This window comes from Mucilaginibacter phyllosphaerae, from assembly GCF_004378255.1.
GTDB classification, from domain to species: Bacteria; Bacteroidota; Bacteroidia; order Sphingobacteriales; family Sphingobacteriaceae; genus Mucilaginibacter; species Mucilaginibacter phyllosphaerae.
In genome coordinates this window covers 57,672-115,342 of sequence record NZ_SNQG01000002.1, presented here as the reverse complement: position 1 = coordinate 115,342, position 57,671 = coordinate 57,672, and the positions used below count along the sequence as shown (strand labels likewise).

Sequence of the window (57,671 nt, the reverse complement as noted above, 5' to 3'; positions counted from 1 at the left end):
TGGCCTGTTATATCTACGTTGATAGAAGCCGGCTGGCCTTTGGCATCAACGTTATCTGTAATTTGCTGCCAGGTAAAGAAACCAAATATTACCAGGATAGTTAAAACAATAGCCGGTGCTATGGTCCAAACCTTTTCGATGGTATTATTGTGCGGCAGGAAATGGCCGCGGCGGTTTTTATTGTAACGGTACCTGAACAGGAAGGTGAACAGCAGAATCTGGGTAACCACAAAAACGATCATGGTTAACACGGTGGTTGTCCAGAACATTTCATCCCATTTAACACCATGCTCTGATGCTGCATCGGGCAATATCATGCGGCCTTGAACCGTAAACTCCCAGTAAGCGCCATAAGCACCTGCCACCAGGAATACCAGGCACATAACACCCATAACGTTATCCCAGTTAATAGGCTGCTTACCCTGTATCTGCTGCGTAAGATCAAACACACGCAGGATCTTTCCAAAGATCCCGATAATGAAGCAAACGATCAGAAAAAGCAGGATGTAATAACCGGCAGTTGCTAAACCGTTATCTTTAACTGCATCTGCAGCAGGTGAAGCAGCAGCCCCGGCCGACTCCGTATCCTGGGCAAAAAGCAGACTTGTGCCCAATAGCATAAACACAGCTAAAAGCGAAAGTATTTTTTTAGAATTGAATAATTTTTTGAATCCCATTTTATTGGTTATTTGAATTGCGCTATCCGGTTGCAAATTTAACAATTATTATATGTGATGGTGCAGGCTCTCTTGCAAGAACGGATGTTTTTTAGGCACAAGTGAATTAAACTTAGCCAATGCGTTTAACACCAGGAAGGTAAATAAACCTGCAAACCCTAAAAATATACCTATTTCTTCTACACCAAAACCTCTGTGCTCTTTTACGGTACCCGGCATAACCATCAGGTAATAATCAAGCCAGTGGCCTGCAATTAACAAGATACATGTCCACATCATGCGGTTGGTTACACGTTTGGCATCACGAGACATCAGCAATAATAAAGGCGCTAAAAAGTTCATGACGATGTTAAGCCAAAACCAGAATTTGTACTCCGGCTCCCAACGGATGTAGAAATAAACAGATTCCTCGGGCATGTTGGCATACCAGGTAAGGAAAAACTGTGCAAACCACACATACGTCCAGAAGATAGAGAAACCGAAGATCATTTTACCTATACTGTGCAAATGATCTATATGCAGCCAGGTAAAGTAACCTTTCTTTTGCACGTATATCATTATTAAGGCAATAAGCGCTAAACCGCTCACGTGCATCGCTGCCAAATTATACCAGCCAAACATGGTTGAGAACCAGTGCGCTTCTAAAGACATGATCACACCAAAGGCAAATATCGGAAAGGTAAAACCAAATATTACCAGGAATATACAGGCGTATTTAAAGCTTTTATCATAGTTGCTCATGCCGCCGGTTGTATCTTCGTCTGTAGAGAATTTAACCATTTTAAGGCCAAAGAAACTGTACGAACCCAGCATTAAAACCAATACTGTGTAAAAGAACGGAATATTCAGGAAACCTCTTTTACCGTATATGATGGGGTCGAAGTTTTCGCTGCCCGGTATTACCAGGCCGTGTGTAGCCCAGTGTGCATATAAATAAGGCACAACCTCTTCTTTACCATGCTCGATAACCTTGTGGGTATGTAATAAGCCGGCCGTAATTACCAAAAGTAAAATAACACTTGCAACAGGTAATACTTTGGCAAATGCCTGCGGTATCCTGATGAATGATGCCGACCAGCCTGCCTGTGCTACATACTGGTAAGCGCAAAAGAATACGCCTGCCGTACAAACACCAACAAAAAAGTAAGACATCAGCAACAGGTTACTGTATGCACGCTGTACATGGTCGCCACCGGCTATAAAGCCGAACGCAATTGCAATTACACCAATTACAATAGCAACCAAACTTATTGTTTTGGCATTGCCTGCAAATTCAAATCGTTCGTCTATACTATTATGAGTCTTCATTAAAAATATTTCTTATAAATTTTGTAAATGGTGTACGTACATAACTATCTTCCAGCGTTCCTCCGGTGCAACCTGCGATGCGTATGAGCCCATCGCATTAACACCATAAGTTATGGTATGATATATTTTTCCGTCTGTAAGATCCTTCATCGCGCCACCACGTGATGATTGCCCTTTTGAGTATGATGGCGGCGGCGGGTAACCATGCTGTACCACTAAACCATCGCCCTGGCCTGTTACACCGTGGCAAGGCGAGCAAAAGGTGATAAATAACGCTTTACCTTCTGCCAGGTGCTGTGGGGTTTGCGCTAAAATGCTTTTTACCTCAAGGCTTGCCTTATCATATCCTTCGCGGGTGTTTGGATAATCAAAGCGTTTAAAACCTAAGGGTATAGTACCTGCAGGCGGTACCTGCGCTGTTTTACCATCCTTAAAATTATTGTTAGGTTGGTCATACTCGTAAGCTTTGTGCTCGTACATATTGGGAGCATATTCCCAGCCGGTGCTGCGTTTATCTTTGCACGAAGTAATTACTATCGATGCAGCAATAACGAAAGCCGTTGTACCCAATATTCTAAGTTTATTCATAGCTAACATATTTTCTTTCGTTATGCTTTACTTCTACTGCTCCTGCGTCTTTTAATAAATTTGTTATGTCCTCGTGCGGCACGTTCCCTTTAGCGCTTACGGCTATTACAAAACGGTCATCTGTTGCGCGCAGGTCCATTACACGTGGTGCACGGCCCGGGAAAAGGTGCGTTGCTGCAAAATAGGTAAACGTCATCCCAAAGGCGGTAAACAAAATAGTCCACTCAAAGGTAAACGGTACAAAGTTGGGTATGGCAAAGCTTGGTTTACCACCAATGTTCATTGGCCAATCGTGCACCAGGGTATAATACACAATGCTGAATATTACCGTAGCACCAAGGCAACCAAAGCAAAATGCCGCGTAGCCCAGTCTTGAATCCTTAACGCCCATTTTATCCTCAATACCGTGAATAGGCATCGGGGTATAAATATCATAAATTGGTACGCTCGCTTTTTGTAAGTTATCGATGCCCTTCATCATGTCATCCGGGTCATCAAAACATCCCAATATAAATTTAGTGTTGCTCATTTTTATACTTTTTCGTAATCAGCCATGTCAATACTGTCGTACTTGGTTAAGGACTCTTTGTAATACTGAACCTCAGCAGGCTCCAGGTGTCCTTCGTCTATTAATTTTTTCTTAGCCTGCTCGCTTGATGTTTTCAGCAGCAGTTTTACCTCGGCAATAGCTACCGATGGCAATACCCTGATGAATAACAGGAACATGGTAAAGAACAAGCCTATCGAGCCGATGAAAACGCTTACATCTACCCAGGTAGGATAAAACATTGCCCAGCTCGAAGGGATATAATCGCGGTGCAGCGAGGTTACGATAATTACGAAACGCTCAAACCACATACCTATATTCACGATGATTGACAAGAACCACGAGAATTTAATGCTTGTACGCAATTTTTTAGACCAGAACAGCTGAGGTGAAATTACGTTACAGCTCATCATGCTCCAGTAAGCCCACCAGTAAGGGCCTGTTGCACGGTTGATAAAGGCGTATTGCTCATACTCAACCTGCGAATACCATGCGATAAAGAACTCGGTGATGTAAGCCACACCTACAATTGAACCTGTAAGCATAATGATCTTATTCATCGATTCGATATGGAACATGGTGATATAATTCTCCAAGCCTAACACCTTACGGGTTACCAGCAATAGTGTTTGCACCATGGCAAAACCAGAGAAGATAGCACCCGCAACAAAGTATGGCGGGAAAATGGTAGTGTGCCATCCCGGCTCTAACGAGGTAGCAAAGTCAAACGATACGATGGTGTGTACCGATAGTACCAGCGGTGTAGAAATACCTGCCAGTATCAGTGATACGGTCTCGAAACGCTGCCAGGTTTTTAATGACCCATTCCAGCCGAAAGACAGGATAGAGTAGATACGGCGGCGTAAACCTGTTGCACGGTCACGAATGGTAGCGATATCAGGCAGTAAACCGGTGTACCAGAACAATAAGGAAACCGAGAAGTAAGTAGAGATCGCAAACACGTCCATCATCAGTGCCGAGTTCCAGTTTACCCAAAGTGAGCCGTACTGGTTTGGCAGCGGTAAAGTAAAGTAGGCTAACCACGGGCGGCCCATGTGCGCTACAATGTAAGTAGCGGCGCAAATTACGGCGAAGATGGTCATCGCCTCTGCCGAGCGGTTGATGGAGTTACGCCAGTTTTGACGGAAGATCAATAGCACCGCCGAGATCAGCGTTCCGGCGTGACCAATACCTACCCACCATACGAAACCTGTGATATCCCAGGCCCATCCTACAGTTTTGTTAAGTCCCCAGGCGCCTAAGCCAAACCAAAAGGTATAGCTGATAGATACTACCCAAAGCAATGCACCTAATGATGATACGATAAATCCTATCCACCAGGCTTTGTTGGGTTTATTTTCTACAGGTAATAATATATCGTTAGTGATTTGGGCATAGGTGATGTCCTTGCCCGTCATTAACGGTTCCCTGATTATCGATTCATGTTGATGAGCCATATGTTGTTATATATCTCGATGTAAAATTTAAGCCAATGATTCAGTTCCGGTGTTCCTAACTTTTACCTGGTAACCAATACCCGGTTTTACGTTAAGTTCTTCAAGCACATAATATGTACGCTCGCTTTGCAAAGCTTTGTAAACTTCAGAGTTTTTGTCGTTGCGGTTACCAAACACAATAGCGTTTGCCGAGCAGGTTTGCTGGCAGGCAACTTTAATCTCGCCATCCCTAAGCGGGCGTTTTTCCATCTTAGCCTGTAATTTACCTGCCTGGATACGCTGTACGCACATCGAGCATTTTTCCATAACCCCACGGAAACGGGTAGTTACATCAGGGTTAAGTACTAATTGGGTATGCTCGTTGTTCAGATAGTTATCAAAACGAGAGTCGTTCCAGTAGTTGAACCAGTTAAAACGGCGTACTTTGTATGGGCAGTTGTTTGCACAGTAACGTGTACCTACGCAACGGTTATAAGCCATTTGGTTTAAACCTTCGCTTGAGTGTACGGTAGCAAGTACCGGGCAAACCGTTTCGCAAGGTGCGTGGTCGCAGTGCTGGCAAAGCATGGGTTGGTGCACAACAGTTACGTTGCTAAAATCATCCAGTTTTGCAATTTCCTTCTCCTGGGTAACCATGCCAGATCTTCCGTCAACCTTTGCTTCGCCATTCTGGCTAAAGCTGTAATAACGGTCAATACGGATCCAGTGCATCTCGCGGCGGCGGCCAACTTCATCTTTACCAACAACCGGTATGTTATTTTCTGCACTACATGCCACAACGCAAGCGCCGCAACCTGTACAGGCATTTAAATCGATAGCCATAACCCAGTCATAAACCGGGCGTGCGTGGATGTGATCTTCATTCGTGTTCTCCCAAAGGTCAAACATCTTCTCTTCTTCGCCTTCTTTGCCGCTGCCTGCTGCTGCATCCTTTTTATATTCGGTAAAGGTTGCTTCGCGGATAACGTTACGGCCCTCAAAAGAGTGGTGCGTTTGTGTTTGCGAAAGCGGGAAGATATCGCCGGTGGCCGTTACCGTTGCTGCTGCTGCAGTTTGGAACGTACCGTTACGGAAGCTTAAGAAAGGATAAGCGTTTTTACCAACGTTGTTACCAACCAAACCTGCTGCCGTGCGGCCGTAACCTACAGCTACAGATACCGTACCGGGCGCCTGGCCGGGTTGGGATAATACAGGTAATTCTACCGTGTAACCGTTTGCTTCAATTTTAACAACCTCAAATTCCTCAAGGCCCATTTTTTTGATGTCAGACGGAGACATGGCCGCAAAATTGTCCCAGGTAACTTTAGATACCGGGTCTGGCAGCTCTTGTAACCATGGGTTGTTTGCCTTTTTACCATCGCGCATAGCGGTGTTTTGGTAAACCTGCAGCTCTACTTTATTGCCTTCGGCCAGTTTAGTGCTTTGGCTTAATACGGTTTGTGCAACCGCATTTAAATCATAATTAAAGCTATAGCTACCTGCCGCAACGGGGGCGGTAAGCACAAAACCTGTTTGCAGCAAGATTTCCCAACCTGCCTGGCCAGAAAGGCCGCCTTTGGCTAACAGGCTGTTATTCCAGTTGTTTCTAACGTAAGTATAGTAATCTTTAACAGGGTTATCGCTCCATACCAATAAGCTTTGCTCGGCCTGGCGGGTATTATTAACCGGGTTAATGGTTGGCTGCATAATGGTGTAATAACCCTCTACAGAGCTATCATCACCCCACGACTCTAAGTAGTGGTGGTTGGGTGCAACTACATTACAAAGCGCGGTGGTTTCGTCTGCATGGTCTGATAACGATACTTTTAAACGGACGTTCTTTAAAGCATCTTTTACGGCTGCTGCTGCATGATAATCATAAACAGGGTTGGCATCCAGAAAAATTGCTGCACCTACCTGGCCGTTTTTGGCCTGGGCAATAAATTCAACAATCGCACCGTCGTTACCTGCATACTGGCGAGACGGGTTATCCAGATCAATTGTGTTACCGTAACTGCCCAGCAAAGAGTTGATGGCGTTAACCAATACCTGTGTAGCAACATCGTTAGAACCGCAAACCACCAGGGCTTTGCCTTTGGCTGCTTTAAGTTCTGCCGCTACCAGCATAATTGCTTTATCGGCGTTGGCTGTGGTTAGTTTTTTTGATCCCGGTAAGGTAGTGCCGGATACGGCATTGTAAAGGTTAACCAGCGCCAAACCTTCCTCGGATGGTTTGATGGCGATACGCACATCGGCGTTGGTACCGGTAAGGCTCATACCGCTCTCGAACTGGATGTGACGCGACATCTTTTTCTCTTCGAGCGATTTGTTGTTCCTGTTGGATACATACTGGCGGGTAAATTCTTCGCCAGAGATCCAGGTTCCCAGGAAATCGGCAGCGAAACTTACAATTACATCAGCTTTATCAAAGTTATAATGTGGTAAAACGGCTTTACCAAAGCTGTTTTGATTGGCTTTGATGATACCGGTATAAGATACTGCATCATATTGTACATGTTTTGCAGCAGGGTATTTTACAATAAAATCAGCAATTACAGCCAGTGAAGACGGGCTATGAATGGTTGATGTAACGATACTGATGGTTTTACCGCTTGCGGCAATGGCAGCCAGCTCGTTCTTTACAAAAGCATCAATTGCCGCCCAGCTGCTGTCGCTGTTGTTCATTTGCGGGTCTTTAATGCGGCTGGTATCATACAATTCAAGTACCGATGCCTGGGCCTGCGCACTTAAACCACCTTTTGATAAAAGATCGTTAGGGTTACCTTCAACCTTAATTGGGCGGCCCTCGCGGGTTTTAACCAATATAGCGCTGCCATCATAAGTTGATGAATAGTAGTTAGCTATACCCGGGGTAACTTCCTCCGGCTTGATCAGGTAAGGGATTGATTTGTGTACAGGCACTTTTTGGCAAGCTGCCAAAGTAACCGCACCCACACCAAAACCCAGTGCCTTTAAAAAGTCGCGGCGGGGAGTTTTGCCCATCAGGCCACCTCCGCTTAAAACCTCCTCGATAGGAATTGGCTCGGCAAATTCGTGTTTATTCTTCTCAACAAATTCTGGCGTTTTGTTCAGTTCTTCTAAACCTTTCCAGTATTTTTTATTGCTATCCATTTATAGTTATATAAACTGTAATGTACTGTTCTTTAATTTATTAATAGTGGCACTTGGCGCACTCAATACCACCTAATACTGCTGCGGTAACCTTTTCGCCTTTTTTGATCTTATCATGAGCGGCAAGTATGCTATCATAGTAAGCGTTACCTTTTCCGTTAACCTCGGTGCGTTTGTGGCACTGGATACACCATTTCATGGTAAGCGGAGAGTATTGGTAAACTTCCTTCATCTCCTGGATCTGACCGTGGCAGGTTTGGCATTTGATGGCACCAACCTTTACGTGCTGCGAGTGGTTAAAGTAAGCCAGATCGGGCAGGTTGTGAATACGCACCCACTGAATTGGTTTGGCTTTAGTACTATCGTATTTAGCGGTGTTAGGGTCATAACCCAGCGCATCATAAATTTTGTGGATCTCCGGTGATTCTGTTTTAACAGATTTGTGGCAGTTCATACAAATATTTAATGATGGTATGCCGGCGTTTTTACCTTTAAAGGCACTGGTATGGCAGTACTGGCACTCTATTTTCATGGCGCCTGCGTGCAACTGGTGCGAATATTTAATTGGCTGTACCGGTTGGTAGCCCTGGTGTACGTTGGTATTCCACATCGTGATCCAGCTAAAGCTGCCCAAGCCAACTACACCGCAAAGCACGATAAAGAAAACAAGCTTTTTGTTTTTAAGCAGCTTTTTAGCTACAGCCAAACGGTCGGTTTTTGCTTTTTCTTCAGTCTCTTCTTCTTCGGGCAGTAAGCCTTGTTTGTTTAACAGCAAACGCTCCAGCGTGGCAATTACCTTGTTCAATACCAGGATAACTACAAAAGCAATCACAATAACGCCCAACAAACCCCAGATAACCAGGCTGCTTGGCCCCTTATCTTCGGCTGCAGCACTACCGCCTGCAGGTGCTTTGGCTTTATCGGCCTGCATTTTTTTCCACTCGGTACGCACGTAGGTAATCACATTACCTACATCAGCATCGCTCAACTCGGCAAACACTGTCATCCCCGCCTGGTTATACTCGTTATAAATTTTAACGGCCTTTGGGTTTTTGGCAGCAATTAATGCCTGGTTGTTTTGGATCCACTTGGTTAAATAGGCATCGTCCGTCTCTTCTGTAAGCTGCGGGCCTAAGGCCGGGCCGGTCATACGCGTATCTATTTTGTGGCACGCGGTACATTTGGCCTTAAATATAGCCTCACCTTTTGCTGCATCTGCCTGCGCATGGGCTGTTAACCCAACCACAACCAAACCGGCAATTAGTAAAACCGACCTTGAAAACTGTTTAAAAATCAATGAGATATTTCTCATAAAAGGTATTTATGCTAAATAATTTTTATATTAAAGTGATAAACTGACGTAGAGCTGTATGATTTAGCCACTTTTTCAGGCACAAAAGTATAACTTATTACACTATCGCTGACAATATAATGACACCAATATCTAATTTATAATCGTTCTAAATTATTGTAAAAAGCCCTTTAAACGTTGCTAAAGGGCTTTTTGTCATTTTTTGCGGGCAACCGTTAAATTGCAAACCGTTAAATACTTTTATTTATTTAATTATTGTTTTAATATCCAGGCAAATATCAGGGGCACAACTATCGTTGCATCACTCTCTACAATAAACTTGGGGGTATTTACATCCAGCTTGCCCCAGGTGATCTTTTCATTAGGCACCGCGCCCGAGTAAGAGCCATAAGAAGTAGTAGAATCGCTCACCTGGCAAAAATAACTCCAGAAAGGGATATCCTGCATTTCCATATCCTGGTAAAGCATCGGTACCACACATATCGGGAAATCGCCTGCTATACCGCCGCCTATCTGAAAAAAGCCCATGCCTTTACCGCCCGAGTTTTTTGGATACCAGTCTGCTAGCCATGCCATATATTCTATCCCGCTTTTCATGGTAACGGCTTTGATCTCGCCCTTGATAACGTATGATGCAAAGATGTTACCCATGGTAGAATCTTCCCATCCGGGTACCACAATCGGCAGGTTTCTCTCTGCAGCTGCCAGCATCCACGAGTTTTTAGGGTCAATTTCATAATACTGCTCCAGCTCGCCGCTCAACAATATTTTATACATAAATTCATGCGGAAAATAACGCTCGCCTGCAGTGTCGGCATCTTTCCAGATCTTGTAAATATGTTTCTGTAACCGGCGGAAGGCCTCTTCTTCGGGGATACAGGTATCAGTAACACGGTTGTAATGGTTCTCTAACAGGTCCCATTCGTCCTGCGGGCTCAGGTCGCGGTAGTTAGGCACGCGTTTATAGTGCGAGTGCGCTACCAGGTTCATGATATCCTCTTCCAGGTTGGCGCCTGTGCATGATATGATATCTATCTTTCCCTCTCGGATCATCTCGGCAAGCGAAATACCCAATTCTGCCGTGCTCATGGCGCCGGCAAGGGTTACCATCATTTTGCCGCCTTCGGTTAAATGCGTTTCGTAACCTTTAGCTGCATCCATTAATGCCGCTGCATTAAAATGCAGGTAATTTTTCTCGATGAACTGAGATATAGGGCCTCTTGCTGTACTCATAATTATTTGCTCTTATTATTCTGCAAAAGTAGGTATTTTGCGCACATCCGAATTTTAAAATACAAATTCGATAAAACAAGTGCTTTAAAATTACCTTTATGGCACTACAACGCATGAAAAAACTCATCAATATTATATTACTTTTTCTACTTGTACAGCCCGTTTTTGCGCAGGTAAAGATCCTGCCGAAATTTATCCGACGCATGTATTTTGAGAAAGATACCAGCAAAAGGGGCAGTTTTGTGCTGCTGCCGGTCATCAGTTCGGCACCCGAAACCGGGCTGGAAGGGGGCGGTTCGGCGTTGTATTCTTTTTATACCGATACCTTAAGCAAAAACACGCGCGTATCTAACATATTTGCTTATGCTACCCTGACCACCAAAGGCCAAAGCCGCCTGAATTTAAGCAGCAGCTATTGGGCGCCCAATAATAATTATCACTTTACAGGTGCCATAGGATACATTAATTTTCCGTTTGATTTTTACGGTATCGGTAATAATACAGCAAAAGCAGATGCCGACCGCCTGGGCCAAAAACGCTTACGTGTTACCTTTAGCGGCGAAAAAAAAATAGGCCGTAACATTTATGTGGGATTGGTGGCCGGCGGGTATGATTACCGTTTCCACGACCGGGAAACCGGCGGTATTTTTACAACCGACCCAACAATTGAGGGCAAACAAGGCGGCACTATTTTGTATTACGGGCCCAGCCTTATATTTGACAGCCGCAACAACAACACTTACACCACCAGCGGCGGTACACTAACCAGTTATTTAAACATTATGAATGGCGCTGGCAGTAACAGCGGCTACAGCGGCGGCTTTTTAAACGTAGAGATCACCCATTTTTTTGCCTTAAGCAGAAAGTTTGTATTAGCGTTTGACGTACAAAGCCAGAACATGACGGGTAGCCAATCGCCATTTTATTTACTGCCTGCACTGGGTAGCGATGAAATGATGCGCGGCTACTACAACGGCCGTTTCCGCGACCGCAACCTGCTTGCCGGCCAAACCGAATTACGTTACCGCGCAACCGAGCGCCTGGGCATTGTGGGCTTTATTGGCGCCGGCGAAGTGTTCCATAAAGATTTTGACATTAACCAGCTAAAGCCAAATTACGGCGGCGGCCTGCGTTACTTTTTTGATGTACAAAAAGGCCTCAGCATCCGCATAGATTACGGCGTTGGCGAAAAACGCTCCGGCGAAAGCAAGCAAAGCGGTGTATATGTGGGGTTAGGAGAAGCGTTTTAGTAGATTATGTTATTGTTATAGCTATTTTTAAACACCATAAGTATCTTAAAATGAAAACTACAGTATTGATATCCCGCGTGCTGCTTGGCTTTCTATATCTTGTATTCGGGCTCGACTATTTTTTGCATTTTATTCCCTACCAGCCACCTTTACACAGCGGCGCTGCCGGCGAATTTAAAGCGGGCCTGATGGCAACAGGCTATTTTTACCCCATGCAAAAAACCATACAAATACTTGGCGGCCTTTCGTTACTGATCAACCGCTACGCACCATTTTCGGCAGTGGTGTTATTTCCTATCAGTTTAAACGTATTTTTATTCCACACCATTTTAGTACCATCCGGTTGGTTGATGGGTGTTTTTTTGTTGGTGCCCAACCTGCTTTTGGGTTACGGCTACCGCAAATATTATGCGCCTATGTTTACAGTAAAACCTTTATTGTAAATGAATTGAAGCAGGAAATCAGTGTTTATATAGGATAGGGAAGCGTTTTGAAAAATATGCAGATATTAATAATGCATCATCTGCACATCTATAATCTGCACATCCGCACATCTATCTACACCTTTATCTTAAAATTCTCCTTCGCCTGGCCGGGTTTAAAAAACACCAGGCCTATCCAGTATAAGTCTACCGTGGCGGTTACCTGCGGATGGGCTTTAATTTGCGCCCAGGCTTGTTTCATGCCTTCGCTCCAGTAAATATCATCAAATATCAGCATAGTATCTTCGTGCACTTTGGGCAGGCACCATTCAAAATATTTTAGGGTGGCGTCGCGCTGGTGGTTGCCATCTATATAAACAAAATCAAGCTTATCCAAGCCATCTATAACCCCCGGCAGGTTATCATCAAAATTACCGGTGATGATATGGATATCCCTTACCCCCGCCCTATCAAAAACATCTTTGGCTACACCGGCAGTTTGCGGGCAACCCTCTAAAGTGTACACTTTTGCATTGGGCGCGGCAGCCTGCAGGTAAAGCGTGGTAACCCCCAGGCAGGTACCCAGTTCTACAATGTTTGATGGTTTTACAAACGCCGTAAGCCTGTAAAGCAGCTTGGCCAGTTTAGGCGGTTTAAGCGCATTAATGGTAATATCGCTGATCTTCTTCTGTTTGTTATTGTTAACGTGCGACCCGGCGCCCAGGTCGGTAACGGTGATGTAGCGGTCATCAATAAGCAGGTGGTCGCGCTCATGCTCTATTTTGTCGTAAACGGCTTTGTGCTTTCTATCGTAGATCACCTCATCTACTAAACGGTAAATAAACGGAGAGTGTAAACCATGACGATTTTTTGACTTGAGCCTGTGAAACAGAAAATCCTTTGCGAACGTTAGATTGAACATTGGTGTAAAAATATATAAACTTTAGTATTTTAGCATATTGGCATATGATAAATCCTACAGAAGTAAATTTTTTAATCCGGCTGCTTGATGACCCGGATGCAGAGGTGTACGAACATGTGCACAAAAAGTTGCTTTCTTTTGGTAATGAAGCTATAGAATACCTGGAAAGCGCCTTTGAGCAGGCGTTTGACCCCATTCAGCAGGAGCGCATTGCCAACCTGGTTCACGAGATCCAGTTCGGTATCGTAAAAAACGATCTGAAGCTATGGTACCAGGGTGGCGCCTTTGATCTGCTGCAGGGAATCCTGATCATCAACCGGTACCAATACCCCGACCTGGACGAGCAAAGGGTTGTAAATCAGATAGAAGCGATCAAGCGCGACATCTGGATCCAGATGATGAACGAGGCCAGCCCGGTAGAACAGGTAAAGCTGATGAACCACGTATTTTACAGCATCCACGGCTTTAGCGGCAACACCACCAACCACCGCGACCCCCAAAACAGCTATATAAGCCAGGTGCTGGAGAGCAAAAAGGGCAACCAGATCTCGCTGGCCATCATTTACTCCATTATTGCGCAAAAGCTGGATATTCCCGTTTATGGCGTAAACCTGCCCCAGCACTTTATACTGGCTTACCTGGATGAAAGCCGCGAAACTGAATTTGAGGGAGGTATCTTATTCTATATCAATGCGTTCAATAAAGGCTTCATTTTTGGGCGCAGGGATGTGGATATGTTTTTAAAACAGCTAAACCTGCAGTTCGACAAGCAGTTTTACGAACCCTGCGCTAACGCTGACATCATTAAACGGGTACTGCGAAACCTCATCAGCGCATACGAGCATTTAGGATCATCTGATAAAGTAGATGAGTTGAACGAATTGCTGGCGATATTGGGCAAGTGAAAACCGCAGCTTTTATTGGGCAAAACAGGGATTTTTAACGCCCTTAAAACACTTTTTTTCGCCCCAAAAACACCCCCGATCCACTCCTTAAAACAGGGTGGTAATTACAAAGGCTTGTACCTGTTTTTTATCTGCAAGGCCGGGCAAGGTACTGACAAAATACGGCCACCATTTTATCAGATCCGCACCAAAAAAATTAATGTATTCTATTTACTCAGCCACCCGTTATCGCCCATCCAGATCTTTGCCCACTCAAACCACAGGCCTTTACTTTTAGGGTTTACCAAACCAAAGCCATGGCCCCCGGCCGGGTACAAATGCATCTCGGTTTTTACCTTATTTTTGAGCAAGGCATCATATAGCATCAAAGCATTCTCTACCGGTACCACATCATCATCCTCGGCATGCACGATGAAGGTTGGCGGGGTATTGGCCGTAACCTGCTTTTCGTTAGAGTACAGGTCGACCAGATCCTGCGCGGGCGTTTTGCCGATCAGGTTTTCGCGCGATCCGGCATGCGTTTTTTCGCCAAAAGTGATGACCGGGTAGATCAGCATCATAAAATCGGGGCGGACGCTGACATTCGCTTTATTCTCAATAACCACTTTATCAAAATGGGTGCCTTCGGTTGAAGCCAGGTGCCCCCCTGCCGAAAAACCCATAATACCTACTTTGCCGGGGTTAACGCCCCATTGCGCTGCATTCTCCCGCACCATTTGGATAGCGCGTTGCGCATCCTGCAGCGGACCGATGGTTTTATCTACCATAATGCTATCGCTTGGCAGGCGGTACTTCAGCACAAAGGCAGCCACACCAATTTTGTTGAATTCTTTGGCTACATCTATCCCCTCGTGGCCGGATGCCAGGCCGGCATAGCCGCCACCGGGGCAAATAACTACTGCCGTACCGTTTGCCGCTCCTTTAGCCGGGAAATAGGAGGTTAACGTGGGATCGGTAACCTTAAAGATCCAAAACTTATCATTCTTTTCGGCGTAGCCTGCAGGTGCGGGTTTTGAATTGGGCACACCTTTAGGATATAATGGCAACGGTTTTGGTTCCTGACTAAAAGCCGTGGTAGTGATGGCAGATAATATAAAAGCGGTAAAAAAGTGTTTTGTCATGATGGCGTGTAATTGGTAACGGCAAGTTACAATTTACACCAATAAAAAACGACGCTGTGTGGTGCAGCATCGTTTTTTTATTGGTTAGACCAAAGCAAGGGACCGAGCGATTCCTTCCCTTGGTAAGGTGCAGAAAGGGGCTAATGAAGTGGTTAAACTAATTTTCTAAACCCCTCCCTGCCACTGCACAACCAACCGCACCCCTCCCGTGGGGAGGGAATGTTTTATTATTTTTTAACTTTTTGGCCCGCCAAATTCCATCAGGTACGATTTCAGGAACTCATTCAGGTCGCCGTCTAAAACGGCGGCGGCATTGGATGTTTCATGATCTGTGCGTAAATCTTTCACCAGCTTGTATGGGTGTAAAACATAGTTACGGATCTGCGACCCCCACTCTATCTTTTTCTTGTTGCCCTCTACCGCGCTGGATGCCTCGGCACGTTTGCGCATTTCGTTTTCATACAACTGCGATTTTAGCAAGCGGATAGCATTCTCCTTGTTTTGCAACTGCGAGCGCGATTCCTGATTTTTGATGATAATGCCCGATGGTTTGTGGTATAAACGCACAGCAGTTTCTACCTTGTTTACGTTTTGCCCGCCTGCACCACCCGCGCGGAAGGTTTCAAACTCAATATCGGCATCTTTTACCTCAATCTCAATGGTATCATCAACAAGGGGATAAACATAAACCGATGCAAACGAGGTATGGCGCTTGGCATTAGCATCAAATGGCGATACACGCACCAACCGGTGCACACCATTTTCGCCCTTTAAATAGCCGTAGGCAAAATCGCCCTCTAACTGCAGGGTAACGGTTTTTACACCGGCCACATCGCCGGGCTGGTAATCCTGCTCGGTAACTTTGTAGCCGTTCTTCTCGCCCCACATAATGTACATGCGCATCAGCATACCTGCCCAGTCGCAGCTTTCGGTACCGCCGGCGCCGGCGGTAATTTGCAGCACGGCGTTAAACTGGTCTTCTTCGGCACTCAGCATGTTTTTAAATTCCAGCTCTTCTACCGCGGCAACGGCCTGCTCATACTGCTCGTTCATTTCGGCCTCGGTGGCATCGCCACTCTGGTAAAATTCAAACAATACGCTGGTGTCATCAACTACCGATACTACTTTTTGAAAAGCGTCGGTCCATATTTTTTTGGTTTTGATGGATGCCAGAACTTTCTCGGCATCTTTAGGATGATCCCAAAAGTTTGGGCCTAAGGTAATATCCTGTTCCTTGTGCATGGCATCGAGTTTGGTATCGATGTCAAAGATGCCTCCTCAGGGAAGTTGTTCTATCCCTTAAATCCTGCATGTTTTCTTTTGTCATGGCGGCAAATATATAAAATTGCAGTAAGGGTGAATGGTAAGTAGTTATAACTTTTAACTAATTACCATTCCCTAATAACCAATCACTAAAACTAAGCTATCCGCATCTGGGTAAGCAGCAAGCCCATATCGGTTACATTACCGCTAATTTTTGACAGGATGGCACTCAGTGCAAACTCCTTATTCTGCTCGCCTTTAGATTGCTCCATTATCTGGTGCATTACCGGCGGTATCAATCCGTCGGCAATTTTCATGGCCTCGGCAGTGCTTATATTGTAAAAGTTGTTAAGCTTGTTGGCAAATTTATTTACCGCGCTATTGATCAGCGGGTTTTCATAAATGGCCGAAAACTGAAAGTATTTCACCAGATCTTTTAACTTACCGCTTTCCATCTGGCTTTTTAAAACCTCGATGATCGAGCTGGAAGCATCATTCATCACTGCCTCATGATATTTTTGAGGAACTACCGGGTTGTTAATAACCGCTGCTTCAGCGTTATTTTTTACGAGCAAAAAAAGTTTTTCGAACATGGTAAATGCAATTAAAAAAACAATTAAGAAAATGATGAAAAATAATTGGTTTTGTTACCAACCCCACAAATATATCAAATATTTATTTTCACTTTAAAAAAATTATCAAACATTTGTTATTGAAATGACAATCTAATTAGTGTAAAACAAACACTATGTATGGCCTGTTGATTAGTGTAAAAATAACACCAAACTGTCCTTTTTTGATTTTTACTATCGGGCTCAGTTTTAACTTGTTACTTTTACAAAAAACATCACAACTATGCTGCCAAATACCGATTTTACCTCCACCCAGTCGTTTAAATACCTAACCGACCATTACATTGATATGGTTGCCAAAAGCCTGAAAGAATTATTTGAAACTGATAGTCAGCGTTTTGAAAAATTCTCGCTTCAGTTTGAAGACATCCTGCTGGATTATTCTAAAAACCGGGTAGATGATGAAACCATTGCCTTATTAGTACAGTTGGCCCGCGAGTGTGGTGTAAACAAGGCAATTGAAGCCATGTTTACGGGCGAAAAGATCAACGTTACCGAAGGCCGCCCGGTGCTGCATGTTGCCTTGCGCAACCGCAGCAATACCCCGGTAATGGTTGATGGTAAAGATGTAATGCCCGATGTGAACCGGGTGCTGAACCAGATGAAGGATTTTAGCGAAGCTATCATCAGCGGGGGCTGGAAAGGCTATACCGGCAAAGCCATTACCGATGTGGTAAATATCGGCATCGGCGGGTCAGATCTTGGGCCGGTAATGGTTACCGAAGCTTTAAAAGCCTACAAAAACCACCTTAACCTGCACTTTGTATCTAACGTGGATGGAACCCATATTGTAGAGACCCTAAAAGAGGTTAACCCGGAAACCACCCTGTTCCTCATCGCATCTAAAACCTTCACCACGCAAGAAACCATGGGTAATGCCCACAGCGCGCGCGACTGGTTCATTAAAAATGGTGGTAAGGACGAGGATGTGGCCAAACACTTTGCAGCCCTGTCTACCAATACCGAGGGGGTGGCAAAATTCGGCATCGATACCAAAAACATGTTTGAGTTTTGGGATTGGGTTGGCGGCCGCTATTCGTTATGGAGCGCCATAGGCCTGTCTATTTCCTTAAGCATTGGCTTTGATAACTTTGTGGAGCTGCTGGAAGGCGCCCATGCCATGGACAATCACTTTAAAGATACCCCGCTTGAGCAAAACCTGCCCGCTATTTTAGCGCTGGTAGGCATCTGGCATAATAACTTTTTTGAGGCAGAAACCCAGGCTATATTGCCTTACGACCAATACATGCACCGCTTCGCAGCCTACTTTCAGCAGGGGGATATGGAAAGCAACGGTAAACATGTAGACCGCAACGGCAAGCATGTAGATTACCAAACCGGCCCGGTTATTTGGGGCGAACCAGGCACCAACGGCCAGCATGCTTTTTACCAATTGATACACCAGGGCACTAAACTGATCCCTTGTGATTTTATAGCACCGGCACAATCGCATAACCCGCTGGGCGAGCATCACAACATGCTTTTATCCAACTTCTTCGCCCAAACCGAGGCCCTGATGAACGGCAAAACCGAAGAGGTGGTAATTGATGAACTGAAAAAAGCCGGTAAAAGCGACGAAGAGATAAGCAAAATAGCACCATTTAAGGTGTTTGAAGGCAACCGCCCTACCAACTCTATACTGGTTAAAAAAATAACCCCGCATACTTTGGGCGCCCTGATCGCGATGTACGAGCACAAGATATTTGTACAAGGCATCATCTGGAACATCTACAGCTTTGACCAATGGGGTGTGGAACTGGGCAAACAACTTGCCGGTAAGATCCTGCCCGAATTAAAAGGCAACGAAGAAATAAGCAGCCACGATTCGTCAACCAACGGTTTGATCAATCAATACAAAGCCTGGCGGTAAACCGTAGCCGGGTTTTGTAAAAGCCCGTATAACAAAAAAGCATTTGCCACGCGCCGGCAAATGCTTTTTTTATATCCATGTACCGCCCCTAATTAAGCCTCAGACATCCTGTTCGGCGGCTAACTGTACGGCGCCTTTTTTAGCCGTGTTTACCGGCTGCGGCACTTTTACATAATAACCGGTGCCATCATACACACGCTTACGCGGATGCTGCTTACAGGCATCGCTGCAGCAGCCTTCCATCGCGGTACCGCATTCATCACATTGGGTAAAATGCTCGTTGCATTCCGGGTTGGCGCAATTGATCATCTTAGGCGTAGTTTTACCGCAGTTGCGGCAGGTAGATATTACTACCGGGTTAACGCTGTTCACATCAACCGAAAGGCGGTTATCAAACACATAGCATTTGCCTTCAAAATCTTCGCCGCCGGTTTCTTTACCGTATTTAATAATGCCGCCATGCAGCTGGTAAACATCGCTAAAACCCTCGTGCAGCAACAGGGCCGATGCTTTTTCGCATTTAATACCGCCGGTGCAGTAGGTTAATATCTTTTTATCCTTGTACTTGGCCAGTTCGTTGATCATCGCCGGGAAATCCCTAAAGTTCTCGATATCCAGCGTAACAGCGTTTTTAAACTTGCCTAATGAATGCTCGTAGTTAGAGCGTACATCCAATACCACCACATCATCGCGGTCTTTCATGGCTAAAAACTCTTTTGGCTCCAGGTGCTTCCCGGTTTGTTTTTGGGGATCGATCATCTGGGGATCGCGCAGGCCGGAGTGCACGATCTCTGATTTATAGCGGCAATGCATTTTTACGAACGAAGGTTCATCCACCTCATCCACCTTAAAATCAATACCCGCAAAACGCTCGTCGGCGTGCAGGGTATCCATATAGGTTTTACAGGATGCTGCCGAACCCGACACCGTACCGTTAAGGCCTTCATCGGCCACAATGATACGCCCGGTTAACCCCAGCGATTTACAGAATTTTAAATGATCGGCCGCAAATTGTTCGCCATCGGCTATTGTTGAATAACAATAGTATAGTAGTGTATTGTATATTGCCATAATGCCATTGATACCGCTGCAAACGGTGTTAAATGAGGTGCAAAGATAATAAATTGGAGTGAATAGTTAATTAGAGGGTTAGAGATTAGTTGTTTGCGATGATAAAATGCATCTTAACTAATCTCTAAACTCCAATCTCTTATCTCTCTACCTGATCCCGTAAAAGATGCGGAACCCCTGGATATATTTTTTACTGCCGGCGTAGGATATACCGTAATCTACACGGAAGATAAGGCGCTGTACGCCTACATAAAACTCCTTATAATTAGGGTTGCCCCTGGTGGTTAAATAATTGGCGCCAATTACTTCTTCCAGCTTAAGCTTGCGGATGAATGGCACCTTGTTTAAGATAGACCCGGCAAAGTTGTGCTGGTAATGCGCCTCGAAAAAAGCGCCGTTGGTGCTGTAGGTATAAAACGGCAAAAAATGGAAGCTACCGATGTACGTAGGATCGAACGTTACGCCCTGGTTACCTAAATAATGGTAATAATCCATATAATACAGCTTATTGTTCCGGAAGAAGTCGCCGCCGGTTAATTTAAAGGATGAAAAACCGGAGAGCCCGATGCTCATGTTTGATTGCGAGATATCTACCGATGCAAAATCATAATCTACATCTGACCCGAAAGCGCTTTTGATGCCCTTGCGGTAGTTAACGGTTAAGGTTGGATATTTTGACGGCAGGTTAAATTTACCTGTTGGCCGGGTAATATACTGCTGATCGAACGTAAAGGCTACCGAAGTATTAAATGTTAACGCCTGGTGCTGCGGAAACAGGAAAGAGCGATCATCTGCGGGGGCATTTGCCGGGGCCAGCGGGTTGTTAGAGGTGTAGTTTCTGTTCTTTGAATCGAACAAATGGCCAAATGCATTATTGTACATCTGGGTTCGGCTGGAGTAGCTTAACCCCGCCATCCATAAAATACCGTTAGATAACTCGCGCTGATACCCAAAGCCGCCAAACTGCGAGCGGTAGTACTTTACATAGTTATTCTCGTACAGCAGGGTACTCAGCGTGTTAAAATATAACGACCGGGTGCCCACATTATTCAGATCGAGCACATCGCTGCCAAAATTCACATAAAATTTACTGTTACGAAACGGGTTATTAAAATACTCGGCAAGCACATTGGCGCTAAACAGTTTATTGGCAAAGCCATACCGTACAGCAGGCGTAATAGCGTAAGAATGCAGATCATCTATCTTATGGCTGTACTTTACCTTGGCATTTATCCCAAAACCCTCAACCGTGTTATAGTAAAACGTTTGCAGGAACGGGAAAATATAAAGCGAATCTGTTTCGGCACGGTTGCTGGCGCTGTACCCAAATATGGTATAGGTAAAGTAGTTAATGTTGTTTTTAGTATGCTGGATAGAATCTAAATAGGCATCTGTTTTTTTGTAGGCCGCAATACTGTCTTTTTTTTGATAGTCGCGGGCTTCCGGGCGGGTTAAGGGCAGCGGGCGGTTGGTATTCCAGTAGTTTGCGGTTTTAATGTTGGCTGCCGTATCTATCCTTAGTATCTCGCCGTTAAAAAACCCTTTCGGGAAGCTTGGGTTAAGCTTGTAATTATTATAGATCCCCTCGTAATAGCCGCCAAACTTAAAGCCCAGCACCGATCCTTTAAAGTTAAGCTGCACGGCAGCGGGCATCCAAACACTATCTGTTATGGGGATGTATTGCTGGCTTATCTTCAGGGTATCAACCAGGTTAAGGCTGCTGCGCTTGTTGGTCAGCATCAGGTCGGCGCTGTAAATGCGCCAGTCGCCCTCCACTATATACATGTTGCCCACAAAATACTGCCCGTTCTCGCGTTTGGGTATCACCTCAATCTTATCAACCGTGCGGCCGTTCTGGATGGTGCTGCCAATTAATTTGTAGTTATAATGGTCGAAAGCGTTTGATGCCACCGGCGAAATATAGCCTCGGCTGCTCAGGCCGTTTATTTTAAAAACATCGTTATAAAAGTTCACCTGCAGGTCTGATGCCTTGGTATAATCAAAGGCGGTGTTTACCCCGGCCTGTTTGGCGGCTATGGTAACCTCGCGTATTTTATTGGGCCTTTCAAAATTAAGGGTGGACAGCATTTCCGATTGATAGAGGATCCCCCGGCCGTTCGAGTCGAGGTCGAGTGCAGCGATCACCGCTTTACTTGTTAACGCCTTTGGCGAACTCAGCAGCTTTTGCACCCCCTTAATATACACCGCGCAAGAATACCCCTGCACCTCTTTCATGTGTGCCTGGCGCCTGCTGATCACCATACGCATAATGGTATCGCCCGGGTCGAGGTTTTCTTTCCATTTTTCAGATACCTGGCTAAACTTAAAAACCTCATCTGCCAGCTGCATATCATGCACCTCGTTATGGTCGGTAATGGTGATGCTTTCTGTTTGCTCGCGGTAGCCTGTAAAACGATACGTGATATTGTAGGTGCCGGGGTTTAACTTAAGCTGATAGCGGCCCTCTTCGTTAGCCGTGGTGCCGTAGGTGGAGTTGCGGATGTACACCGATGTAAAAGATACCGGCTCGTTTTTCTGGCCCGTTATACGCCCCGATAAAAGATATTGCTGCGCCGATGCGCTAAAACAGGTAAGTATAAATATAATAAAGGGTAAGTATCTTCTCATAAGCATTTTACGGTTAATAGCAGTTAGGCACAAAATGTTTGTAACTATATGTAATTTATATTAATTGTTTGGTATAACCTTTCAATTAGTTGTTATTGTTTAATTTTGAGGTTTAATACACACATTTATGTATAAAACATTGCAGCCTGTATTACAACAGGAACTTGCCGATATTGAAAGCGCCGGCCTGTATAAAAAAGAGCGGATCATTACGTCGGCGCAGGGCGCAGATATTACCGTACAGGGTGGCAAAGAAGTGATAAACTTTTGCGCCAATAACTACCTGGGCCTATCCGGTAACGCGCAGGTGATACAAGCAGCCAAAAATGCCATGGATACCCATGGTTACGGCCTGTCTTCCGTGCGTTTTATTTGCGGTACGCAGGATATTCATAAACAGCTGGAGCAAAAAATATCCGAATTTTTAGGCACCGAAGATACCATACTTTACGCAGCCGCTTTTGATGCGAACGGGGGCGTTTTTGAGCCTTTGTTTAACGATCAGGATGCGATCATATCTGATGAACTGAACCATGCCTCTATTATTGACGGGGTGCGCCTTTGCAAAGCCCAGCGCAAACGCTACAAGCACGATGACATGGCCGACCTGGAAGAGCAGCTGAAAGCTACACAGGATCTGCGCCACCGGATCATCGTAACCGATGGCGCCTTTAGCATGGACGGCACCATTGCACAATTAGACAAAATTTGCGCGCTTGCCGAGCAATACAATGCTTTGGTAATGATAGACGAAAGCCATTGCAGCGGCTTTATGGGCAAAACAGGCCGCGGCACGCATGAGCATCATAATGTAATGGGTAAAATAGATATCATTACCGGTACATTGGGCAAGGCTTTGGGCGGTGCATCGGGCGGGTTCACCTCCGGACGTAAGGAAATCATTGACATGCTGCGCCAGCGCTCGCGCCCCTATCTGTTCAGTAACACCCTGGCCCCGGCTATTACAGGTGCCTCTATTGCCGTACTGGACATGTTGAGCGAAACCACCAACCTGCGCGATAAGCTGGAAAGCAATACGCAATACTTCCGCGAAAAGATGACTGCTGCGGGATTTGATATTAAACCAGGCGTACACCCTATTGTACCGGTGATGCTGTACGATGCCAAGCTGGCCCAGGAGTTTGCCGCCAAAATGCTGGAAGAGGGTATCTATGTGATCGGTTTTTATTACCCCGTTGTACCGCAAGGTAAGGCACGCATCCGCGTACAGATCTCGGCCGCTCACGATACCGAACATTTAGATAAAGCAATTGCCGCGTTTACCAAAGTAGGCAAGGCTTTAGAGGTGATTAAATAGTTACGTATATATTTTTTATATTTGTACGTATAAATAGTTAAATTATGTCGGTATCTAAATTAACATTGAGCGCAGATAAGGACACTATCCAGTTAGCTAAAACCATTGCATCAGAGAGTAATATAAGTGTATCAAAATTATTTAAGATACTTATTACAGAAAGAAGCAAGAAGAAAAAAAAGGAGATTAATATCAAGCCTGTAAATCAATTTCCTGACTGGATGCAGCAGCTGATAATTGCGAAAGAGCCAACTTCCGACTTTGATCACAAAATAGAATATCATAAGCATTTAGATGAAAAGTATGGCTTATAAGGTTCTGTTTATTGACTCGGATATTTTATTAGATACAATATTGATTCGGCAGCCACATTTTAATTACAGTGCCGAAGTTGTAAAACTTGCTGATAATAATGCTTACACGCTGTGTGCATCGGTACATAGCCTGCTAAATATTCATTATGCTACAAAAAGGGCTTTTAATGAAGCCTTAGCCAGGCAAGCAATTTTAGTACTTACAGAAAGATTGAATATTATTAAAGAAGATGCAGCCTTAATTAAACAAGCTGCAGGATCTGATTTTTCTGATTTTGAAGATGCCGTACAATATTATGCTGCAAAAAGTGCAGGTGCCGATGCCATTATTACCCGTAATATAAAAGACTATAAACAAGCTACAATACCGGTATTTACTGCCGAACAATTTTTAAGAACACTATAATGCAATCTAAAATAGATCAATATACCGAAGAGATCAAAGCATTTACAGCTGCCAAGGCTGATGAACTGGAAGTTTTCCGGATAAAATTTTTAGGCACCAAGGGTTTAATTAAAGACCTTTTTGAGGAATTTAAAACCGTAGGCCCCGAAGAGAAACGCACCTTTGGTAAAGTGCTTAACCAGTTTAAGCAATTCGCCGAAGGCAGATACAACGAGATCAAAGAAAGCTTAGGTTCGGGCCCGCAGGTTAAAGAATCAGATATCGACTTGACTTTACCCGGCGATGGCTTTGAGGTAGGCTCGCGCCACCCGCTATCGCTGGTACGTAACGAGATCATCGATATATTTAAACGCCTGGGGTTTGTGGTAGCAGAAGGCCCCGAGATAGAGGACGACTGGCATAACTTTTCGGCCCTGAACTTCCCGCAGGAACACCCCGCCCGCGATATGCAGGATACCTTTTTTATCCGCAAAGGCGATGGTACGGATGATATTGCTTTGCGTACCCACACCTCATCGGTACAGGTACGGATGATGGAGAACGGCAAACCGCCGTTCCGCGCGATTATGCCGGGCCGTGTTTACCGTAACGAAGCGATCTCTGCCCGTGCGCATTGTTTTTTCCACCAGGTAGAGGGTTTATATGTGGATGAGAATGTATCCTTCTCTGATTTGAAACAAACGCTTTATCATTTTGTGCAGGAACTTTATGGCGAGGGTACCAAAGTGCGTTTCCGCCCATCATACTTCCCTTTCACCGAGCCATCTGCAGAGATGGATATATCTTGTACCATTTGTAAAGGATCGGGCTGTAATATGTGTAAATACAGCGGCTGGGTAGAGATACTGGGCTGCGGCATGGTTGACCCTAATGTTTTAGAGAATTGCGGTATCGACAGTAAAAAATATACCGGGTTTGCATTCGGTATGGGTATAGAACGCATCACCAACTTAAAATATGTGATAAGGGATCTGCGTTTATTCTCTGAGAACGATGTACGTTTCTTAAAACAGTTCACTACAGATATTATTTAAAATGAAGCAAGCGCTGGTACTGATCTTAACAGGCATCCTATTTTTAGGTTGTGCCAAAACCGGGAGTGTGGTGCCAAGTGTACCGGTAAACATCAGTATTATAAAAACAGACCCGCGCTACACGGCATTAAATGCTGCCGGCGGGTACGTTTATATTGCCGGGGCAGGCGTGGCAGGCGTTATTATTTACCGCCAGGTGGATGGCACCTACACCGCTTACGACCGTTGCAGCAGCTACATGCCCGAAAAATTATGCGCCATTACGGTTGACGATACGGGCTTTACCGCAACCGACCCCTGCAGCGGTTCTAAATTTTCCTTGTCAGACGGCAGCCCGGTTAAAGCCCCGGCAACCAAATATCTGAGGCAGTATGTTGTAAATACCACGCAATTTGAGATATTTGTTTCAAACTAATGAATGGAAGCCGATAAAATTAAAGATAGTATTAAGCGGGCAGCGCAAGATCTGTTCCGCAAATTCGGTTACCATAAAACCAGTGTAAACGAAATAGCCAAGCGGGCTAAAATTGCCAAAGCTACCATCTACAAGTATTTTGATAGCAAAGAAGCCGTTTTGCATGTTTTACTGATGGACTATATTAAGGTGAGTGTTGATGAACTGATCAATACCAATACGCCGGATATGGATGAGGAAGCGCACCTGAGTAACCTGATCATGAAAACCTGTCGCCTATCCTACACCGTGTGTAACGAGTTTATCGGCTGGGATTTTATCCGCGAAAGCACCAACTCACAAGATTTTTTAAAGAATCTGTCTAACGAGCTGGAGGAATTGCTGGTACAATCATTCGTGCAGTTACCCGGCATCCGTAAACACGAGGGTTATCACCAGCGTGTACGTTTTTTGATCAAATGCAGCAAAAGCATCGTGTTCAGCTTCGCCTTTACATCCGTAAGCGACAGCGATGTGCGCAAAAACTTTGTGTCTTTCCAGAAAGAGATACTGCCTTATTTGGTTAAGGCGGCGATTTTGGTGTAGAGTTAGGTTAATAAAAGCTATTTCCTATACGTCGTAATTTGTTCGAGCCGTATTTGTGCCTGCTCATAAGTGTAATCTTGTTTAAACAGATTTTCCACCAATTCATAGTTTCCAAATTTCATCCCTTTAATATCGGGTTCAAGCGTTAAAAGGTTTAATGCTTTGCAATTATTGCATTTTACAATAAACCAGTTTGTATCTGGAATCCCCTGTTCGATTTTGTTGACATGTGTTTCTAATTCTATTCCGCATTTATTACAGGGTTGTTGTAGCGTATAAATGATTTTCTCTGGATTTAAGATCTTCCCTATTTTAAGTAACGCAGAAAGTAGAGAACCATACAGCCACTTATTAAGAGTTGAAGCGAAATCAACGTCTATTATTTTTGCAAGAGTATTAAATGTATCACAGATGAATTCCTTTTCTTCGGTATCATAAGCACTATTTGGAAATAATCTCAGGCCGGCTTTGAGAATTGGTTTTAAAGAACTACTTTTTTTATCGGCTAAGATTGTCGATTTTAATTCTTCAGCAATATCATTAAATGTATCCTGTAAGAATTTGCACATTTCATTATCGCTTGGGTTTAATCCTCTATTTCCCCATTCCCTTAGACCAAATTTGTCTGCTTGGATAAAAGCTGTAAGGGCATTTACTTTGTCGATATTGGCCGTCATCGGTTTAAATATATAAACTTTATAAGTTTTTATTTGCAACTCCCACTTTTAATAAGTTACTTTGAATAACAAAGTACTTTTAAGTGAAAGAAAACCAAATACAAGACGAGCTAACCTCCATCCGCAGTTTGATGGAGCGCTCTTCAAAATTTATCTCGCTGAGTGGCCTTAGTGGGGTGCTTGCCGGGGTTTACGCTTTGATAGGTGCAGCTGTTGCATGGTGGTTAACATTCGGATCTGACCACTTTGACCAGCTGGATTACAATACCTACAATGATGCTGTTGAAGGGCCATTGCACACTAACTTACAAAAGTTGGCGCTAACCGGTATCATTGTTTTTATTGCATCAATAATTACAGGTGTGGTGCTAACCCGGCGCAAGGCAAAACAAAAAGGGCAAAGTGTTTGGGGCCGGGCAAGCAGGCAGCTATTGTTTAACCTGGCCGTGCCTTTAGTAACGGGGGCTATACTGGTACTCGTTTTAATATTTAGAGGATACTTTAGTGTAGTAGCATCAACCACATTGATATTTTACGGACTGGCTTTAGTGAACGCGAGTAACGTTACTTATAACGATGTTAAATACTTAGGTATAATAGAAATAACATTAGGTTTGCTGGCCGCTTTGTTGCCTGGCTGCGGCCTGCTGATTTGGGCCTTTGGTTTTGGCGTGCTGCACATTGTTTACGGCAGCATTATGTACTTAAAATACGACCGGTGAAGATTCCATTCGAAAAACTTGATAAGGCGTTTGAGAACCGGCTGCGTTTACAGATCATGAGCGTACTGGTAGTGAACGAACGCTACGATTTTAATTCATTAAAAGAACTGCTGGATGCATCAGACGGTAACCTGGCGTCGCACCTGAAGGCATTGGAAAAAGAGGAATATATTATGGTACACAAATCTTTTTTAGGGCGCAAACCCAACACCAATTACGAAGCCACGGCCAAAGGTAAACAGGCGTTTAAACAACACCTGGATGCGCTGGAGCAGATCATTAAAAATCAAAAAACGTTATAGCTATATTTTTTTACCTATTCACTTTGCAATTCAAAGTACTTTCAATTAATCAAATGATACAAGAACAACAAAACCCGCTTAAAGGCATTATGGATTGGTTCAAGGAATCGATCACCGTAAAACTGATTTTTATTGGCATACTGATATTGGTATTGATGATCCCCTCGGTGCTCATCGGCGATCTGATCCGCGAACGCTCGGGCCGGCAGGACCAGATCGTTAATGAAGTAGCCGGGCAGTGGTCGGGCAGCCAGATGGTAAAGGGGCCGGTGCTTATCATCCCATACCGCAAAATCATTAAGTCGGTTGATGTCGATAAGAAAGAAAGCTTTAAAGAAGTGGTAGAGAACCTGTACATTTTGCCCGAAAACTTAAAGATAAAAGCCAATGTAATACCCGAGGTACTGCACCGCGGGATGTTCGAAACGGTGGTTTATAATTCCAGCATCCACATAGCGGGCAACTTTGCCAAAACCGATGCCGCAGGTGCATCCTTAACACCCGATCAGCTGATGTTGGATAAAGCCCGGCTGGAGTTTAGCATCAGCGATTTAAAGGGGTTAAAAAACAACCCGGTCATTAACGCAGCCGGCATGCAGGTAGCTGCCGCCCCCTCTTTTAATAGTAAAGATGTATTTAATAACGGTTTAAAGGCAGATATTAATTTAACCGGTACCAAAGAAGGCGCCTTTACCTTTGATTACACGCTGGATTTGAAAGGCAGCCAGGACCTGCACTTTTTACACCTGGGCAAAACTACAGATGTGGAGGTTAGCGGCAAATGGGGTACCCCGAGTTTCGATGGGCGCTACCTGCCGGATACCCGCCAGGTAGATAGCGGCGGCTTTAAGGCCAACTGGCGCGTTTTGTATTACAACAGGCCTTACCCGCAGCAATGGGTTAACGATAACAATTTACTTACCGACGAAAAGAAAGAAGCCAACGCCTCCTTTGGGGTAAAGCTGCGCCTGCCGGTAGACCAGTACCAAAAGATAACCCGCACCAGTAAATATGCCATCCTCATTATCTTGTTAACGTTTGTATCGCTGTTCCTTACCGAGCTTATCCGCAAGCAACGCATCCATGCCTTTAACTATGTGCTGATAGGGGCCGCCATGATCATCTATTACACCTTGTTGCTATCCTTTTCAGAACAGGTGGGCTACAACTACGCCTACCTTATTGCATCTGTATTTACGGTGGGGCTGGTATCGGTATTCATTGCATCGCTGCTTAAAAACAAAGGTGCTGCAGGCTTATTTGCATTGATCCTTTCTATCATTTACACATTCATTTTCGTGATCATCCAGTTAGAAGACCTGGCCCTGCTGATAGGCAGTATAGCCCTGTTTGTCATCATTGCCCTGCTGATGTATTTCTCGCGCAAAATAAATTGGGACAAACAATAAATAATCTGAACCCGAATTAAACGAATTAAAGAATTTTCAGAATGCCTTTACCTAATTCTATTCATTCCTTAATTCGTTTAATTCGAGTTCAGACAACAAACATCAAAAAAACGATGCATACAAGCAATTATTGGATAGGGTATTTCCAGGCAAATGCCCGCCACAAAAGAATTAACTGGAACACCGCGCCGGCAATAACACAGGACGAGATCGCAGCCATCCTGCCATCGCTGCAGGCCTGGCAACTGGGCGAAACATCCGAAGGGGAGCACCTGATAGCCGCTTCAACAAAGTACGCCTTTCACCTGGGCGACCCGGACTATGTGGATGCCGTACGCCTGTTTATTAAAGAAGAGCAAAAGCATGGTAATAACCTGGGCAGGTATATCGATAAAATAGGCCAGCAGCGGGTAAAAAAAGACTGGGGAGATACGCTGTTCCGTAAAGTGCGCTATTTCAATACGAATATGGAGTTATGGACGCTTGCTGTTATTGTGGTAGAAAGTACCGCCCAGATCTTTTACCAGGCCCTTAAAGATGCTACTAACTGCCGCTTATTAAAAGATATCTGTACCGACATCCTAATAGACGAAGCCCCACACATTACCTTCCAAACAGAACGCCTGGCTATTATATTCGATGGTAAATCAAACTTTTCTAAAACCTGGCGCAAGATGGCTTACAAGCATTTTTTCCATGCCACGTCGCTGTTGGTTTGGTACGGACACAAAAAACTGTTTATGGCAGGCGGTGTAACGTTTGATATGTATGTAAAAAAGATGCAGTATAAGTATAAGAAAACCATTAGTGCCATAACGGCCCCGCCTTCAGATTATCAAAAAATGATTTTTAAATACGGAAATTAAGATTCATTAGCTGTAAGATTCATTGGCTGTATGTCATCATGCTTTGCTGCCCTGTAAGGGCTACCGCTTTGTAGTATAATAAACCTTGATTATTGCCCCGTAGGGTCTACCCTATAATCTGATAGGTAAGCGGCTTATCTTTGGCTCATGGAAAAAAAGGTAGCCTCTACAAGGCACTATTGTTTTTTTCCATGAGCTACAAAGCGATAGTCCCCATGATGCATGAAAATAATCGATTGAATAATGCATTATACAATCGATTATTTATTAAACTTTTGTTCATAAATTTCAAAATACCGTTTTGGTTTTTGGTATAAAAAATATTATGTTTGCATAGTAAAAATTAGCGCCATGAGTAGGGAACTAACTGAATTTTCTGAATTGATAGACGAACAGTTTGATAAGGAAGACACCGAACCGGATACTTTTTGGAACGATATCTTGCACCTGTTTATCTGAAAACAACAACATTACTTGTTAGTCGCCAACAATAGTAGGCGGGCTGGAAATTCTTTTGCTCATTTATTTTCATTGCCACCCCATTTAAGGGGCGGGATCTATACAATTTCTAATTGTCTTTTCCTGATCACTATGCACAAATCAACTAATCACTAATTTATTAACTTTGCAGCCTGATGAGTAGATCTGCAAAAAAACCTAAGTTCTTTGAGAACGTAACTGTTATTGATATTGCCGAAGAAGGCAAGGGTGTGGGCAAAGCCGAAGATTTTGTGCTTTTTATAGAAAAGGCCGTTCCCGGCGATGTGGCAGATGTAGAGGTTTACCGCAGTAAAAAAAGCTTTGGCGAGGCCAAGATCACTAAACTTATCACCCCATCAGAATATCGCGTACCTGCTTTTTGCGAGCATTTTGGCACCTGCGGCGGCTGCAAATGGCAACACATGACCTACGATGCGCAGCTAAAGTTTAAACAAAAAGCCGTGCACGATGCGCTTACCCGCATTGCCAAAATAGATGTGGAACACATGGATGCCATTGTGCCTTCGCCTGCCGACAGGTACTATCGCAATAAACTGGAATATACTTTTTCTAACAAACGCTGGCTGTACGATGGCGAAAGCCGCGAAGACGAAACGCTGGATATGAACGCACTGGGTTTCCATATCCCCGGCCGTTTTGATAAGATATTGAACATTAACCATTGCTACCTACAGGCCGAGCCCTCAAACGATCTGCGGAACAGCATCAACGCTTTCGCCAAAGAAAATGGCATTAGCTATTACGATGTGCGTGCTCATACGGGTGCCTTACGTAACCTCATCATCCGTACTTCATCCACAGGCGAGATCATGGTGATCGTAGTTTTTGCGCACACGGATGAAGAGCAGGTAAATTTGCTGATGAACTATGTGGATGCTGCATTCCCGCAGGTAACATCATTGCTGTATATCCTGAACACAAAAATGAATGATACCATTTTTGACCAGGAAGTAATAGCATGGCGCGGCCCCGAATTTATTCACGAAGAAATGCCCGCTGCCAATGGCAAAGTAGTGCGTTTTAGGGTTGGCCCCAAATCATTCTATCAAACCAACTCTATACAAGCCCTGCGCCTATACGAAATAACCCGCGATTTTGCAGGTTTTACCGGCGACGAGTTGGTTTATGATCTTTACACCGGTGCCGGTACCATCGCCAATTTCGTGGCCGGCCATGTACGCCAGGTGGTAGGGGTAGAGTACGTGCCATCTGCCATTGAAGATGCTAAGGTAAATTCGCAGATTAATGATATTACCAACACTAAGTTTTACGCCGGCGATATGAAGGATGTGCTAGTGCATGATTTTGTGGTGGAGCACGGCAAACCGGATGTGATCATCACCGACCCGCCACGCGCCGGCATGCATGCCGATGTGGTGGCCCGTTTGATGGAGATAGAAGCAGAAAAAATTGTGTATGTAAGCTGCAATGCCGCTACCCAGGCCCGCGACCTGCTGGTGCTGAAAGAAAAGTATGATACCGTTAAGATCCAGCCCGTAGATATGTTTCCGCATACCCAGCACGTAGAGAATGTGGTGTTGTTGCAGTTAAGGAAGTAATTCTTTTTGTCATCAGAAATTGTAAAGACGCGATACTTCGCGTCCCCCGACTGGATTATCAAACTGGATTTGCGTAAGGGAGACGCGAAGTAAGGGAGACGCGAAGTATCGCGTCTCTACCCCCCATATCATCGTTATTTTCTCCAACAGAAGAGGGACGACAAGCGCAGCGACGTCGGGGTGAGTAAGCTTACCAACCAGCAATAACTAATGCCTCAACGTTATACAAATCTCCTTTATACTTTCGCTCACGGGCTTAAACTCAAAACCAATGGCTTTTTTAATTTTACTATTATCAAACTCGCGGGTTACAGATGCTGCGCGGGCGCTGGTTTTATCAAGGGCAGGCGCTTTGCCGGTTAAAAACCCTAATACAGATGCCCCGCGCCAGGCCAGTTCCATCATCCAGGGTTTGGCAAGCGTGGCGGGTGGTTTTACGCCGAAACAAACGGCTATCTCTTCAAAAATTTGCTTATAAGGGCGGTTTTCGGCATTGATGATATAACGCTCGCCGCTGATATCGGTTTCCATCAGGGCTATCATACATTTGGCCACGTCCTGCACATCTACAAAACCAATAGTACCGCCGGTATAAAATTTAAGGCCTTGGCGTACAGTTTCAAAAATTTGCCCGCTGCCTGCCGTGCCTGCACTGGCACCGATAATGATGGTGGGGTTTACAATAACCGCGTCCAGCCCTTCGGCAATACCGCGCCAAACCTCCATCTCGCTTTCCAGTTTAGATATCGCGTAGCCGTCGTTTTCTGTTGACGAATCCAGGTGATGGTTTTCGGTGATCAGTTCTCCCGGTTTAGCTTCGCCCACGGCCGCTACCGAACTGGTATGCACCATACGCATACCTTTTTCAACACAAATATCAACCAAATTGGCGGTGCCGCGTACATTGGTACGGATCATCGGTTCTTTATCGGCCTGTTTCAGCGATACAAACGCCGCACAATTATAAACCTGTGTAATACCTTCCAATGCCATCTCGAGCGCGTCAAAATCCATCAGGTCGGCATCAACCCATTCAATTTTAGCGGCATAAGGCTGCAGTATTTGGGGGATGGATGATGATGACCGCTTAGTGCAGCGGATGTTGTTTCCGCGCAGGATAAGTTCCTTTGCTAATTCGGCCCCTAAAAACCCTGTTGCACCAGTTACTAAGATCATATGCAAATGTGTTATTAAATGTGAGGATGTGCAAATTAGATGTGCGGATGATAGATGTGCGGATGTGCAAATATGCAGATGTGCAGATGATAAGAAAATTATATTAAATGATTGAATTGGCTTCCCATTCAAAATTCACATATCTGCATATTTGCACATCTACCTATCCGCACATCTGCAAAATATGCACATCTACCTATCTGCACATCCGCACATCTATCATCAGCATATTTGCACATCTACCCATCTGCACATCTATTTTTTTCTGCACATTTGCACATCTGCATATTCGCACATCAAAAACATGTCTTTAGCTGATTTTTTTACACCGATAGATCTTAAAAAGATCACACCGAAAAATGGATACTTCACCAGCCAGCTGGGCGATAAGATCAATCATCATTCGGTTGATTTTCCGGATCTGGAAGAAAAAACCGACATCGCCATTATTGGCGTAATGGACGACCGCAATGCCATCAATAACCCCGGTTGCGGCTTAGGCCCCGATTACATCCGCGAAAAATTGTACCAGCTGCACGAAGGCAGTTACACCACCAAAATAGTTGATCTGGGTAACATCGCCCGCGGCGAAACCGTTACAGATACCTACTACGCCCTAAAAACGGTGGTAGAAGAACTGATCAAAAAAGATATTGTTCCCCTGATCATCGGCGGCGGGCAGGACCTTACCTACGCCCAGTACCTGGGCTACGAAAACCTGGAGCAAAAGGTAGACCTGCTGGTGGTAGATGCGATGTTTGACCTGGACGACGATGGTTTCCACGAAAGCATTGAAACCACCTCTGCGGCCTATCTTAATAAAGTATTCCTGCACGAGCCCAATTACCTTTTCAACTACAGCAATATGGGCTATCAAACCTATTTTGCCAGCCAGGACAGTTTACGGGTGATGGATAAATTGTACTTTGATGTACACCGCCTGGGCGAACTTACCCAGAACATAGCCGTGGCCGAGCCCATCATCCGCAATGCCAATATGGTTAGCTTTGATATGGGGGCCATCCGCTCATCAGATGCGGCCGGTAATGCCAATGCCAAACCAAACGGGTTTTATGGCGAAGAGGCCTGCCAGATCTGCCGGTATGCCGGTTTCAGCGATAAGCTTACCTCTATAGGTTTTTACGAGTTTAACCCGGCTTATGATACCAACGGGCAAACCGCCATGCTGCTATCGCAAATGGTTTGGTATTTTATAGATGGCTTTTATAACCGCAAGCGCGATTTTCCGCTGAATCCCAAATCGCAGTACCTGATCTACAAAACCAGCCTGAAGCACGAAGAGCACGAACTGGTATTTGTAAAGAGCAAAAAAAGCGACCGCTGGTGGATGCAGGTGCCCTACCCTACAGGCGGGTCAAAAAACGAACGCTTCCATCTGGTGCCCTGCCGGTACGAAGATTATAAAACAGCGGTATCCGGCGAAATGCCCGATCTGTGGTGGCGCACCTATCAAAAATTAAACTAACCTGCAATTCATGAGGCGTTTACACGTTATGTTTATTTATCCTATTATTTAAATGAAGAAATTTCTGTTTGCCGTGGCGGCCTTTTTACCTGTTTTGGCGTCGGCCCAAAATGCGCAGCCCTTTACCATCAAAAGCAAGCTTACCGGTATCACCGGCCCTGCAAAGGCCTACCTGGTTTATTACCTGGGCGCCAATAACGTAACCGATTCGGCCAGTATTGTTAACGGCGAATTTAGGTTTGATGGGGTAGTGATGGACCCGGTGAATGCATCCATATTTATCGATCATAAAAACCTGGGGTTCGCTAAATATATCGAGCAGAACTTCCCGGATGGCGGCCCTTCTAAAACTGCCGACGGTTTAAGCTTTTTCCTGGAGAAAGGCAACATCAGCATTGCCGGTAAAGATTCTGTAGCTACCGCAGATGTGGCAGGTTCGCCTACAAACGACGATAACAAAGCGCTTAAAACGCAGTTAAAGGTAATTATAGATAAAGCCAAAGCGATAGCGCAGGAAGCACAAAAAGCTACGGCCGAGCAACAGCGCTCGGCCGCGTTCCAAAACACCATGCAGGGTAAATACAAAACCCTGCAGGCCGAGCAGAAAACTGTGCTTAAAAACTTTATTACCACGCATCCGGCAAGCTATATCAGCCTGCTGGCACTCTCAAGCGTCAGCGGCCCCTCGCCCAATGTTGCCGAGGTAGAGCCTTTATACAACCTGCTATCTGCCGATATTAAAAACTCCGAAGGTGGTAAGCAGCTAAAAATAGCGATAGATGCGCTTAAACTAACATCTATTGGCGCCACCGCACCGGATTTTACGCAAAACGATGTTAACGGTACCCCGGTAAGGCTGTCGTCCCTGCGCGGTAAGTATGTACTGGTAGATTTTTGGGCGTCGTGGTGCGGCCCCTGCCGCCAGGAAAACCCCAACGTGGTTAAAATGTACAACAAATACAAAGCTAAAGGCTTTACCGTTTTAGGCGTATCCTTAGATAAACCGGATGGCAAGGCCGCCTGGCTGGCCGCTATTAAAAACGACGGCCTTACCTGGACACATGTATCTGACCTGAAGGGATGGAGCAACCTGGCAGCAGGTTTGTACGGCGTGCAATCTATCCCCCAAAACTTTTTACTGGACCCACAAGGAAAAATTGTAGCCAAAGACCTGCGCGGCGACGACCTGGATAGCGCATTAGAAAAGTTACTCGGTAAAATTTGATTTACCGTTAATTACTTTGATATTAGGGCACTAACAAACTGATACTCCTATATGAAAAAAATACTCCTGAGCGCCATCGCGCTAATGCCGTTGCTTGCCGCCGCGCAAGACACCAAATTTACCGTACAAGGTAAACTGGGCACCTACAGCGCCCCCGCCAAAGTTTACATTCAATACCGTAAGGATAACAAAACCATCCTGGATTCGGCTGTACTGAATAACGGCGAATTTAAACTTACAGGCGATGCCGATGTTACACCAAGCCAGGGTTATTTATTGCTGAATGATAAAGGCACAGGCATCAACAACTCGCGCGATTATAAATCCATTTACGTTGAACCGGGTACAATCACCGTAAACAGCGTTGGCGAAATAGCCAGGGCAACCGTTAACGGCACTAAAACCAATACAGAGAATGAGGCCTACCATACAGCTTTAAAACCTGTAAGTGATGCTTACGAAGCAATGGAAGCGAAAGATAAGGCAGCTACCGAAGAACAAAAAAAATCTGCTGCTTATATTGCCAAAAACAAAGCCGAAGAAAAGGCAGCTGATGCGCAGGAAAGAGTGCTGAACAAAAAATTCATTGAAACGCACCCCGGCTCAATTGTTAGCCTTAATGTATTGCAATCATTCGCCTACGCTGCCGATTACAAGGATATAGAGCCGTTATATAATTCACTTTCGCCGGAAGTAAAGGCTACCGAGCCGGGCAAAAAATTTGCAGAAATGATGCCCAAGCTGAAAGCCGTAGCCCTGGGGGCAACAGCGCCTGAATTTGCCGAGGCCGATACTGCCGGTAAAATGGTAAGTTTATCATCCTTTCGCGGTAAGTATGTGCTGATAGATTTCTGGGCATCATGGTGTGGCCCCTGCCGTGCCGAAAACCCGAATGTGGTTAAAGCCTATAATGCTTATAAAAACAAAAACTTTACCATTTTAGGCGTATCGTTAGACAGGCCGAACGGCAAAGAAGCGTGGCTGAAAGCGATCCACAAAGATGGCCTGGCCTGGACACAGGTATCCGACCTTAAATTCTGGAACAGCAAAGCAGCCGATATGTATGCCGTGCGCGGCATCCCGCAAAACTTTTTGATCGATCCTAACGGCAAGATCATCGGCAAAAACCTGCGCGGCGACGACCTGCATGCCAAACTTGTGGAATTGTTCGGGAAGATATAAGTTGAAAAGCATCACAAAAAATGCCGGGATTTTAAATGGTCCCGGCATTTTTTATTAGTTGTAAACGCATTCAACCGGCTTACATGCCCCACCCGGGCTGGTGCAAGCCCATCCCTTTGAAATGGTGTAAGGGCCATTAGGATCCGGGCATGATGGGCCGCAAACGTAACCCTCTACGCATTGTGCATACCCGCCATTAACAAATTTCATTTCTTTTCTGGTTAGTGCCTTTCCAAGTTCTTTTAGTTTTTTCATTTTTGTTTGGTTTAAATGTAACCCAATATACTAATAATGAGTTAATTATTAACAAAAAAGAAAAAGGTAAAACTATTATCTATCACCCGATAAATTACAACAGATCGAATCCTATATCCTTACGGAAATACACCCCGTCATAATAGATCCGGGCGGCATCGGCTGTAGCTTGTTGCAGGGCATCAAACATATTATCCTGCAAGCTGGTTACCGCTAATACACGGCCGCCAACTGCTTTTATATCTTCGCCAACCAGGGTAGTGCCTGCATGGAAAACGTGCGAATCGCGCACGTTCTCTATCCCGCTGATGGTTTTATCTTTCAGGTATTCGCCGGGGTAACCGCCTGCTACGCAAACCACTGTCGCGGCAGTTTTGTCAGATATCACCAACTCTTTCTCTACCAGGTTGCCTTCGGCAACACCAAGCAGCAGGTCTACAAAATCGCTTTCTATACGTGGCATAACGCTTTCCGTTTCGGGATCGCCCATGCGGCAGTTATATTCAATAACCCAGGGTTCGCCGTGGGTATTCATCAGGCCGATGAAGATAAACCCTTTGTAGGGGATGCCCTCTTTTTTCAAACCTTCAACGGTTGGGATAATCACTTTTTGCTCTACCTTTTGCATAAAGGCAGCATCCGCAAAATGCACCGGCGATACCGAGCCCATACCACCGGTATTTAAACCGGTATCGCCTTCGCCAATGCGTTTATAGTCTTTAGCTTCGGGTAAAACCTTATAGCTGTTGCCATCTGTCATTACAAAAACAGATAGCTCTATCCCCTGTAAAAACTGCTCGATAACCACTTTAGAGCTGGCATCACCAAACTTGGCTTCCGTAAGCATTTCTAAAAGTTCCTGGCGGGCTTCTTCCAGTGTAAGGCAAATTAAAACGCCTTTGCCGGCTGCCAGTCCGTCGGCCTTTAATACCACGGGTAACCCTGCGGTTGCCAGGTAATCAAAACCTTCCTGCAGGGTATCGCGCGTAAACGTGCGCGATGCGGCGGTAGGTACGCCGTTGCGCTGCATAAACGCTTTCGAAAAATCTTTACTGCCCTCTAACTGCGCCGCATGTTGCTGCGGGCCAATCACCGGGATGTTTTTTAACTGCTCATCAGCCAAAAAGAAATCATGAATCCCCTTTACCAGCGGCTCCTCGGGCCCAACCAGCACCATTTTAATATCGTTGCCTAAAGCAAAAGCTTTTATGCCGTCAAAATCGGTAACCTTTAGGTTTACATTGGTGCCATACTGGCCGGTGCCGGCATTGCCCGGTGCAATAAACAGTTTATCGCATTTTGGGCTTTGAGAGATTTTCCAGGCGAAGGCGCTTTCCCTTCCGCCCGAACCAAGGATCAGGATATTCATACGGGCAAAGATAAGGTTTGATGTGCAGATGTGCGAATATGCAAATATGCAAATGCCTGGATACGTAATGTGTAGACGAATTATTTGATGGGATAATTGTAGATTTACCAGGCAACTGGCTTGTAAAACGAATGAACGATGGGTTCCCTGATAAATTTGAGATTATACAAACAAGGGAAATCACTTATCGTTAGTATAAATTTCTTTTATCTGCATATTCGCACATCTGCACATTTACAACATCCGCACATCCGCATATTTGCACATTAAATTGTACCTTTGCCTGTCAAAATGACTTTAAAATTGCACTGGCGCAATTATTGAGTTTGGTGCATTATATAAATACAATATGTTAGATTTTTTCAGTAAGCTTTTCGGAAGCAAATCAGATAGGGACGTTAAGGGCATTATGCCTATTGTAGAGAAGGTTAAAGCGGCCTACGCCAAACTTGACCAGCTAACCAACGACGAGCTTAGGGCCAAAACCGCAGAATTTAAAGAAACCATTGCAGCCGGCCTTGCCGGGATAGATGCCGAGATACAGGCCATTAAAGCGCGTACCGAAACTGAACTGAACATGGAGGTAAGCGAAAAGGTTGCCCTTTATACGCAGTTAGATAAGCTGGAAAAAGACCGCAATAAAGAACTGGAAGAGATATTGATGAATATTTTGCCCGAGGCTTTCGCCGTAGTGAAAGAAACATCGCGCAGGTTTGCTCAAAACAAAACTATCGAGGTTACCGCCACCCAGTTTGACCGCGAACTGGCTGCAAAAAAGAGTAACGTTATCATTAAAGGCGATAAAGCCACTCACCACAACACCTGGCTGGCTGCCGGTAACGAGGTTACCTGGAACATGGTACATTACGATGTACAGTTAATAGGTGGTATTGTATTGCACCAGGGTAAAATATCTGAAATGGCAACGGGCGAGGGTAAAACATTGGTAGCCACGCTGCCGGCATACTTAAACGCATTGGCCGGCCAGGGTGTACACATTGTAACCGTGAATGATTACCTGGCACGCCGTGATAGCGAATGGATGGGGCCCCTATACGAGTTCCACGGGTTGGCGGTTGATTGTATAGACAAGCACGAGCCAAACTCAGAAGAGCGCCGTAAGGCTTACCTGGCCGATATTACTTTTGGCACCAATAACGAATTTGGTTTTGACTACCTGCGTGACAATATGACACGCAGCCCCGAAGAGCTGGTACAGCGCAAGCTGCACTACGCTATGGTAGATGAGGTGGATTCGGTATTGATTGATGATGCACGTACCCCGCTGATCATCTCGGGCCCGATACCGCGTGGCGACGAGCATGAGTTTTATGAACTGAAACCACGTATAGAGCGTTTGGTTAATGCGCAAAAAGCATACGTAAATTCTGTTTTAAATGAGGCTAAAAAAGCCATTAATGATGGCAATACCGGTATTGAAGATGGCGGTTTGGCCTTATTACGCGCCCACCGTGCCCTGCCTAAAAATAAAGCGCTTATTAAATTTTTAAGCGAAGGCGGTAACCGTACGGTATTACAAAAAACAGAGAACCATTATATGCAGGACCAGGGTAAGGAAATGCCTAAGGTAGATTCTGAACTGTTTTTCATCATCGATGAAAAAAGCAACTCGGTAGAACTGTCTGAAAAAGGTATCGAACTGATCACCACATCCGGCGAAGACCCTAACTTTTTTGTAATGCCCGATGTAGGTACCGAGATTGCCAACATCGAAAAATCTGATGCGCCTGCTGATGAGAAAATAGCGCGGAAAGATGAACTGATGCGCGATTTCTCGATCAAATCAGAGCGGATCCACTCGGTTAATCAATTACTGAAGGCTTACACCTTATTTGAAAAAGATACCGAATACATTCTGGATGAAGGAAAGGTGAAGATTGTGGATGAGCAAACCGGCCGCGTATTGGATGGCCGCCGCTACTCCGACGGTTTACACCAGGCCATCGAGGCTAAAGAAAATGTGAAGGTAGAGGATGCAACCCAAACCTTTGCTACTGTAACGCTGCAAAACTATTTCAGGATGTACCACAAGCTTTGCGGGATGACGGGTACCGCCGTTACCGAAGCAGGTGAGTTTTGGCAGATCTATAAGCTGGATGTGGTAGAGATACCAACCAACACGCCAACCAGCCGTGCAGATATGCAGGACCTGGTTTACCGTACCATCCGCGAGAAATATAATGCCGTTGCCGATGAGATAGTGAAACTTACACAAGCCGGCAGGCCGGTACTGGTAGGTACCACATCGGTAGAGATATCAGAATTACTAAGCCGCATGCTGAAACTGCGCGGCATCAAACATAACGTACTGAATGCTAAAATGCACCAGAAAGAGGCCGACATTGTGGCCGAAGCCGGTAAAGCAGGTACGGTTACCATTGCCACCAACATGGCCGGCCGTGGTACGGATATTAAACTGGGCGAGGGCGTACAGGCCGCCGGTGGTTTGGCCATTGTAGGTACCGAGCGCCACGAATCGCGCCGGGTAGACAGGCAGTTGCGTGGCCGTGCAGGCCGCCAGGGCGACCCGGGCTCTTCACAGTTCTTTGTATCGTTAGAGGATAACCTGATGCGCTTATTTGGCTCGGAACGGATCTCTAACCTGATGGTACGGATGGGGATCGAAGAGGGCGAAGTTATTCAGCACTCGATGATCTCTAAATCAATTGAGCGTGCGCAGAAGAAAGTAGAAGAGAACAACTTTGGTATCCGTAAACGTTTGCTGGAGTATGATGATGTGATGAACTCGCAGCGTACCGTTATCTATGCCAAACGTAAGAACGCATTATTTGGCGACCGACTGGATGTAGATATCAGCAACACCGTATTTGATGTTATTGAAGATGTAGTTACCGAATACAAAGAAGCCGCCAATTATGAAGGGTTCCAGATGGAGATCATCCGCCTGTTCTCGGTAGATACCGAAGTTACCGCCGAAGAGTTTGCAGCTACATCTATAGCTAAACTGGTAGATAGTACCTTTATTGAAGCAACCGAGTTTTACAAACGCAAAGCCGAGGCCGTAGCCCAGCAGGCATACCCGGTATTAAAGGATGTTTACGATACCCGCGGCCAGTATGTAGAGAATATTGTGGTACCCTTCTCTGACGGTATCCACGGCTTGCAGGTGGCAGTACCATTGAAAAAAGCGGTTGATAACCATGGTTTGGAAGTATTTAAATCATTCGAGAAAAACGTAACCCTTTCGCTGATAGATGATGCCTGGAAAGAGCATTTACGCGAAATGGACGAGTTGAAGCAAAGCGTACAAAACGCGGTTTACGAACAAAAAGACCCGCTGTTGGTTTATAAGTTCGAGGCGTTTGAATTGTTCCGCCAGATGTTATCAAACGTGAATAAAGAGTTGGTTAGCTTCCTGTTCAGGGGTGGTATCCCGGTACAGCAGGAGCCAGAGCAGGTACGCGAGGCGAGGCCTGAGCCAAAGCTTGACCTGAAGAACATGCGTACCTCAAAGCCCGAACTGGCTGGTGAAGCAAACGGAGTAGCGATGGACGATACCCGCGAAATGCAAAAGCCAACCCCGGTAAAGGTTGAACAAAAAATAGGCAGGAACGACCCATGCCCTTGCGGCAGCGGCAAAAAATACAAAAGCTGCCACGGCCAGGGGTTGAATTAATAGCCGGCTTGTACGAATGTCAGTCTGAGCCTGTCGAACCATTGCCAAGCGTATAAGTCTTCGATAAACTCATACTGACATAATGTATATTATTATGGCGTTTTAGCATGTCATGGTGAGCCTATCGAACCATTAGCAAACTGATGGTTCGACAGGCTTACCATGATAATATAAAATAACCCACGCGTCATTGCGAGGTACGAAGCAATCTCAGCACTAAGCATAACCGATATGCCTGAAGAGATTGCTTCGTACCTCGCAATGACGGTTAAAAGGAAATATCAAAAAATGAAAAAAGCAACGTTTGATCATAAAGCTCCAATAAGCCTCATCAGATATTGCTTTTTATTTTTACTGCTCACCCTGTCTGCGCAAGGCTTTGCGCAAACCAGGGGCAGTGTACAGGTAGTAGCACCGCCTTTGTTTGATACGCTTTTAGCCAAACGCGGTACGCTTAATAGTAAAAGCGGTGGCGGGGCGGCATCCGGCTATTCAGCATATGGTTACCGGGTGCAGATCTACAATGGCAGCAACCGGGCTGCGGCCTATAACGCACAGGCAAAATTTAACAGCGAGTTTCCGGAAATGCGCACCTACATTGTTTACCGCGAACCGAACTTTAAGGTAAGGGCCGGCGATTTCCGTTCGCGCATTGAAGCCGAGCGAATGAAAGAGCAGCTAAAGCCCCTGTTCCCTATTATGTTTATTATCTCAGAAAAGATCAATCCACCCAAAACGGTTATCACTAATGATTAAAGAAAAGATACAGCAATTAGCTAAGGATATTTTTAACGATGTAGTGGCTAACCGCAGGCATTTGCACGCCCACCCCGAATTATCTTTTCACGAGGTAGCTACATCGGTGTTTGTGGCCGGCAAATTACAAGAGCTTGGGCTGGAATATCATAAAATGGCCGATACCGGTTTGGTGGCCCTGATCAAAGGCGATAAACCGTCTGACCAGGTGGTGGCCCTGCGCGCCGATATGGATGCGCTGCCCATTACCGAAGCCAATGATGTGCCCTATAAATCGCAAAACCCCGGTGTAATGCACGCCTGCGGCCACGATGTGCATACCTCATCGTTATTAGGCGTAGCCAAAATATTAACCGACCTTAAAAGTGAGTTTGGCGGTACCATAAAACTCATCTTTCAGCCGGCGGAGGAGAAACTGCCCGGTGGCGCCAGCCTGATGATACAGGAAGGTGTGCTGGAAAACCCCAAACCGCAGGCCGTTATTGGCCAGCACGTAATGCCGCTGATTGATGCCGGCAAGGTAGGTTTCCGCGCGGGTAAGTATATGGCATCGACAGATGAGCTTTATGTAACCGTAAGGGGTAAAGGCGGCCACGGTGCGCAACCGCAGCAAAATGTAGATCCGGTTGTAATTACCGCACATATCATCACCGCGCTGCAAACTATTGTCAGCCGCTCTGCAGATCCTAAAAGTCCATCGGTGTTGTCATTTGGAAAGGTGATCGCCAACGGCGCCACTAACGTAATACCCAACGAAGTTTACCTGGAAGGAACCTTCCGTACGATGGACGAAAAATGGCGTTCTGAGGCCCATTTAAAGATCAAAAAAGTTGCTGAGGGGATTGCCGAAAGCATGGGCGGCAGCTGCGAATTTAATATTATGCGGGGATACCCATTCCTGATCAACGAGGAAAAACTAACCGCCAATACCCGCAGCCATGCCGAAGATTATTTAGGCAAAGAGAATGTGCTTGATCTGGATATCTGGATGGCTGCCGAGGATTTTGCCTATTACTCGCAGGTGGCAGATTCCTGCTTTTACCGCCTGGGTACCCGTAACGAAAGCCGCGGTATCACTTCATCGGTACATACCCCAACGTTTGATGTAGAAGAAAGCGCACTGGAGCAAAGCACGGGGCTGATGGCTTACCTGGCTATCAAACAGTTAGGAAATTAATTAGTTAATAGACCATAGACGATAGCCCATAGAAGTTTTCACCATGGGCTATGGACTATTAACCAAGGACTGTTTTATGAATAAAATACGCTTTATAACTTTCTGTTTTATACTGTTTGCCGTTAGCTTAAAAGCCCAGCAGATCCCGCGTTTTAACCCGGATACTATCATGACGATCACTATCGATAGCGCGGTAGCCAATATCCGTTCGCATAAGTTGAACGCGCAGGATTTTATTGACGCGGTGATGAATGACACCAGCTTCTACAAGGCTTTCCAGAACATGAAGGGCTTTGCCTTTACTGCCGAAAACCGCATTTACACCTATGATAAAAAGAACCGGGTTGAAGGCAAGATCTATCGCCGTTTGCTGCACAGCAACCAGGCCGGCAAGCACAAAATTGAATATACCGCCAAGCGCGACAGCGGTAACGTATTTAAAAAGAACGGCAAATATCAGCTTTACACGGTAGAGATGTTCGACTATATTTTTATGAACGCCTACAACTCTGATTTTGTAAAAAGCGAAGGCACATCTGCCGCAAATAAAAGTAAAAATGAAGGCTACAAAGCCAAACTGAAAACCCTGGTATTTACACCGGGCAGAAAAGTGTCGGGCATCCCGTTCATCAGCAGTAAAACAGAGATCTTCGGGCCGGAGTTGCGGCAGTTTTATACCTATGAATTTGCCCGTGGCACTTACCTGGACAGCATCCCGGTTTACCGTTTTAAAGTAAAACGCAAGCCAAGCACGGCAGCCGATGATGTAATGATACAAGAAATGACCACCATATTTGATGTCAATAACTTCCAGATACTGGGGCGGTATATCGATATGAAATACAGTAACATGCTGTTTGATTTTAATGTGCAGATGAACATCGAACTTAACAAATTCAACGACGAATTGCTGCCCGTTAAGATAAGCTACCAGGGCAACTGGGACATCCCCTTCCACCAAGAAGAACGCGCCAGCTTTTTAATTGTGCATAAGGATTATAAGAAGGAATAGACACGATTAAGACACGATTATAAGATTGAATGATTAACAGGATTTTTTTAAGCTTAATCCTGTTAATCTTATAATCCCTTAATCGTGTTCTTTTCTGCTTCTGCTTTGATCACCAGATTGCGTTTTACCAGTAAATTCGTCATATACCTTTTCAGGAACAGCCAATTAGCCAGCTTGCCCAACAAGCCTAATGGCGATTCAAAGATGAACTCATCGCGCATAATCGTTTGCTTTTCATCCCCGGTAAAATAATGCTCGTGACGGAAACTTTTAAAAGCACCGCTAACCATTTTATCGGCAAAGAAGTAAGGCGGGTCAAAAGCAGTGATCTTTGAAGTAAGGTTTTGCCAGATACCAAAATGTTTTGCCCGCCAGGTTACCGTTTCGCCTAACTCAATTAACCCGCTTACACGGCCGGCAATAGCACGTTCGCCGGTGTGAACGGTAGATGCTACGTGCACATCAATATCCCTTGCAATGTCAAAACACTTTTGGATAGGCGTATTGATAGCTGTGGTTAATACTATTTTAGGCATTCACAGGCAAATTACAAGTTTCTATATTAGCCACCCATTGGTGAACGAACGGACATGAATAATACTTTAAATAAAAACGCCGATCATCAATAATCGGCGTAATCTTAAAAATCGTATCAATCAGCGGTCTAAAATTCCGCATTCTTTGGGAACCTTGGGAAGGGGATCACATCGCGGATGTTGCCCATGCCGGTAACAAACAGCACCAAACGCTCAAAGCCCAAGCCAAAGCCGGCATGTGGGCAGCCGCCAAAGCGGCGGGTATCCAGATACCACCAAAGCTCATCTTTAGGGATACCTATCTCATCCATACGCTGTTCCAGTTTATCTAAACGCTCCTCACGCTGCGAGCCACCTACAATTTCGCCGATACCCGGGAACAGGATATCCATAGCGGCAACGGTTTTACCATCGTCGTTCTGGCGCATGTAGAAGGATTTGATCTCTTTAGGATAATCCGTCAGGATCACCGGTTTTTTAAAGTGTTTCTCTACCAGGTAACGCTCGTGTTCTGATTGCAGATCGGTACCCCAGCCTTCTATCAGGTATTGGAATTTCTTCTTTTTGTTAGGGGTAGATTCTTTCAGAATGTCAATCGCCTCGGTATAGGTTAAACGCTTAAATTCGTTATCTAAACAAAACTGCAGTTTCTCTAACAGGTTAAGTTCAGAGCGGTCTTGCTGTGGTTTTTGTTTTTCTTCGTCAATCAAACGCTGGGTTAAAAACTCAATATCCGCTTTGTTTTTATCCAGCGCGTAGCGGATCACGTATTTCAACAGATCTTCGGCCAGGTCGGCGTTATCTTTCAAATCATAAAAAGCCATTTCGGGCTCTATCATCCAAAATTCGGCTAAGTGGCGGGTAGTATTTGAGTTTTCGGCACGGAAGGTAGGGCCGAAGGTATAAATATCGCTTAAAGCCATAGCACCCAATTCGCCCTCTAACTGGCCGGACACGGTAAGGTTGGTAGATTTACCAAAAAAATCCTGCTTGTAATCCACCTCGCCGGTATCGGTACGCGGTACATTAGCCAGGTCGAAATTAGTTACATGAAAAGCCTCGCCCGCGCCTTCGGCGTCAGACTGGGTGATGACAGGGGTATGCAGATAAACAAAGCCACGCTCCTGAAAAAAGGTATGGATAGCGTAAGAAAGCGTATTACGCACCCGGAATATTGCGCCAAAAGTATTGGTACGGAAACGCAGGTGCGCTATCTCACGTAAAAACTCCAGGCTATGTTTTTTGGGCTGCAGCGGATATTTTTCCGGGTCGCTGTCGCCCAGTATCTCGATGTGCGTTGCTTTAACATCAACACTTTGGCCTTTACCTAACGAGGCTACCAGCCTGCCGGTAGCGCTGATGGCTGCGCCTGTGGTGATGCGTTTGAGCAAAGCAGGGTCGGTGTTTTCAAAATCAACCACAATTTGCAGGTTGCTGTTGGTAGAGCCATCGTTTAAAGCAATAAACTGATTGTTACGAAAGGTACGCACCCATCCTTTAACGGTTACATCAATATCGGTTTTACCACTTTCAAGCAGTGCTTTAATTTTTGTACGCTGGCTCATATTTTAAATATTACAGCGGCAAAAATACAATTATTTGCTAAAAAGCCCCCTTTTAATCTCCCCCGAAAGGGGAGACTTTTTAAATCCGTTTCAAATAGAATACAGGGATCTGTTTAACGGGGAATTGTACAAATCAATTAGCGGGGCAGGTACACACTAAACTGCCCATTGGTATATTTTACGCTATCCGGATAAATGCTTGATGTTGCAGGGAAGGTGCGTTTAAACTTAAGGGTAAATTTGCCGGCAATAACCTTCGCGGTAGAATCATAGTCGGTAACCTCCAGCTGGCTGCCATTTGCTATGCCTATGTTGTAACGGCTTACCGTATCATTGGCTATCTTTTGGTAATACTTGGCCTGGTTGCCGCTTAAGGCGTAAATGCCCTTACCGGTAAATTTAATGTGCATACGTATGCCGGCATCCTGGCTTTTACCAATTACAGAAACCGAATCGGTGCCTACTTTAATGCTGCCAGGTGCGCCATATACGGCCAGTCCGTTTTTCTCTGCTACAAAATAAGGCTGGTAGGGTGCCGTACAGCAGTTATCGTTTTTTAAACATGCCGAAAATAATAATGATAAAAGTGCAAGGCCTGTAAAAGTTAGCTTTTTCATGTCAGTAAATTTTAGTTGTATTGTATATACTTTACGTTAAAAAAATAAAGGGTGTTACAGTAGGGCCGGAAAATTTTTGTCTGAACCAGAATTTTCAGAATTATGGAATTTTTATAATGAATGCTTAATTCATATTTTGTTAATTTAAAAATCCTGTAAATTCTGATTCAGACAATTAAGTTTGCAATTCAACAAAAATCATGAAACCTAAGTTAAGCCTGGCAATTGGCATCGTTTGCATTTCGTTTTCGCCAATATTTGTAAAGCTGGCAGCTTCGCCGGCCATTACATCAGGTTTTTACCGCATTTTTATTGCCTGGCTGTGCCTGCTGCCCTATTGCATTATTAAAGGCAAGTTAAAAACCACACGCCGGGCGCTGATCATCACCATAATCGGCGGCATAGTTTTCGGGGCAGATATTGCACTTTGGAATATTTCGCTGCTCAAGATCAGCGCTACGGTATCTACCCTATTGGCCAACCTTGCCCATGTTTGGGTGGGGTTAATGAGCTACTTATTCTTCAGGAAAAAATCGGGACTGCTGTTTTGGGCCGGTACATTTATAGCCATAATTGGTATGGTGATACTGGTTGGCTACCAAAATGTAATCAGCTTGCAATTTAACGAAGGGATTTTATATGCCATAGCAGCCAGTATGCTTTATGCCGGATACATCATGCTAACCAAAGGGGTATTGCAGCACATCAATACCTTCACCTTTATGTTTTATAATATGCTGGGCGCTGCTGCTTTACTGGCCACGGTAGCCCTGCTGCGCGGCGATGCGTTTGTTGGGTACAATACCGGCACATGGGGGTGTTTTATAGGCATGGGGGTACTTTGCCAGCTAATAGGCTGGCTTACTATCAACCATTCGCTGCGCTACCTGGAATCAACCAAAGTATCTATAGCCCTGCTTGGGCAAACGGTTATTGCCGGCTTTTTAGCAATAGGGCTGCTTAACGAGGTATTACATCTGAAAGAAATTATTGGCAGTGTTATCGTTTTAGTGGGGATAGCCCTATCGTTTTTAAAGGTGAAGAAAAAGGAAGTGGTGGTGTAGTTGACTCACCCCCTGCCCCCTCTATGCTGCGCAAAGAGGGGAAAAATAAAATAGAAAATTCTTAACCCTCTTTCCGCCGCAGGCGAAGAGAGGGTGGTCGGGCGAAGCGATGACCGGGTGAGTAAAATAATACACTATCCTTTTCCCCCTCTTTAGGCGTAGCGAAGAGAGGGACGACCAGCGAAGCGTAGTCGGGGTGAGTAAATCGCCGATATTTTTATATATTTAAACATCTACTTACTTACTTAACCCTTACTTTTGTAACCCGCTAAATCGCGAAGCAACAAACATGATCACCAAGCCCACCATCGACCGCATAATGGAAGCCACAGATATTGTGGAGGTGATTGGTGAGTTTGTGCAACTAAAAAAACGCGGGGCCAATTATGTAGGCCTTTCGCCATTCGCGAATGAGCGCACACCCTCGTTCACGGTATCGCCGGCTAAGGGGATCTTTAAAGATTTCTCGACTGGTAAAGGGGGCAGTGCCGTTACCTTTTTGATGGAACTGGAGAAATTCACTTACCCCGAAGCGCTGAAATGGCTGGCCAAAAAGTATGGCATCGAGGTAGAGGAAACCGTAGATACCACCGAAAACCTGGAAGAACAGAACCACCGCGAAAGCCTGATGATCGTATCCGGCTTTGCCGCAAAATTCTTCCACGAAAGTTTGCTGGATACGGATGAGGGCCAAAGTATTGGCCTCAGCTATTTTAAAGAGCGCGGTTTTAACAGCGAAACCATCAAAAAATTTGAGTTGGGTTACTCGCCCGACCAATGGGAGGCCTTTACAGGCGAAGCGATCAAACAAGGTTATAAAGAAGAATTTTTGGTTGAGAGCGGGCTTTCGGTTAAGCGGGATAACGGCTCGATATATGATCGTTACCGCGGGCGCGTGATGTTCCCGATACATAGTTTTACGGGCCGGGTGATCGCCTTTGGCGGCAGGACGCTGAAGAGCGACAAAAATGTACCCAAGTATGTAAACTCGCCCGAGTCGGACATTTACCATAAATCTAACGTATTATATGGCTTGTATTTTGCCAAGCGCGCTATCCGCGAGGAGGATAACTGTTACCTGGTGGAGGGTTACGCCGACGTCATATCCGTGCATCAGGCGGGTATCGAGAATGTGGTGGCATCATCGGGCACATCCTTAACGGTTGAGCAGATCAGGCTGATAGGCAGGCTCACAAAAAACATCACTATACTATACGATGGCGATGCGGCGGGCATTAAAGCATCCCTGCGCGGGCTGGATATGATACTGGAGGAAGGCCTTAATGTAAAGGTAGTGCTGTTCCCCGACGGGCACGACCCGGATTCGTTTGTGCAGAAGTTTGGCACTAACGCCTTTAAAACTCACGTAGATAAAAATAAAAAGGATTTTATCCTGTACAAAACCGAGATCCTTTTAAAGGATGTTGGCAACGACCCGATCAAAAAGGCCGAAGTTATCCGCGAGATCGTAGAGAGCATTGCCAAGATCCCCGACTCGATCAAAGCTTCTGTATTTCTTAAAGAATGCAGTAACCGCTTGCAGATAGACGAACGGGCACTTTTATCCGAACTGAACAAGATGCGGCAGGCGAAAGCCAAAAAGGATAGCCAGCAACAGCAAAATGCCCGCAAACCAGAACCATCGCCGGAGGATCTTTTGTTTTTTGATGAGCCGGAAGAAAAGCTCATCAAAGAATCTGATACGCAGGAACGGGAGATCATCCGCCTGTTGCTGCTTTACGGCAATAAAATGATAGACTGGGATGGCATCGCCAATACTTACATCGGCCCATTTATGGTAGCCGAACTTAGCGATGTGGATTTTGAACAACCCGTAACCAAACATTTTATGGAGATCTACCGGCAGGAGGTAGAGAACGGCGTTTTACCCGAAGAACAGCACTTTATCCATCACCCGGATAAGGCCATTGTAGATATGGTAGTTACCCTGCTGACCACTAAATATGTATTGAGCGAGAACTGGTACGAGATGCACAAGATATTGGTATCTGACGAGCAGGCCAACATGAAGGCAACCATCCTGGGCGCTATCTTCCATCTTAAAAAACAAAAGGTAGGCAAGATACTGGAGGGCCTGCGCAAAGAACTGCAAACCACCACCGGCGAAGCCGACCAGGAAATTCTGCTGAACCAGTACATGCACATGAAAAAAGTGGAGAAAACCATATCTGATTACTTAGGCTCGGTTATCTTAAAATAATGGCATCCCACAACGATCTCGGGCAAAAAGGCGAAGCGATGGCAAAAGCCCATTTGGAGGCTACCGGATACGAGATCATGGATGAGAACTGGGTTTTCGGTAAAGCTGAAGTAGACCTGATCGCTTATAAGGCGGGGATCATTATATTTACCGAAGTAAAAACCCGCACCGGCAATTACTTTGGCGAACCCGAAGATTTTGTGGATGCCCGCAAGCAACGTTTGCTGGTAGAAGCTGCCGACGAGTATATATATTTGATGAATCACCAGGGCGAAGTGAGGTTTGATATAATATCTATCATTTTCGACCGTAATAATAACCACACATTAAAACATATTGAAGATGCCTTTTGGCCTTCTGCCATTTAAGATGAATAAACGTATCATATTTTTCGCTGTTATAGCGCTGCTGGCATATGGCTGTACAGATAACAATAAGCAGCAGGATTTTACCATAAGCCCCGAAGCCGGCACTAACTACACTACCGGCAATACGGTGGCCCTAAAAGTTAATGTTCCGTCAGGCGTTAAGGTTGATTCGGTGGTTTATCTGCTGGATTCGGCACGGATAAGTGTGGCTAAAGATACAGCTGCCATCAGCCTGAAAACGGATAGCCTTACATTAGGCGCCAGGATCATCACCGCCAAAATTTACCAGGAAGGCAAAAGCCAGGACCTGACTACCAACATTAACCTGCTGGCCAAACCTGCCGAAGAACTGAATTATACTTTGGAAAAAGTTTACCCGCATGATACTTCATCTTATACAGAAGGCCTGGTATATGCAGACGGTGTGATGTATGAAAGTGATGGAGGGCGTTTAGCAGAGGAAATGGGGCCATCAAGTTTACGGAAAGCAGATCTTGTTACAGGCAAGGTGATTAAAGTTGTAAATGTTGATCCAAAAGTTTTTGCTGAAGGTATAGTGGTTATAGGCGATAAAATTATGCAGCTTACCTATACAGAAAAAATAGGCTATGTGTATGATAAAAAAAGCCTGAAGCTGTTAAGCACATTTAACAATAACGTAGGTGTAGAAGGCTGGGGCATGACCTACGACGGTAACAAGATCTATATGGACGATAGTACCAACCGAATTTGGTTTCTGGATAAAAACACGTACAAGCAAACCGGTTTTGTGGATGTATATGATGATAAAGGTGCCGTGAACGAGATAAACGAACTGGAATACATCGACGGGAAGATTTACGCCAATGTTTATCATAAAGATTACATCCTGGTTATCGACCCTAAAACAGGCGCTGTTGTACAAAAGGTTGATCTGACCAACCTGTACCCCCAGGCCAACCGCAACCCTGGAGCAGATGTACTTAACGGCATTGCCTATGACAAAGCTACCAAACGTATTTTTGTTACCGGCAAAAAATGGGATAAGCTATTCCAGGTTAAATTTGAAAAGAAATAGTTTTATAAGGGGGTAATACGGTTAATGGTTCGACAAGTTCACCATGACAATCCCACCATGTCAGTCTGAGCTTGTCGAAGACCTATACGCTTGGCAATGTTTCGACAGGCTCACCATGATATGCTAAACACCATGACAATATAGATTATGTCAGTCTGAGTTTGTCGAAGACCTATACGCTTGGCTAATGGTTCGACAGGCTCACCATGACATCTTCGCCATGTCAGTCTGAGCTTGTCGAAGACTTACACGCCCGGTTAATGGTTCGACCGGCTCACCATGACATGCTAAACACCATGACAATATAGATTATGTCAGCCTGAGCTTGTCGAAGACTTAGCAAAGCAGCTAATGGTTCGACAGGCTCACCATGACATGCTAAACGCCATAACAATATGCATTATGTCAGTCTGAGCTTGTCGAAGACTTATCAAAGCAGCTAATGGTTCGACAGGCTCACCAGGACAATCCCACCATGTCAGTCTGAGCTTGTCGAAGACTTACACGCCCGGTTAATGGTTCGACAGGCTCACCAGGACATCTTCGCCATGTCAGTCTGAGCTTGTCGAAGACCTATACGCTTGGCTAATGGTTCGACAGGCTCACCAGGACATCTTCGCCATGTCAGTCTGAGCTTGTCGAAGACCTATACGCTTGGCAATTGTTCGACAGGCTCACCATGACATGCTCTTTGAAAGCAGCTCTTGATTCTTATATCTTAACCTTTTTTCAACCCGCTTTATTATACTTATTCCTATACTCCATAGGCGATAGCCCGGTTACCTTTTTAAACACATTGCGGAAAGCTTTGGTATCCGAGTAGCCCACATCATACATCACCTCGTTCACATTTTTGCGGCTGCTTTCCAGGTGTTTTTTGGCCGCCTCCACCTTAACGCGCTGTATATATTCCAGCGGGCTGTTGTTGGTTGCCTTTTTAAAACGGCGTTCAAAATGGCGCTTGCCTATGGCATATTTCATGGCCAAGTCTTCTACCGAGATCTTCTCGGTGATATTGGCCTCTATAAATTCCTGCGCTTTTTTAATAGGCTCGTCCTCATGTGTTTTTTGCCCGTTAAACATAATAAACGGCGATTGGCTCTTCCTGTCTATCTCCAGTGCAAACATCTTGGCAGCCAGGATGGATATATCCCGCCCGGCATATTTCTCTACCAGATATAACAGCAGGTTCCAGTAAGATGTGGCGCCGCCGCTGCTGTACAGGCCCTTCTGCTCGGTAACAATACGGTCGTCAACCAGCGTAACTTTCGGGAACATCTCCCTGAATTCATTGGCAAAGCGCCAGTGAGTGCTGCATTCCTTACCGTTGAGCAGCCCTGTAGAGGCCAGTAAAAACGCCCCGATGCACAGGCTGGCTACTTCGGCCCCCTGGTGATGCTGTTGTGTTATCCAGGGGATAAACGCTTCGTTCCGCTTTAAAGAATCGTTGATATCCCCGCCAAATGCAGGGATGACGACCAGGTCTGTTTTCTTCACCTCGCTTAACACGGCATCGGTATGTACCGAAAACAGGCCGCCATGCAGCCGCACCTCTTTTTCAAGCCCAACCAATTGTACATTAAACAGGGGCGGTTTACCAGCTGCAGCCAAAAAATCGTTTACGCCGGTAAACATAATGCGCGGGTCGGCAATGCTGGCTAACACAGCTTCGTTGGGTATCAGGATGCTAACGTTTCTCATGGTTGCGATACAATTGGTTTATTAAGTATAAATGTAGTGAAGTAGAAAGTCGTAAACAACCCTTTATTAGTCCTTTTTGTACCTTAACAAATAAATTACAACAGGATACATTTGTATCAGCCAAAACAAAAACAATGAGAAAGCTAAAATTACAAATGCAGGTGAGCCTTGATGGCTTTGTAGCCGGCCCGGATAACGAAATGGACTGGATGACCTGGAACTGGGATGATAAACTAAAGGAATATGTACAGCAAATTACCGAGCCTGTAGATACCATTATACTTGGCCGCGTACTGGCCGAAGGTTTTATACCTGTTTGGAAAGAGCGCGCTGCAGACCCGGCTGCAGATAGCTTTACCCACAAAATGGTAAACGACCCTAAGGTGGTTTTCACCCAAACCCTTACCGAAAACCCGTGGGAAAATACCCGGCTGGCAACAGGCGATATTGTTGAAGAGATCAACAACTTAAAAAGCCGGCCCGGCGGCGATATAGTGGCTTATGGCGGTGCGCGCTTTGCATCGGCCCTGATAAAACACAACCTGATAGATGAATACCATCTGTTTATAAACCCGGTTGCACTTGGCAGGGGCAAAACCATTTTTGCAGATCTGGACACGCGCCTTAACCTGCAACTGGTAAACGCCATTGCGTTTGAATGCGGTGTTACCGTGCTGTGCTATAACCCGGCAGCAAAATAAAGTGGAACGGGCATGCGTAAGCTTGTGGTATCAATGAATGTAACCCTTGATGGCTTTATGGCCGGCCCAAACGGCCAGCTGGACTGGCATATGCCCTATTGGGATGATGACATGGCAAGGGCTACCGCAGCGCAACTAAGCAATGCCGATACTTTGTTACTGGGCAGCAATACCTATAAAGCAATTGCCCCTTACTGGCAGGCACAACAAGCAAATATCTATGCCGCACGTACAGATGTGGATTATGCCGATATGATGAACCGGTACCAAAAGGTGGTATTTTCTAAAACACTTAAAACGGTAAGCTGGCGCAATTCCCGGCTGGCAGGGCGGGGCATTTATAAAGAAATAATGAAATTGAAGAAGAGCCCCGGTAAAGAATTATTGGTTTATGGCAGCGGCAAGTTGGTTGCTGCCCTTAACCGTTTAAACCTGGTAGATGAATACCGGCTGTGGGTGCACCCGGTGGTGATAAAAAAGGGGCGGCCTATGTTTAAAACCAGGCTGCACCTGCAACCCTATCAAACCAAAGTATTTGGCAACGGGGTGGTATTGATGTGTTATGAATTGAACACGCATTAACTGAACGCTTACGGCTTCGGCTAAAGCCGATAAGCTATTATTCAATGGCAAATTGTATTTTCGTATAATTATAGCTGCACTGCTACATTATGCGTAAACATTTCATCCTTATTTTTTTATTGTTAGTATATATAGGGGCCAATGCTGCAGATATTAAAAGTATTGGTGTGCCTTATGTGCAAAACTATACCAAGGCGCAATACCAGTCGGGCAATCAAAACTGGTCGGTAACAAGGGATGAGCATGGCATTATGTACTTTGGTAATGACGAGGGCCTGCTGTCTTTCGATGGCCGTTACTGGCAGCTTAACCGCATGCCAAACGGCCTTATCGTACGCTCGGTAGCGGCAGACGGGCATGGCAAAATATATTCGGGCGGTTTCGGGGAGTTCGGCTTTTGGGAAAACGACAACAAAGGATTTTTAAAATACACTTCGCTTACGCATCTTGTACCCAAACAACTTCAGCCCGTAACAGAAGAAACCTGGAAGATCTATGTGGATAAAGATCAGGTTATCTTTCAGTCGTTTGGTGCTATTTACATTTATGCCCATGGCAAAATAAATGTTGTTAAAGCCCTTAACCCCTTCTTATTTCTTTTTAAAACAGGCAGCCGGTATTTTGTAGAGCAGGTAGATGCCGGCTTATCCGAACTCAAGAACAATAAATTAACCTATATCCCCGGCAGTAATGCTTTAGGCAGCGGCGTATTATCTATTTTGCCATTTAAAAAAGACAAATACATCATCGGTACCGCCAAAAATGGTTTGTTTGTTTACGACGGCATTAAGATAACCCCATGGCAAAACCAGGCTAATAATTTTTTAAAAGCATATCAGCTCAACAATGGCGCCGTTATACCCGGTAAATACATTGCTTACGGCACCATTTTAAACGGTATTATTATTATTGATACGGCAGGGAATATAGTGCAGCACATCAATAAATCGAGCGGATTACAAAACAATACGGTACTAAGTTTATATGTAGATACCGAGCAAAACCTTTGGGCAGGGTTGGATAACGGGATAGACAGGATAGAAGTTAACTCCCCGCTTTATTTTTATTTTGATAAAACCGGCAGGTTCGGCACGGTGTACTCCAGCATTATATTTAATAACAAAATATACCTGGGCACTAACCAGGGCCTTTATTATAGTGATTGGTTAAGCAACGATACCAAAAGGCTTTTACAATCTTTCAACTTCCAGCTGATCCCCGGTTCGCAGGGGCAGGTTTGGGACCTTTCTTTACAGGATGGGAAACTGCTTTGCGGCCATAACGATGGCACTTTCCAGGTAAATGGCGCATCCATCACCAAAATAACGCCTTTAAATGGCGGCTGGACCATCAAAAAATTCAACAATGGCCGCCTGATACAAGGCACTTATAACGGGCTCATCATCTACCGTAAAGACGCTGCCGGCAATTGGGTTTTTGAAAACAAGGTAGCAGGGTTTACACAGCCATCCCGCTATGTAGAGCAGGATGGCAAAGGCCAGATCTGGATCAGCCACGCCTATAAGGGTATTTATAAA

51 protein-coding genes (2 of these 51 cut by a window edge) are annotated in these 57,671 nt (G+C 45.2%); 29 read left to right on the top strand and 22 right to left on the bottom strand.

The annotated features are described in order from the left end of the window. The 8 genes from E2R65_RS05380 to E2R65_RS05345 all read right to left on the bottom strand — a co-directional run. On the bottom strand, positions 1-677 hold the 5' portion of the coding sequence (locus E2R65_RS05380) for a cytochrome c oxidase subunit II (protein WP_134335476.1). Its footprint begins 523 nt before the window's first position; only the first 677 of its 1,200 coding nucleotides appear in the window; the start codon lies at positions 675-677; its stop codon lies beyond the left edge, outside the window. A gap of 48 nt (positions 678-725) precedes the next feature. Next, complete coding sequence (locus E2R65_RS05375) at positions 726-1,985, bottom strand: quinol:cytochrome C oxidoreductase (RefSeq protein WP_134335475.1); 1,260 nt, start codon at positions 1,983-1,985, stop codon at positions 726-728. A 12-nt stretch (positions 1,986-1,997) separates the two neighbouring features. Then, positions 1,998-2,573, bottom strand: a complete 576-nt coding sequence (locus E2R65_RS05370; RefSeq protein WP_308472308.1) for a c-type cytochrome — start codon at positions 2,571-2,573, stop codon at positions 1,998-2,000. After that, positions 2,566-3,102 (bottom strand): DUF3341 domain-containing protein, encoded by a 537-nt coding sequence (locus E2R65_RS05365; RefSeq protein ID WP_134335473.1) that lies wholly within the window; start codon positions 3,100-3,102, stop codon positions 2,566-2,568. Before E2R65_RS05365 ends, E2R65_RS05370 begins: the two co-directional genes overlap by 8 nt. 2 nt (positions 3,103-3,104) lie before the next feature. Beyond that, complete coding sequence (gene nrfD / locus E2R65_RS05360) at positions 3,105-4,577, bottom strand: NrfD/PsrC family molybdoenzyme membrane anchor subunit (protein WP_134335472.1); 1,473 nt, start codon at positions 4,575-4,577, stop codon at positions 3,105-3,107. Between the two features lie 27 nt (positions 4,578-4,604). After that, on the bottom strand, positions 4,605-7,688 hold the full coding sequence (locus E2R65_RS05355; protein WP_134335471.1) for a TAT-variant-translocated molybdopterin oxidoreductase: 3,084 nt from the start codon (positions 7,686-7,688) through the stop codon (positions 4,605-4,607). A gap of 40 nt (positions 7,689-7,728) precedes the next feature. Further along, positions 7,729-9,000 carry a cytochrome c3 family protein gene (locus E2R65_RS05350; protein ID WP_134335470.1) on the bottom strand — a complete coding sequence of 424 codons (1,272 nt, stop codon included), beginning with the start codon at positions 8,998-9,000 and terminating at the stop codon, positions 7,729-7,731. A 252-nt stretch (positions 9,001-9,252) separates the two neighbouring features. Further along, entirely contained in the window at positions 9,253-10,233 is a 981-nt protein-coding gene (locus E2R65_RS05345) for a deoxyhypusine synthase family protein (RefSeq protein ID WP_134335469.1), read from the bottom strand. 98 nt (positions 10,234-10,331) lie between these two features. Here E2R65_RS05345 and E2R65_RS05340 point away from each other — a divergent pair, with 98 nt between their 5' ends. Together E2R65_RS05340 and E2R65_RS05335 are read left to right on the top strand one after the other, a co-directional pair. Next, a complete protein-coding gene (locus E2R65_RS05340) occupies positions 10,332-11,483 on the top strand; it encodes a BamA/TamA family outer membrane protein (protein ID WP_134335468.1) in 1,152 nt (383 codons plus the stop codon). Between the two features lie 50 nt (positions 11,484-11,533). Beyond that, positions 11,534-11,926 (top strand): DoxX family membrane protein, encoded by a 393-nt coding sequence (locus tag E2R65_RS05335; protein ID WP_134335467.1) that lies wholly within the window; start codon positions 11,534-11,536, stop codon positions 11,924-11,926. A gap of 115 nt (positions 11,927-12,041) precedes the next feature. Here E2R65_RS05335 and E2R65_RS05330 read toward each other — a convergent pair whose 3' ends face one another. Next, complete coding sequence (locus tag E2R65_RS05330) at positions 12,042-12,827, bottom strand: O-methyltransferase (protein WP_134335466.1); 786 nt, start codon at positions 12,825-12,827, stop codon at positions 12,042-12,044. 44 nt (positions 12,828-12,871) lie between these two features. Between E2R65_RS05330 and E2R65_RS05325 the strand changes: the two genes are divergently transcribed. Then, the gene (locus E2R65_RS05325; RefSeq protein WP_134335465.1) at positions 12,872-13,732 is read left to right on the top strand and encodes a transglutaminase-like domain-containing protein; all 861 of its coding nucleotides are present in this window, start codon (positions 12,872-12,874) and stop codon (positions 13,730-13,732) included. 206 nt (positions 13,733-13,938) lie between these two features. On the opposite strand, the gene E2R65_RS05320 is transcribed toward E2R65_RS05325, so the two are convergent. The 3 genes from E2R65_RS05320 to E2R65_RS05310 form a co-directional block, all read right to left on the bottom strand. After that, positions 13,939-14,853 (bottom strand): alpha/beta hydrolase, encoded by a 915-nt coding sequence (locus tag E2R65_RS05320; protein ID WP_134335464.1) that lies wholly within the window; start codon positions 14,851-14,853, stop codon positions 13,939-13,941. 234 nt (positions 14,854-15,087) lie between these two features. After that, positions 15,088-16,180 (bottom strand): peptide chain release factor 2 gene (gene prfB / locus E2R65_RS05315; RefSeq protein WP_183500343.1). Its coding sequence is split into 2 segments (ribosomal slippage): positions 15,088-16,119 and positions 16,121-16,180, totalling 1,092 coding nucleotides; the frame shifts between segments, so codons are not numbered across the junction. Between the two features lie 91 nt (positions 16,181-16,271). Beyond that, complete coding sequence (locus E2R65_RS05310; RefSeq protein WP_134335462.1) at positions 16,272-16,709, bottom strand: hypothetical protein; 438 nt, start codon at positions 16,707-16,709, stop codon at positions 16,272-16,274. 262 nt (positions 16,710-16,971) lie between these two features. On the opposite strand from E2R65_RS05310, the gene pgi reads away from it, so the two are divergent. After that, positions 16,972-18,618, top strand: a complete 1,647-nt coding sequence (gene pgi, locus E2R65_RS05305; RefSeq protein ID WP_134335461.1) for a glucose-6-phosphate isomerase — start codon at positions 16,972-16,974, stop codon at positions 18,616-18,618. Positions 18,619-18,717: 99 nt separating this feature from the next. Here the strand turns inward: pgi and trhO are convergent, their stop codons facing one another. Then, positions 18,718-19,689 carry an oxygen-dependent tRNA uridine(34) hydroxylase TrhO gene (gene trhO / locus E2R65_RS05300; protein WP_134335460.1) on the bottom strand — a complete coding sequence of 324 codons (972 nt, stop codon included), beginning with the start codon at positions 19,687-19,689 and terminating at the stop codon, positions 18,718-18,720. A 147-nt stretch (positions 19,690-19,836) separates the two neighbouring features. Further along, positions 19,837-22,317: a DUF5686 family protein gene (locus E2R65_RS05295; protein ID WP_158285218.1), complete on the bottom strand. Its 2,481-nt coding sequence runs from the start codon at positions 22,315-22,317 to the stop codon at positions 19,837-19,839. Positions 22,318-22,444: 127 nt separating this feature from the next. On the opposite strand from E2R65_RS05295, the gene kbl reads away from it, so the two are divergent. From kbl to E2R65_RS05265, 6 genes are read left to right on the top strand one after another with little or no spacing between them, the layout of a single operon-like run. Further along, positions 22,445-23,635, top strand: coding sequence for a glycine C-acetyltransferase (kbl, locus tag E2R65_RS05290; protein WP_134335458.1), 1,191 nt, complete (start codon positions 22,445-22,447; stop codon positions 23,633-23,635). A 44-nt stretch (positions 23,636-23,679) separates the two neighbouring features. Next, complete coding sequence (locus tag E2R65_RS05285; RefSeq protein WP_134335457.1) at positions 23,680-23,949, top strand: DUF6364 family protein; 270 nt, start codon at positions 23,680-23,682, stop codon at positions 23,947-23,949. After that, complete coding sequence (locus E2R65_RS05280; RefSeq protein ID WP_134335456.1) at positions 23,930-24,355, top strand: PIN domain-containing protein; 426 nt, start codon at positions 23,930-23,932, stop codon at positions 24,353-24,355. The genes E2R65_RS05285 and E2R65_RS05280 overlap by 20 nt, the downstream gene beginning before the upstream one ends. Continuing rightward, positions 24,355-25,389, top strand: a complete 1,035-nt coding sequence (pheS, locus tag E2R65_RS05275; protein ID WP_183500345.1) for a phenylalanine--tRNA ligase subunit alpha — start codon at positions 24,355-24,357, stop codon at positions 25,387-25,389. The genes E2R65_RS05280 and pheS overlap by 1 nt, the downstream gene beginning before the upstream one ends. 1 nt (position 25,390) lies before the next feature. Next, positions 25,391-25,804, top strand: a complete 414-nt coding sequence (locus E2R65_RS05270) for a Rieske (2Fe-2S) protein (protein ID WP_134335454.1) — start codon at positions 25,391-25,393, stop codon at positions 25,802-25,804. A gap of 3 nt (positions 25,805-25,807) precedes the next feature. After that, entirely contained in the window at positions 25,808-26,389 is a 582-nt protein-coding gene (locus tag E2R65_RS05265) for a TetR/AcrR family transcriptional regulator (RefSeq protein ID WP_134335453.1), read from the top strand. Positions 26,390-26,406: 17 nt separating this feature from the next. Here E2R65_RS05265 and E2R65_RS05260 read toward each other — a convergent pair whose 3' ends face one another. Continuing rightward, positions 26,407-27,066 carry a DUF4844 domain-containing protein gene (locus E2R65_RS05260; RefSeq protein ID WP_134335452.1) on the bottom strand — a complete coding sequence of 220 codons (660 nt, stop codon included), beginning with the start codon at positions 27,064-27,066 and terminating at the stop codon, positions 26,407-26,409. Between the two features lie 83 nt (positions 27,067-27,149). Between E2R65_RS05260 and E2R65_RS05255 the strand changes: the two genes are divergently transcribed. The 5 genes from E2R65_RS05255 to rlmD all read left to right on the top strand — a co-directional run bounded on the left by E2R65_RS05255 (position 27,150) and on the right by rlmD (position 32,425). Continuing rightward, on the top strand, positions 27,150-27,788 hold the full coding sequence (locus tag E2R65_RS05255; RefSeq protein WP_134335451.1) for a hypothetical protein: 639 nt from the start codon (positions 27,150-27,152) through the stop codon (positions 27,786-27,788). Then, the gene (locus E2R65_RS05250) at positions 27,785-28,090 is read left to right on the top strand and encodes a winged helix-turn-helix domain-containing protein (RefSeq protein ID WP_229704710.1); all 306 of its coding nucleotides are present in this window, start codon (positions 27,785-27,787) and stop codon (positions 28,088-28,090) included. Before E2R65_RS05255 ends, E2R65_RS05250 begins: the two co-directional genes overlap by 4 nt. Positions 28,091-28,143: 53 nt before the next feature. Then, positions 28,144-29,499 carry a cell envelope integrity protein CreD gene (gene creD / locus E2R65_RS05245; RefSeq protein ID WP_134335450.1) on the top strand — a complete coding sequence of 452 codons (1,356 nt, stop codon included), beginning with the start codon at positions 28,144-28,146 and terminating at the stop codon, positions 29,497-29,499. A gap of 113 nt (positions 29,500-29,612) precedes the next feature. Continuing rightward, positions 29,613-30,365: a ferritin-like domain-containing protein gene (locus E2R65_RS05240; protein ID WP_134335449.1), complete on the top strand. Its 753-nt coding sequence runs from the start codon at positions 29,613-29,615 to the stop codon at positions 30,363-30,365. Between the two features lie 635 nt (positions 30,366-31,000). After that, positions 31,001-32,425, top strand: a complete 1,425-nt coding sequence (gene rlmD, locus E2R65_RS05235) for a 23S rRNA (uracil(1939)-C(5))-methyltransferase RlmD (RefSeq protein WP_134335448.1) — start codon at positions 31,001-31,003, stop codon at positions 32,423-32,425. A gap of 207 nt (positions 32,426-32,632) precedes the next feature. On the opposite strand, the gene E2R65_RS05230 is transcribed toward rlmD, so the two are convergent. Next, positions 32,633-33,601 carry an NAD-dependent epimerase/dehydratase family protein gene (locus E2R65_RS05230; protein WP_134335447.1) on the bottom strand — a complete coding sequence of 323 codons (969 nt, stop codon included), beginning with the start codon at positions 33,599-33,601 and terminating at the stop codon, positions 32,633-32,635. A 304-nt stretch (positions 33,602-33,905) separates the two neighbouring features. On the opposite strand from E2R65_RS05230, the gene E2R65_RS05225 reads away from it, so the two are divergent. Genes E2R65_RS05225 through E2R65_RS05215 form a run of 3 tightly spaced genes read left to right on the top strand, consistent with a single transcriptional unit; the run spans position 33,906 to position 37,494 of the window. Then, positions 33,906-35,087, top strand: coding sequence for a formimidoylglutamase (locus E2R65_RS05225; protein WP_134335997.1), 1,182 nt, complete (start codon positions 33,906-33,908; stop codon positions 35,085-35,087). A 52-nt stretch (positions 35,088-35,139) separates the two neighbouring features. Beyond that, positions 35,140-36,312, top strand: coding sequence for an AhpC/TSA family protein (locus tag E2R65_RS05220; RefSeq protein ID WP_134335446.1), 1,173 nt, complete (start codon positions 35,140-35,142; stop codon positions 36,310-36,312). Positions 36,313-36,363: 51 nt separating this feature from the next. Then, the gene (locus tag E2R65_RS05215; RefSeq protein WP_134335445.1) at positions 36,364-37,494 is read left to right on the top strand and encodes a TlpA disulfide reductase family protein; all 1,131 of its coding nucleotides are present in this window, start codon (positions 36,364-36,366) and stop codon (positions 37,492-37,494) included. Positions 37,495-37,548: 54 nt separating this feature from the next. On the opposite strand, the gene E2R65_RS05210 is transcribed toward E2R65_RS05215, so the two are convergent. Then, the gene (locus tag E2R65_RS05210; protein ID WP_134335444.1) at positions 37,549-37,749 is read right to left on the bottom strand and encodes a hypothetical protein; all 201 of its coding nucleotides are present in this window, start codon (positions 37,747-37,749) and stop codon (positions 37,549-37,551) included. Between the two features lie 94 nt (positions 37,750-37,843). After that, positions 37,844-39,118, bottom strand: coding sequence for a phosphoribosylamine--glycine ligase (gene purD / locus E2R65_RS05205; protein WP_134335443.1), 1,275 nt, complete (start codon positions 39,116-39,118; stop codon positions 37,844-37,846). Positions 39,119-39,467: 349 nt separating this feature from the next. On the opposite strand from purD, the gene secA reads away from it, so the two are divergent. From secA to E2R65_RS05185, 4 genes are all read left to right on the top strand, one after another. After that, a complete protein-coding gene (gene secA, locus E2R65_RS05200; protein WP_134335442.1) occupies positions 39,468-42,776 on the top strand; it encodes a preprotein translocase subunit SecA in 3,309 nt (1,102 codons plus the stop codon). Positions 42,777-43,064: 288 nt separating this feature from the next. After that, positions 43,065-43,532 (top strand): SPOR domain-containing protein, encoded by a 468-nt coding sequence (locus E2R65_RS05195; protein WP_134335441.1) that lies wholly within the window; start codon positions 43,065-43,067, stop codon positions 43,530-43,532. Beyond that, complete coding sequence (locus E2R65_RS05190) at positions 43,525-44,709, top strand: M20 metallopeptidase family protein (RefSeq protein ID WP_134335440.1); 1,185 nt, start codon at positions 43,525-43,527, stop codon at positions 44,707-44,709. Before E2R65_RS05195 ends, E2R65_RS05190 begins: the two co-directional genes overlap by 8 nt. Before the next feature lie 76 nt (positions 44,710-44,785). Continuing rightward, entirely contained in the window at positions 44,786-45,721 is a 936-nt protein-coding gene (locus tag E2R65_RS05185; protein WP_134335439.1) for a hypothetical protein, read from the top strand. 68 nt (positions 45,722-45,789) lie between these two features. Here the strand turns inward: E2R65_RS05185 and E2R65_RS05180 are convergent, their stop codons facing one another. From E2R65_RS05180 to E2R65_RS05170, 3 genes are all read right to left on the bottom strand, one after another. After that, a complete protein-coding gene (locus E2R65_RS05180; protein WP_134335438.1) occupies positions 45,790-46,257 on the bottom strand; it encodes an SRPBCC family protein in 468 nt (155 codons plus the stop codon). Between the two features lie 128 nt (positions 46,258-46,385). Further along, positions 46,386-47,822 (bottom strand): asparagine--tRNA ligase, encoded by a 1,437-nt coding sequence (gene asnS / locus E2R65_RS05175; protein WP_134335437.1) that lies wholly within the window; start codon positions 47,820-47,822, stop codon positions 46,386-46,388. A gap of 137 nt (positions 47,823-47,959) precedes the next feature. Beyond that, complete coding sequence (locus E2R65_RS05170) at positions 47,960-48,439, bottom strand: hypothetical protein (protein WP_134335436.1); 480 nt, start codon at positions 48,437-48,439, stop codon at positions 47,960-47,962. 200 nt (positions 48,440-48,639) lie between these two features. Here E2R65_RS05170 and E2R65_RS05165 point away from each other — a divergent pair, with 200 nt between their 5' ends. The 4 genes from E2R65_RS05165 (at position 48,640) to E2R65_RS05150 (ending at position 53,149) form a co-directional block, all read left to right on the top strand. Next, a complete protein-coding gene (locus E2R65_RS05165) occupies positions 48,640-49,503 on the top strand; it encodes a DMT family transporter (RefSeq protein ID WP_134335435.1) in 864 nt (287 codons plus the stop codon). A 289-nt stretch (positions 49,504-49,792) separates the two neighbouring features. Then, positions 49,793-51,724 (top strand): DNA primase, encoded by a 1,932-nt coding sequence (dnaG, locus tag E2R65_RS05160; RefSeq protein WP_134335434.1) that lies wholly within the window; start codon positions 49,793-49,795, stop codon positions 51,722-51,724. Next, positions 51,724-52,092 (top strand): YraN family protein, encoded by a 369-nt coding sequence (locus E2R65_RS05155; RefSeq protein WP_134335433.1) that lies wholly within the window; start codon positions 51,724-51,726, stop codon positions 52,090-52,092. Before dnaG ends, E2R65_RS05155 begins: the two co-directional genes overlap by 1 nt. Before the next feature lies 1 nt (position 52,093). After that, entirely contained in the window at positions 52,094-53,149 is a 1,056-nt protein-coding gene (locus E2R65_RS05150) for a glutaminyl-peptide cyclotransferase (RefSeq protein ID WP_134335432.1), read from the top strand. Between the two features lie 729 nt (positions 53,150-53,878). Here the strand turns inward: E2R65_RS05150 and E2R65_RS05145 are convergent. Continuing rightward, entirely contained in the window at positions 53,879-54,850 is a 972-nt protein-coding gene (locus E2R65_RS05145) for a GlxA family transcriptional regulator (RefSeq protein WP_134335431.1), read from the bottom strand. 134 nt (positions 54,851-54,984) lie between these two features. On the opposite strand from E2R65_RS05145, the gene E2R65_RS05140 reads away from it, so the two are divergent. From E2R65_RS05140 to E2R65_RS05130, 3 genes are all read left to right on the top strand, one after another. After that, complete coding sequence (locus E2R65_RS05140; protein WP_134335430.1) at positions 54,985-55,551, top strand: dihydrofolate reductase family protein; 567 nt, start codon at positions 54,985-54,987, stop codon at positions 55,549-55,551. A gap of 12 nt (positions 55,552-55,563) precedes the next feature. Beyond that, entirely contained in the window at positions 55,564-56,133 is a 570-nt protein-coding gene (locus E2R65_RS05135; protein WP_134335429.1) for a dihydrofolate reductase family protein, read from the top strand. A gap of 89 nt (positions 56,134-56,222) precedes the next feature. Further along, positions 56,223-57,671: the 5' portion of a triple tyrosine motif-containing protein gene (locus E2R65_RS05130; protein WP_134335428.1), read on the top strand. The gene runs 1,437 nt beyond the window's last position; only the first 1,449 of its 2,886 coding nucleotides appear in the window; it begins with the start codon at positions 56,223-56,225; the stop codon falls past the right edge of the window.

Coding starts and splice junctions, on each gene's coding strand:
- creD (WP_134335450.1), top strand. CDS start 28,144: ATGATACAAGAACAACAAAACCCGCTTAAAGGCATTATGGATTGGTTC.
- dnaG (WP_134335434.1), top strand. CDS start 49,793: ATGATCACCAAGCCCACCATCGACCGCATAATGGAAGCCACAGATATT.
- E2R65_RS05215 (WP_134335445.1), top strand. CDS start 36,364: ATGAAAAAAATACTCCTGAGCGCCATCGCGCTAATGCCGTTGCTTGCC.
- E2R65_RS05285 (WP_134335457.1), top strand. CDS start 23,680: ATGTCGGTATCTAAATTAACATTGAGCGCAGATAAGGACACTATCCAG.
- E2R65_RS05155 (WP_134335433.1), top strand. CDS start 51,724: ATGGCATCCCACAACGATCTCGGGCAAAAAGGCGAAGCGATGGCAAAA.
- asnS (WP_134335437.1), bottom strand. CDS start 47,822: ATGAGCCAGCGTACAAAAATTAAAGCACTGCTTGAAAGTGGTAAAACC.
- E2R65_RS05265 (WP_134335453.1), top strand. CDS start 25,808: ATGGAAGCCGATAAAATTAAAGATAGTATTAAGCGGGCAGCGCAAGAT.
- E2R65_RS05325 (WP_134335465.1), top strand. CDS start 12,872: ATGATAAATCCTACAGAAGTAAATTTTTTAATCCGGCTGCTTGATGAC.
- E2R65_RS05330 (WP_134335466.1), bottom strand. CDS start 12,827: ATGTTCAATCTAACGTTCGCAAAGGATTTTCTGTTTCACAGGCTCAAG.
- E2R65_RS05185 (WP_134335439.1), top strand. CDS start 44,786: ATGAATAAAATACGCTTTATAACTTTCTGTTTTATACTGTTTGCCGTT.
- E2R65_RS05135 (WP_134335429.1), top strand. CDS start 55,564: ATGCGTAAGCTTGTGGTATCAATGAATGTAACCCTTGATGGCTTTATG.
- pheS (WP_183500345.1), top strand. CDS start 24,355: ATGCAATCTAAAATAGATCAATATACCGAAGAGATCAAAGCATTTACA.
- E2R65_RS05335 (WP_134335467.1), top strand. CDS start 11,534: ATGAAAACTACAGTATTGATATCCCGCGTGCTGCTTGGCTTTCTATAT.
- E2R65_RS05370 (WP_308472308.1), bottom strand. CDS start 2,573: ATGAATAAACTTAGAATATTGGGTACAACGGCTTTCGTTATTGCTGCA.
- E2R65_RS05345 (WP_134335469.1), bottom strand. CDS start 10,233: ATGAGTACAGCAAGAGGCCCTATATCTCAGTTCATCGAGAAAAATTAC.
- nrfD (WP_134335472.1), bottom strand. CDS start 4,577: ATGGCTCATCAACATGAATCGATAATCAGGGAACCGTTAATGACGGGC.
- E2R65_RS05270 (WP_134335454.1), top strand. CDS start 25,391: ATGAAGCAAGCGCTGGTACTGATCTTAACAGGCATCCTATTTTTAGGT.
- E2R65_RS05340 (WP_134335468.1), top strand. CDS start 10,332: ATGGCACTACAACGCATGAAAAAACTCATCAATATTATATTACTTTTT.
- secA (WP_134335442.1), top strand. CDS start 39,468: ATGTTAGATTTTTTCAGTAAGCTTTTCGGAAGCAAATCAGATAGGGAC.
- E2R65_RS05355 (WP_134335471.1), bottom strand. CDS start 7,688: ATGGATAGCAATAAAAAATACTGGAAAGGTTTAGAAGAACTGAACAAA.
- E2R65_RS05375 (WP_134335475.1), bottom strand. CDS start 1,985: ATGAAGACTCATAATAGTATAGACGAACGATTTGAATTTGCAGGCAAT.
- E2R65_RS05260 (WP_134335452.1), bottom strand. CDS start 27,066: ATGACGGCCAATATCGACAAAGTAAATGCCCTTACAGCTTTTATCCAA.
- E2R65_RS05350 (WP_134335470.1), bottom strand. CDS start 9,000: ATGAGAAATATCTCATTGATTTTTAAACAGTTTTCAAGGTCGGTTTTA.
- kbl (WP_134335458.1), top strand. CDS start 22,445: ATGTATAAAACATTGCAGCCTGTATTACAACAGGAACTTGCCGATATT.
- E2R65_RS05280 (WP_134335456.1), top strand. CDS start 23,930: ATGAAAAGTATGGCTTATAAGGTTCTGTTTATTGACTCGGATATTTTA.
- E2R65_RS05320 (WP_134335464.1), bottom strand. CDS start 14,853: ATGACAAAACACTTTTTTACCGCTTTTATATTATCTGCCATCACTACC.
- E2R65_RS05230 (WP_134335447.1), bottom strand. CDS start 33,601: ATGATCTTAGTAACTGGTGCAACAGGGTTTTTAGGGGCCGAATTAGCA.
- E2R65_RS05145 (WP_134335431.1), bottom strand. CDS start 54,850: ATGAGAAACGTTAGCATCCTGATACCCAACGAAGCTGTGTTAGCCAGC.
- E2R65_RS05170 (WP_134335436.1), bottom strand. CDS start 48,439: ATGAAAAAGCTAACTTTTACAGGCCTTGCACTTTTATCATTATTATTT.
- E2R65_RS05195 (WP_134335441.1), top strand. CDS start 43,065: ATGAAAAAAGCAACGTTTGATCATAAAGCTCCAATAAGCCTCATCAGA.
- E2R65_RS05310 (WP_134335462.1), bottom strand. CDS start 16,709: ATGTTCGAAAAACTTTTTTTGCTCGTAAAAAATAACGCTGAAGCAGCG.
- E2R65_RS05165 (WP_134335435.1), top strand. CDS start 48,640: ATGAAACCTAAGTTAAGCCTGGCAATTGGCATCGTTTGCATTTCGTTT.
- E2R65_RS05295 (WP_158285218.1), bottom strand. CDS start 22,317: ATGAGAAGATACTTACCCTTTATTATATTTATACTTACCTGTTTTAGC.
- E2R65_RS05240 (WP_134335449.1), top strand. CDS start 29,613: ATGCATACAAGCAATTATTGGATAGGGTATTTCCAGGCAAATGCCCGC.
- E2R65_RS05150 (WP_134335432.1), top strand. CDS start 52,094: ATGAATAAACGTATCATATTTTTCGCTGTTATAGCGCTGCTGGCATAT.
- E2R65_RS05225 (WP_134335997.1), top strand. CDS start 33,906: ATGTCTTTAGCTGATTTTTTTACACCGATAGATCTTAAAAAGATCACA.
- rlmD (WP_134335448.1), top strand. CDS start 31,001: ATGAGTAGATCTGCAAAAAAACCTAAGTTCTTTGAGAACGTAACTGTT.
- E2R65_RS05140 (WP_134335430.1), top strand. CDS start 54,985: ATGAGAAAGCTAAAATTACAAATGCAGGTGAGCCTTGATGGCTTTGTA.
- E2R65_RS05365 (WP_134335473.1), bottom strand. CDS start 3,102: ATGAGCAACACTAAATTTATATTGGGATGTTTTGATGACCCGGATGAC.
- E2R65_RS05190 (WP_134335440.1), top strand. CDS start 43,525: ATGATTAAAGAAAAGATACAGCAATTAGCTAAGGATATTTTTAACGAT.
- purD (WP_134335443.1), bottom strand. CDS start 39,118: ATGAATATCCTGATCCTTGGTTCGGGCGGAAGGGAAAGCGCCTTCGCC.
- E2R65_RS05220 (WP_134335446.1), top strand. CDS start 35,140: ATGAAGAAATTTCTGTTTGCCGTGGCGGCCTTTTTACCTGTTTTGGCG.
- E2R65_RS05210 (WP_134335444.1), bottom strand. CDS start 37,749: ATGAAAAAACTAAAAGAACTTGGAAAGGCACTAACCAGAAAAGAAATG.
- trhO (WP_134335460.1), bottom strand. CDS start 19,689: ATGGCAATATACAATACACTACTATACTATTGTTATTCAACAATAGCC.
- E2R65_RS05180 (WP_134335438.1), bottom strand. CDS start 46,257: ATGCCTAAAATAGTATTAACCACAGCTATCAATACGCCTATCCAAAAG.
- pgi (WP_134335461.1), top strand. CDS start 16,972: ATGCTGCCAAATACCGATTTTACCTCCACCCAGTCGTTTAAATACCTA.